53 protein-coding genes and 2 pseudogenes (2 of these 55 only partly in view) are annotated in these 57,081 nt (G+C 49.5%); 20 read left to right on the top strand and 35 right to left on the bottom strand.

What is annotated here, in order from left to right; all coding sequences use genetic code 11:
* The 3 genes from tsr to LVQ76_RS05085 all read right to left on the bottom strand — a co-directional run.
* On the bottom strand, positions 1–1,471 hold the 5' portion of the coding sequence (tsr, locus tag LVQ76_RS05095) for a methyl-accepting chemotaxis protein (RefSeq protein WP_232921140.1). It extends 194 nt beyond the left edge of the window; only the first 1,471 of its 1,665 coding nucleotides appear in the window; it begins with the start codon at positions 1,469–1,471; the stop codon falls past the left edge of the window.
* Between the two features lie 86 nt (positions 1,472–1,557).
* A complete protein-coding gene (locus LVQ76_RS05090; RefSeq protein ID WP_232921139.1) occupies positions 1,558–2,145 on the bottom strand; it encodes a PadR family transcriptional regulator in 588 nt (195 codons plus the stop codon).
* 10 nt (positions 2,146–2,155) lie between these two features.
* Positions 2,156–2,917 carry a siderophore-interacting protein gene (locus LVQ76_RS05085; protein WP_232921138.1) on the bottom strand — a complete coding sequence of 254 codons (762 nt, stop codon included), beginning with the start codon at positions 2,915–2,917 and terminating at the stop codon, positions 2,156–2,158.
* Positions 2,918–3,220: 303 nt separating this feature from the next.
* On the opposite strand from LVQ76_RS05085, the gene LVQ76_RS05080 reads away from it, so the two are divergent.
* A complete protein-coding gene (locus LVQ76_RS05080) occupies positions 3,221–3,436 on the top strand; it encodes an HP1242/YdcH family protein (RefSeq protein ID WP_064518993.1) in 216 nt (71 codons plus the stop codon).
* Positions 3,437–3,584: 148 nt separating this feature from the next.
* On the opposite strand, the gene yqfB is transcribed toward LVQ76_RS05080, so the two are convergent.
* The gene (yqfB, locus tag LVQ76_RS05075; protein ID WP_232863697.1) at positions 3,585–3,899 is read right to left on the bottom strand and encodes a N(4)-acetylcytidine aminohydrolase; all 315 of its coding nucleotides are present in this window, start codon (positions 3,897–3,899) and stop codon (positions 3,585–3,587) included.
* Positions 3,900–3,966: 67 nt separating this feature from the next.
* The gene (locus LVQ76_RS05070; protein ID WP_151993548.1) at positions 3,967–4,140 is read right to left on the bottom strand and encodes a GhoT/OrtT family toxin; all 174 of its coding nucleotides are present in this window, start codon (positions 4,138–4,140) and stop codon (positions 3,967–3,969) included.
* Positions 4,141–4,306: 166 nt separating this feature from the next.
* On the opposite strand from LVQ76_RS05070, the gene LVQ76_RS05065 reads away from it, so the two are divergent.
* The 3 genes from LVQ76_RS05065 (at position 4,307) to LVQ76_RS05055 (ending at position 6,150) form a co-directional block, all read left to right on the top strand.
* The gene (locus tag LVQ76_RS05065; RefSeq protein WP_232921137.1) at positions 4,307–4,495 is read left to right on the top strand and encodes a YegP family protein; all 189 of its coding nucleotides are present in this window, start codon (positions 4,307–4,309) and stop codon (positions 4,493–4,495) included.
* Between the two features lie 187 nt (positions 4,496–4,682).
* Positions 4,683–5,009, top strand: coding sequence for a DUF3302 domain-containing protein (locus tag LVQ76_RS05060; RefSeq protein ID WP_072009402.1), 327 nt, complete (start codon positions 4,683–4,685; stop codon positions 5,007–5,009).
* A 4-nt stretch (positions 5,010–5,013) separates the two neighbouring features.
* Complete coding sequence (locus LVQ76_RS05055; protein WP_232863696.1) at positions 5,014–6,150, top strand: HlyD family secretion protein; 1,137 nt, start codon at positions 5,014–5,016, stop codon at positions 6,148–6,150.
* A 46-nt stretch (positions 6,151–6,196) separates the two neighbouring features.
* Here LVQ76_RS05055 and patD read toward each other — a convergent pair whose 3' ends face one another.
* The 12 genes from patD to LVQ76_RS04995 form a co-directional block, all read right to left on the bottom strand.
* Complete coding sequence (patD, locus tag LVQ76_RS05050; RefSeq protein WP_232921136.1) at positions 6,197–7,621, bottom strand: aminobutyraldehyde dehydrogenase; 1,425 nt, start codon at positions 7,619–7,621, stop codon at positions 6,197–6,199.
* Positions 7,622–7,640: 19 nt separating this feature from the next.
* Positions 7,641–8,447 (bottom strand): ABC transporter permease, encoded by an 807-nt coding sequence (locus tag LVQ76_RS05045; RefSeq protein ID WP_232863694.1) that lies wholly within the window; start codon positions 8,445–8,447, stop codon positions 7,641–7,643.
* Entirely contained in the window at positions 8,437–9,375 is a 939-nt protein-coding gene (locus LVQ76_RS05040; protein WP_370640065.1) for an ABC transporter permease, read from the bottom strand. The genes LVQ76_RS05045 and LVQ76_RS05040 overlap by 11 nt, the downstream gene beginning before the upstream one ends.
* Positions 9,376–9,382: 7 nt before the next feature.
* Complete coding sequence (locus LVQ76_RS05035; RefSeq protein ID WP_151993554.1) at positions 9,383–10,408, bottom strand: ABC transporter ATP-binding protein; 1,026 nt, start codon at positions 10,406–10,408, stop codon at positions 9,383–9,385.
* Between the two features lie 13 nt (positions 10,409–10,421).
* Positions 10,422–11,567: a putative ABC transporter substrate-binding protein YdcS gene (gene ydcS, locus LVQ76_RS05030; RefSeq protein WP_232903530.1), complete on the bottom strand. Its 1,146-nt coding sequence runs from the start codon at positions 11,565–11,567 to the stop codon at positions 10,422–10,424.
* Between the two features lie 338 nt (positions 11,568–11,905).
* The gene (gene benD / locus LVQ76_RS05025; RefSeq protein WP_232903529.1) at positions 11,906–12,679 is read right to left on the bottom strand and encodes a benzoate diol dehydrogenase BenD; all 774 of its coding nucleotides are present in this window, start codon (positions 12,677–12,679) and stop codon (positions 11,906–11,908) included.
* Positions 12,680–12,688: 9 nt separating this feature from the next.
* Positions 12,689–13,717: a benzoate 1,2-dioxygenase electron transfer component BenC gene (benC, locus tag LVQ76_RS05020; RefSeq protein ID WP_232921135.1), complete on the bottom strand. Its 1,029-nt coding sequence runs from the start codon at positions 13,715–13,717 to the stop codon at positions 12,689–12,691.
* 14 nt (positions 13,718–13,731) lie between these two features.
* Complete coding sequence (gene benB / locus LVQ76_RS05015) at positions 13,732–14,220, bottom strand: benzoate 1,2-dioxygenase small subunit (protein ID WP_232921134.1); 489 nt, start codon at positions 14,218–14,220, stop codon at positions 13,732–13,734.
* Positions 14,217–15,602, bottom strand: coding sequence for a Rieske 2Fe-2S domain-containing protein (locus LVQ76_RS05010; RefSeq protein WP_232921133.1), 1,386 nt, complete (start codon positions 15,600–15,602; stop codon positions 14,217–14,219). Before LVQ76_RS05010 ends, benB begins: the two co-directional genes overlap by 4 nt.
* An 88-nt stretch (positions 15,603–15,690) precedes the next feature.
* Complete coding sequence (gene catA, locus LVQ76_RS05005; protein ID WP_232921132.1) at positions 15,691–16,617, bottom strand: catechol 1,2-dioxygenase; 927 nt, start codon at positions 16,615–16,617, stop codon at positions 15,691–15,693.
* Between the two features lie 77 nt (positions 16,618–16,694).
* Positions 16,695–16,985: a muconolactone Delta-isomerase gene (gene catC / locus LVQ76_RS05000; protein ID WP_232921131.1), complete on the bottom strand. Its 291-nt coding sequence runs from the start codon at positions 16,983–16,985 to the stop codon at positions 16,695–16,697.
* A 10-nt stretch (positions 16,986–16,995) separates the two neighbouring features.
* Positions 16,996–18,114, bottom strand: coding sequence for a muconate cycloisomerase family protein (locus tag LVQ76_RS04995; RefSeq protein ID WP_232921130.1), 1,119 nt, complete (start codon positions 18,112–18,114; stop codon positions 16,996–16,998).
* A gap of 313 nt (positions 18,115–18,427) precedes the next feature.
* Here LVQ76_RS04995 and LVQ76_RS04990 point away from each other — a divergent pair, with 313 nt between their 5' ends.
* Positions 18,428–19,219, top strand: a complete 792-nt coding sequence (locus tag LVQ76_RS04990; protein WP_154154808.1) for an IclR family transcriptional regulator domain-containing protein — start codon at positions 18,428–18,430, stop codon at positions 19,217–19,219.
* On the opposite strand, the gene LVQ76_RS04985 is transcribed toward LVQ76_RS04990, so the two are convergent.
* From LVQ76_RS04985 to LVQ76_RS04965, 5 genes are all read right to left on the bottom strand, one after another.
* The gene (locus tag LVQ76_RS04985; RefSeq protein ID WP_370640069.1) at positions 19,211–19,525 is read right to left on the bottom strand and encodes a GNAT family N-acetyltransferase; all 315 of its coding nucleotides are present in this window, start codon (positions 19,523–19,525) and stop codon (positions 19,211–19,213) included. The genes LVQ76_RS04990 and LVQ76_RS04985 overlap by 9 nt on opposite strands.
* A 200-nt stretch (positions 19,526–19,725) precedes the next feature.
* The gene (locus LVQ76_RS04980; RefSeq protein ID WP_232921129.1) at positions 19,726–20,205 is read right to left on the bottom strand and encodes an Hcp family type VI secretion system effector; all 480 of its coding nucleotides are present in this window, start codon (positions 20,203–20,205) and stop codon (positions 19,726–19,728) included.
* A 236-nt stretch (positions 20,206–20,441) separates the two neighbouring features.
* Positions 20,442–21,131 carry a hypothetical protein gene (locus LVQ76_RS04975; protein WP_232863685.1) on the bottom strand — a complete coding sequence of 230 codons (690 nt, stop codon included), beginning with the start codon at positions 21,129–21,131 and terminating at the stop codon, positions 20,442–20,444.
* A 116-nt stretch (positions 21,132–21,247) separates the two neighbouring features.
* Entirely contained in the window at positions 21,248–22,660 is a 1,413-nt protein-coding gene (locus tag LVQ76_RS04970; RefSeq protein WP_232921128.1) for an aminotransferase-like domain-containing protein, read from the bottom strand.
* A gap of 111 nt (positions 22,661–22,771) precedes the next feature.
* A complete protein-coding gene (locus tag LVQ76_RS04965; protein ID WP_232903523.1) occupies positions 22,772–23,476 on the bottom strand; it encodes an alpha/beta hydrolase in 705 nt (234 codons plus the stop codon).
* 289 nt (positions 23,477–23,765) lie between these two features.
* On the opposite strand from LVQ76_RS04965, the gene LVQ76_RS04960 reads away from it, so the two are divergent.
* The 4 genes from LVQ76_RS04960 (at position 23,766) to LVQ76_RS04945 (ending at position 27,276) form a co-directional block, all read left to right on the top strand.
* On the top strand, positions 23,766–24,197 hold the full coding sequence (locus LVQ76_RS04960) for a type II toxin-antitoxin system HicB family antitoxin (protein WP_232921127.1): 432 nt from the start codon (positions 23,766–23,768) through the stop codon (positions 24,195–24,197).
* Between the two features lie 543 nt (positions 24,198–24,740).
* Positions 24,741–26,141 carry a cytochrome ubiquinol oxidase subunit I gene (locus LVQ76_RS04955; RefSeq protein WP_232863681.1) on the top strand — a complete coding sequence of 467 codons (1,401 nt, stop codon included), beginning with the start codon at positions 24,741–24,743 and terminating at the stop codon, positions 26,139–26,141.
* Positions 26,141–27,154, top strand: coding sequence for a cytochrome d ubiquinol oxidase subunit II (cydB, locus tag LVQ76_RS04950; RefSeq protein ID WP_232863680.1), 1,014 nt, complete (start codon positions 26,141–26,143; stop codon positions 27,152–27,154). The genes LVQ76_RS04955 and cydB overlap by 1 nt, the downstream gene beginning before the upstream one ends.
* Positions 27,154–27,276, top strand: a complete 123-nt coding sequence (locus LVQ76_RS04945; RefSeq protein WP_232863679.1) for a DUF2474 domain-containing protein — start codon at positions 27,154–27,156, stop codon at positions 27,274–27,276. Before cydB ends, LVQ76_RS04945 begins: the two co-directional genes overlap by 1 nt.
* A 44-nt stretch (positions 27,277–27,320) precedes the next feature.
* Here LVQ76_RS04945 and LVQ76_RS04940 read toward each other — a convergent pair whose 3' ends face one another.
* Genes LVQ76_RS04940 through nfrB form a run of 3 tightly spaced genes read right to left on the bottom strand, consistent with a single transcriptional unit; the run spans position 27,321 to position 33,186 of the window.
* On the bottom strand, positions 27,321–28,184 hold the full coding sequence (locus LVQ76_RS04940; protein ID WP_232921126.1) for a DUF4434 domain-containing protein: 864 nt from the start codon (positions 28,182–28,184) through the stop codon (positions 27,321–27,323).
* A complete protein-coding gene (locus LVQ76_RS04935) occupies positions 28,184–30,964 on the bottom strand; it encodes an NfrA family protein (RefSeq protein WP_232921125.1) in 2,781 nt (926 codons plus the stop codon). The genes LVQ76_RS04940 and LVQ76_RS04935 overlap by 1 nt, the downstream gene beginning before the upstream one ends.
* Complete coding sequence (nfrB, locus tag LVQ76_RS04930) at positions 30,961–33,186, bottom strand: cyclic di-3',5'-guanylate-activated glycosyltransferase NfrB (RefSeq protein ID WP_232921124.1); 2,226 nt, start codon at positions 33,184–33,186, stop codon at positions 30,961–30,963. Before nfrB ends, LVQ76_RS04935 begins: the two co-directional genes overlap by 4 nt.
* Positions 33,187–33,510: 324 nt before the next feature.
* Between nfrB and LVQ76_RS04925 the strand changes: the two genes are divergently transcribed.
* Together LVQ76_RS04925 and LVQ76_RS04920 are read left to right on the top strand one after the other, a co-directional pair.
* On the top strand, positions 33,511–33,840 hold the full coding sequence (locus tag LVQ76_RS04925; protein WP_232921123.1) for an SMR family transporter: 330 nt from the start codon (positions 33,511–33,513) through the stop codon (positions 33,838–33,840).
* Positions 33,841–34,061: 221 nt separating this feature from the next.
* Positions 34,062–34,295, top strand: a complete 234-nt coding sequence (locus LVQ76_RS04920) for a DUF2554 family protein (protein WP_370640064.1) — start codon at positions 34,062–34,064, stop codon at positions 34,293–34,295.
* Between the two features lie 59 nt (positions 34,296–34,354).
* Here the strand turns inward: LVQ76_RS04920 and LVQ76_RS04915 are convergent, their stop codons facing one another.
* Entirely contained in the window at positions 34,355–35,098 is a 744-nt protein-coding gene (locus tag LVQ76_RS04915; protein WP_232921122.1) for an SDR family oxidoreductase, read from the bottom strand.
* A gap of 170 nt (positions 35,099–35,268) precedes the next feature.
* Here LVQ76_RS04915 and LVQ76_RS04910 point away from each other — a divergent pair, with 170 nt between their 5' ends.
* Positions 35,269–35,571 carry a winged helix-turn-helix transcriptional regulator gene (locus LVQ76_RS04910; protein ID WP_151993635.1) on the top strand — a complete coding sequence of 101 codons (303 nt, stop codon included), beginning with the start codon at positions 35,269–35,271 and terminating at the stop codon, positions 35,569–35,571.
* A gap of 50 nt (positions 35,572–35,621) precedes the next feature.
* Here the strand turns inward: LVQ76_RS04910 and LVQ76_RS04905 are convergent, their stop codons facing one another.
* The 4 genes from LVQ76_RS04905 to cybB all read right to left on the bottom strand — a co-directional run bounded on the left by LVQ76_RS04905 (position 35,622) and on the right by cybB (position 38,433).
* Complete coding sequence (locus LVQ76_RS04905) at positions 35,622–36,740, bottom strand: S-(hydroxymethyl)glutathione dehydrogenase/class III alcohol dehydrogenase (protein WP_151993570.1); 1,119 nt, start codon at positions 36,738–36,740, stop codon at positions 35,622–35,624.
* A gap of 31 nt (positions 36,741–36,771) precedes the next feature.
* Complete coding sequence (locus LVQ76_RS04900) at positions 36,772–37,047, bottom strand: metal/formaldehyde-sensitive transcriptional repressor (protein ID WP_064519147.1); 276 nt, start codon at positions 37,045–37,047, stop codon at positions 36,772–36,774.
* Positions 37,048–37,287: 240 nt separating this feature from the next.
* Positions 37,288–37,557, bottom strand: coding sequence for a hypothetical protein (locus LVQ76_RS04890; protein WP_232863673.1), 270 nt, complete (start codon positions 37,555–37,557; stop codon positions 37,288–37,290).
* Between the two features lie 345 nt (positions 37,558–37,902).
* The gene (gene cybB / locus LVQ76_RS04885; RefSeq protein ID WP_232921121.1) at positions 37,903–38,433 is read right to left on the bottom strand and encodes a cytochrome b561; all 531 of its coding nucleotides are present in this window, start codon (positions 38,431–38,433) and stop codon (positions 37,903–37,905) included.
* Between the two features lie 190 nt (positions 38,434–38,623).
* Between cybB and gap the strand changes: the two genes are divergently transcribed.
* Positions 38,624–39,625, top strand: coding sequence for a type I glyceraldehyde-3-phosphate dehydrogenase (gene gap, locus LVQ76_RS04880; protein ID WP_232921120.1), 1,002 nt, complete (start codon positions 38,624–38,626; stop codon positions 39,623–39,625).
* A 45-nt stretch (positions 39,626–39,670) separates the two neighbouring features.
* Here the strand turns inward: gap and dbpA are convergent, their stop codons facing one another.
* A complete protein-coding gene (dbpA, locus tag LVQ76_RS04875) occupies positions 39,671–41,044 on the bottom strand; it encodes an ATP-dependent RNA helicase DbpA (protein WP_151993574.1) in 1,374 nt (457 codons plus the stop codon).
* A 270-nt stretch (positions 41,045–41,314) separates the two neighbouring features.
* Here dbpA and LVQ76_RS04870 point away from each other — a divergent pair, with 270 nt between their 5' ends.
* On the top strand, positions 41,315–41,605 hold the full coding sequence (locus LVQ76_RS04870; protein ID WP_064519157.1) for a Bor family protein: 291 nt from the start codon (positions 41,315–41,317) through the stop codon (positions 41,603–41,605).
* 361 nt (positions 41,606–41,966) lie between these two features.
* Here the strand turns inward: LVQ76_RS04870 and LVQ76_RS04865 are convergent, their stop codons facing one another.
* Entirely contained in the window at positions 41,967–42,329 is a 363-nt protein-coding gene (locus tag LVQ76_RS04865; RefSeq protein WP_232863671.1) for a hypothetical protein, read from the bottom strand.
* Between the two features lie 491 nt (positions 42,330–42,820).
* Here LVQ76_RS04865 and LVQ76_RS04860 point away from each other — a divergent pair, with 491 nt between their 5' ends.
* Complete coding sequence (locus tag LVQ76_RS04860) at positions 42,821–43,225, top strand: MbcA/ParS/Xre antitoxin family protein (protein ID WP_232863670.1); 405 nt, start codon at positions 42,821–42,823, stop codon at positions 43,223–43,225.
* Positions 43,225–43,914 (top strand): RES family NAD+ phosphorylase, encoded by a 690-nt coding sequence (locus LVQ76_RS04855; protein WP_232863669.1) that lies wholly within the window; start codon positions 43,225–43,227, stop codon positions 43,912–43,914. Before LVQ76_RS04860 ends, LVQ76_RS04855 begins: the two co-directional genes overlap by 1 nt.
* A 36-nt stretch (positions 43,915–43,950) precedes the next feature.
* Here LVQ76_RS04855 and LVQ76_RS04850 read toward each other — a convergent pair whose 3' ends face one another.
* Both LVQ76_RS04850 and LVQ76_RS04845 read right to left on the bottom strand, forming a co-directional pair.
* The gene (locus tag LVQ76_RS04850) at positions 43,951–52,524 is read right to left on the bottom strand and encodes a glycoside hydrolase family 94 protein (RefSeq protein ID WP_232921119.1); all 8,574 of its coding nucleotides are present in this window, start codon (positions 52,522–52,524) and stop codon (positions 43,951–43,953) included.
* Positions 52,525–52,823: 299 nt separating this feature from the next.
* Positions 52,824–53,033 (bottom strand): annotated as a pseudogene (locus LVQ76_RS04845) (putative quinol monooxygenase); the annotation flags it as partial.
* Between the two features lie 8 nt (positions 53,034–53,041).
* Here LVQ76_RS04845 and LVQ76_RS04840 point away from each other — a divergent pair.
* Positions 53,042–53,380 (top strand): annotated as a pseudogene (locus LVQ76_RS04840) (MFS transporter); the annotation flags it as partial.
* A gap of 199 nt (positions 53,381–53,579) precedes the next feature.
* Here LVQ76_RS04840 and LVQ76_RS04835 read toward each other — a convergent pair.
* The gene (locus tag LVQ76_RS04835) at positions 53,580–54,605 is read right to left on the bottom strand and encodes an alpha/beta hydrolase (RefSeq protein WP_232921170.1); all 1,026 of its coding nucleotides are present in this window, start codon (positions 54,603–54,605) and stop codon (positions 53,580–53,582) included.
* Between the two features lie 272 nt (positions 54,606–54,877).
* Here LVQ76_RS04835 and LVQ76_RS04830 point away from each other — a divergent pair, with 272 nt between their 5' ends.
* The 3 genes in view from LVQ76_RS04830 to LVQ76_RS04820 are tightly spaced (at most 15 nt apart) and all read left to right on the top strand, a layout consistent with a single transcriptional unit that may run on beyond the window.
* Entirely contained in the window at positions 54,878–56,044 is a 1,167-nt protein-coding gene (locus LVQ76_RS04830; RefSeq protein ID WP_232921117.1) for an aldo/keto reductase, read from the top strand.
* Between the two features lie 14 nt (positions 56,045–56,058).
* Positions 56,059–56,739, top strand: a complete 681-nt coding sequence (locus LVQ76_RS04825; RefSeq protein WP_012606387.1) for a heavy metal response regulator transcription factor — start codon at positions 56,059–56,061, stop codon at positions 56,737–56,739.
* Positions 56,740–56,754: 15 nt separating this feature from the next.
* Positions 56,755–57,081, top strand: the 5' portion of a protein-coding gene (locus tag LVQ76_RS04820; RefSeq protein WP_232921116.1) for a heavy metal sensor histidine kinase. 1,131 nt of this gene lie beyond the right edge of the window; the window shows 327 of its 1,458 coding nt (coding positions 1–327); it begins with the start codon at positions 56,755–56,757; its stop codon lies beyond the right edge, outside the window.

Here is a 57,081-nt window from a genome sequence, read left to right as displayed (position 1 = left end):
CCAATGCGGCGTTTTGCTGCGTTACACGGTCCATTTCAGAAACCGCCAGCCCGACCTGGTCGATACCACGGCTTTGCTCATCAGACGCCGAGGCAATCTCACCCATAATATCCGTCACACGCGTGACCGCATTGACGATTTCGCCCATGGTTTCACCAGCACTTTCAACCAGGGTTGAACCGGTATCTACTTTATTGACGGAATCTTCAATCAGCCCTTTAATCTCCTTCGCCGCCTGTGCACTACGCTGCGCCAGGTTACGCACTTCACCGGCAACAACCGCAAAACCACGTCCTTGTTCACCGGCACGTGCAGCTTCGACGGCGGCGTTCAGTGCCAGGATATTAGTCTGGAAAGCGATACCGTCAATCACGCTGGTGATGTCAGCAATTTTCTTCGAGCTACCGGCGATGTCATTCATGGTGCGCACCACGTTATCCACCACTTTGCCGCCCTTCTGCGCAGTTTCTGATGCGCTTAATGCCAGCTGGCTTGCCTGACGCGCATTTTCCGCATTCTGTTTCACGGTCGCGGTTAACTGTTCCATGCTGGCAGCAGTCTCTTCAAGCGAAGCCGCTTGTTGCTCAGTACGGGAAGAAAGGTCGTTATTACCGATAGAGATTTCGCTGGCACCGCTATAAATCGCATGTGCGCCGTTACGAACTTCGTTCACTGTGCTCACCAGCTCCGACTGCATATGACGCAGGCTTGCTGCCAGTTGGCCCATTTCGTTGGTCCCATGCACATCAATAGAATGCATCAGGTCACCGTCCGCAATATGGCGGATGTTATCAATCAAGCGATGCAGCGGTTCGATAAGGGTTTTCTTGATACCCAGCCAAACGGTAATAATCGCCGCAACAACCAGTGCCAGAATCACAGCGAGGATCCAGATGGCCTGCGAGTAAGACTGGTTATTGTCGTCTACCGCTTGTTGATACAGGCGGTCATTTTGTTGCAGGTAGGTGACGTACTGCTGTTCGAAGCCATCCTGATATTTCTGGGTTGGCTGGTCGAAGAATTCGTTGATTTTTCCTGCGCCAAGCAGTTGAATCAGCTCGGCCAACGCACCGTGGTAAATCACATAGTTGCGTTTGATTTCGTTGATAGACTCTTCGCTCTGACGCGGGTCGCGTGGCAGGGCTTCATATGCCGCCCACTCTTTTTCGGCCTGCTTTAACGACTGGCTGGCAATCAGCATCAGCTCATTTACCGTCGCACCGCTACCGATATTGTTGGTATCCATCATATGGCGGATACCGGCACGGTTTAGCGTGTTACGAGTCTGCAGTAACGCAACCCAGCTGCCGTTGAGTGTGGATTGCTGCTGGCGAATAGTTTGCAGTACGGTGAAGTTTTCTTTGTCGTTTTTCAGCGCGTTGAAGAACAACCCGCCAGACGTCATTTGTAAAATACCGAATAAACCCAGCACAAACAGAAGGCTGGTTACAACTTTTATGCGATTTAACATGCTAATTTGTTCTCATGGCAACAGAAGCATATAGTTTCGGCAGATTTGGGCGAATCTTTATGCTTCATTGTCGAGAACCGGCGAAATTAACTGCGTTCGATATCCTTCGCGGCCTGATCCAGGGTATCGATGATTTTATACAGCGTCTCTTTTGGCAAATCGCTCTGGCCAAGTTTGGTATTGAGCGCCATTTTGAAGTTATGGATGGCGCGCTGTATTTCAGGAAGCCGGCGGTTATCGCCTAATACTCCTAACGATTCAAGCTTCGAGATAAGATGGCCAAGGTGCTCATGTTGTTGAGCGAGTTCGGCATGTCCCTCTTCGGTTAGCATCCACGCTTTTTTGTTACTTTCGCTCTGCACGGCACTGATAAACCCCATCTCCTCAAGCAATGAGAGGTTCGGGTAAATAATCCCAGGGCTTGGCACATACTCGCCTTTTGCCGTGGCCTCGATGGATTTAATCAGCTCATACCCGTGGGCTGTATTGACTGAGAGGAAGTGCAGGATGAGCAGACGAATGTCGTTGGCATCAAACAAACGTTCACGGCGCATCCGAGCTTTGCCTTCCAATCCCCCGTGTTCGTGATGACCATGATGACCACCGTGTAAACCATGCTGTTCATGGCGTTCATGCTTTGCACAAAAACGATGATGAATATGTTGGGTTTTCATGTTCATTTCCTTATTTGTTATGCCAGTAAGCGACAGCGCGAACGTAATCGGCGTCCAGACCACGGCTTTCCAGCAGCTCATCGTTCAGTTGTTTCACATCGTGCCCTTCGCCGGTAATCCAGACGAAATAGTCAGTCTCCGGGAATTCAATGGAACGGACGTTGCTTGCGATGGATTCGGTATCAAGCCACTCAACGCGTGCATGTTCAAAATCGCTGAGATATTCGTGAGTTTGCGTATGGTGACTATTGACCAGCACGACAGGTGAAATGTGTTCGGGTAAGGAGAGCAAGCGGCGACGGACTGCGGGTAAACCACTTTCATCACAAATATAGAGTTGGAATGCGTAATCGGTTGGGATAACGAGAGAACCTCTTGGCCCGCCGATAAGCAATGTATCGCCCACTGCGGCCTTATCAGCCCACATGCTTGCCACACCGCCGTCGTGAATATAGAAATCGAGCGTCAATTCGTTATGTACGGCATCAAAAGTCAAAGGCGTGTAATCGCGAGAAATGGGACGCAGCCCTTCGCCCCAGACAATGCCGTCGTCGGTAACTGATGGGCGCGCAAAGTCGCCGTTTTCAGGTGGGAAGAAGACTTTTACATGGTCATCAAACCCCTGTGAAGAAAAGCCAACCAGTTCAGGACTGGTAAAAACAATACGGTGGAAGCAGCCGGCGACCGTTTGTTTGCTTTTAACGGTTAATTCACGGAATTTGAGCTCGTTTTTTACGCGCTTAGGAAGTTTAGGTTTGGTTTGTGTGGTCATCGGTTTCTCATTATTCATTGTGTAAGATATATCATAGATATGTTTTAGCACATGAATATGAGATTGTCGTTATCAATTTTTGCGATTATACAAGTCGCATTCCGCTGAAAATTTAATCAATTTAACTAACTCGTCTCACGGGTCGCAAATTGACAAACCCTTACCAAGCGGCGCTTTCAATTTGCTTTAAGTGGTGCATACACTGGGGCTGGCAGCGACTGCCAGCAAATTCCATTCACCCACCCTCTACCCAAATAATTCGCCATTGAAGCATGACGGGTAGAACAGTCCAGGAGGTTCGCAATGTTTCCTGAGTACCGTGAATTGATCAACGAACTAAAATCCGCTAACCCACGTTTCCTCAGCTTGTTTGACAAGCACAATCAACTCGACGATGAGATTTTACGCCAGGGGGGACCAAAAGGGACGGGATACAACGAAAAGGTCGTGCAGATGAAAAAAGAGAAGCTGCGGCTAAAAGATGAGTTGTATCAGATGTTGAAGAAAGCCAGTCATTAGGTTCGTTGTCAGGAAGGGGGCGCTCCCCCTTCCTTTATACCCGTCATACTTCAAGTTGCATGTGCGTTGGCTTTCCTCGCTCACCCCAGTCACTTACTCAAGTAAGCTCCTGGGGACTCACTGCGTCGCCGCCTTCCTGCAAATCGAATTATTTAGGGTATACCAAGCTAAATACAATCGCGTAAAGCTCATTCAGACCCGGATAAATTTCAGCAATCACTTCCTTGAGCTCTGGCAGCGTCATGTTTTCCTGCCGTGCATGCTCATCGGTCAGTTGGTCAAGAGCCACTGGCGTCACGCTGACCACTTCAATAGTGCAAAAATAAACGTCATCTTCATAACGCCCGACGCGCAGTTGTTGGCCTGCGCTAAAGTGCGATTCAGAGGCATCACGCAATGTAATTGTTTTGCGCCCGGCGACAATATCGCTCTCGAAACGCTGGAAAAAAGTTATGTCATTCATGGAATACCTGGTTAGCTAACCCAAAATCATTCGAGTTGTAGTGATTCGGCTTGAATTATGACGGCTTTTAGAACAAAGAAAACATTAAAGCCACTGGAAAGCTCATTGGCCAGGTCGCACCCACCAGCACAGAGCTTAATAGTTTAATTCGTTTGGTATCATGAGCCAAAAACCAGGTAACAGAAGCAGTGATTAACGACATTACAGCGTAAAAAACCAACATATCTTGATAAAGAGTCATTTTTATAATGGGTAGTTTGAAAAATTTCCCGCAAAATATGCTCTTTTTTATGACTCAGATCAAGTTTTTGCTCCCATCAAACTCCCCTGACCGTCTCGCTTGTTGATTGCACTATATTTAAGTTATCCCACAGGCATTGGGCCTTGGGTAACTGCGGAGATTTTCTATGGGACACTATGTTTTAAAGAAATCAACGAAAGCGACAGCGGAGCCATTTTATTTCGTGCTGAAAGCGTCAAACGGGCAAGTTATTGCACAAAGCGAAATGTACTCATCGAAAGCGGCGGCCCAAAAAGGGATTGAATCCGTTCAAAAAAATGCCTCGTCGACGGATGTGCGCGATGAAACTGAGTAATTAACAAAAGAAAAAGGATGACGCCAGTTTCCATTATTACGATTTTTTCAGGAAAGAAAATGCCGGCGTTATCCTCGTCATTAGGGTGGTAATTAATTATTCCGGGCGAAATTTTACTGATTCATAAACCCTGAGTTAGATAACGACTATCTTTAATAAAAACGGCGGTTTCTCAATCGAGGTCACTATGTTCCTCAACTATTTCGCGCTGGGTGTTCTGATCGTTGTCTTTCTCATTATTTTTTATGGGATTATTATTCTTCACGACATTCCCTACCTGATAGCCAAAGCCCGCAACCACCCTCACGCCGATGCGATTCACGTCGCCGGCTGGGTAAGTTTATTTACTCTGCATGTTATATGGCCATTCTTATGGATTTGGGCAACGCTCTACCGCCCTGAACGCGGATGGGGCATGCAACAAAATGCCGACGCAACACTGGCTTCGTTACAGCAACGCGTAAGCGAACTGGAACAGAAACTGGATAACAACAAAATAACTCCATCGGAGTAATATCATGGATCTGCTCATTATCCTGACGTATGTTGCTTTTGCGTGGGCCGTATTTAAGATTTTTAAAATACCGGTAAATAAATGGACAGTGCCAACAGCTGCCTTAGGCGGGGTGTTTTTAATTGGTGCGCTTATTTTATTAATGAACTACAACCACCCTTATACTTATCTCGCACAAAAAGCGGTTATTTCTATTCCACTTACTCCACAGGTAACGGGAATTGTCAGTGAAGTCACCGATAAACAAAATATGATGATTAAAAAAGGGGAAGTCCTTTTTAAAATAGACCCTACGCGCTATCAAGCTCGTGTCGACAGGTTGCAAGCTGATTTAATGACGGAAATTCACAGCACAGAGTCACTCAAATCTCAACTTGATGCTGCTGTGGCCAACACGACCCGCGTCACCGCCGAACGCGACAGACTGTATAAAGACTACCAACGTTATCTTCAGGGCAGCAAAGCCCGTGTGAATCCCTTCTCTGAAAGTGATATTGATAACGCGCGGCAAAACTACCTCGCACAAGATGCGCTGGTAAAAGGCTCAGTTGCTGAACAGTCACAGATCAGAAGCCAGTTAGACAGCATGGTGAACGGCGAACAATCACAGATTGTCAGCCTGCGCGCCCAGCTTGCCGAAGCCAAATATAATCTTAACCAAACCGTTATTCGTGCCCCCAGCGATGGTTATGTCACGCAAGTTCTGATTCGTCCGGGAACCTATGCAGCCGCACTTCCGTTACGTCCGGTGATGGTGTTTATCCCGCAACAAAAACGCCAGATTATTGCCCAATTCAGACAAAACTCTTTGTTACGCTTAGAAGCTGGTGACGAAGCCGAAGTGGTGTTCAATGCGCTACCGGGGCAGGTTTTTCAGGGTAAACTGACAACGGTTCTGCCTGTTGTTCCAGGCGGTTCTTATCAGGCTCAAGGTACGTTGCAATCTCTAACGCTAACCCCCGGAAGTGACGGCGTATTAGCGGTGATTGAGCTCGCACCAAATGCGCAAGTGGATGCCTTACCCGATGGGATCTTTGCACAAGTTGCCGTCTATTCCGACCACTTTACCCATGTATCGGTGATGCGTAAGGTTTTATTGCGGATGACCAGTTGGATGCACTATTTGTATCTGGATCATTAAGTTGTAAAAAATAATCACCACCTCTCCCGGAGGTGGTGAGATAACGCTAGTGCTTAATCATCACGTGGCGAATAACGGTGTAATCCTCAAGCCCGAATAACGACATATCCTTGCCGTAACCTGAGAGTTTTTGCCCACCGTGCGGCATTTCGCTTACCAGCATGAAATGAGTGTTCACCCATGTACAGCCGTACTGCAAACGAGCACTCAGGCGATGTGCGCGACCGACATCTTTTGTCCAGACTGATGAAGCCAATCCATAACTTGAGTCGTTAGCCCAACCCAGAACCTGCTCCTCATCATCAAAGGTCGTGATACTGACCACCGGGCCGAACACCTCTTTTTGCACGATGTCATCTTCCTGCTTCGCACCGGCAAGCAGAGTTGGCTGGAAGTAATATCCCGGCCCTTCTACTTTCGAGCCCCCCGTCACCACTTTAACGTGCGCCAGCGCTTTGGCGGCATTCACCGCAAGGCTTACGCGCTCAAGGTGAGCGGCGGAACTTAGTGGCCCGAGCTCGGTGGTTTCATCGTCTGGCGCACCATATTTCAGGCTGCTGACCGCTTCCCCCAGTTTTTCCACCAGTTTGTCGTAAATACCCTTCTGGGCGTAAATTCGGCACGCGGCAGTACAGTCTTGCCCGGCGTTGTAATAGCCGAATGTGCGTACACCTTCGACGACGGCATCTAAATCCGCATCATCAAAGACAATCACCGGCGCTTTGCCGCCCAGTTCCATATGGGTGCGCTTAATCGAAGGGGCAGTATGGCTGATGATGTGTTCGCCTGTGGCAATCGAGCCGGTTAAGGAGACCATGCGTACTTTCGGGTGACCGGTCAGCACATCACCCACCGTTTGCCCACGTCCGAACAATACGTTCAATACGCCAGCCGGGAAAATATCTTTTGCCAATTCAGCGAGTTTGAAAGCAGTAAGCGGTGTGATTTCGGAAGGCTTGATCACTACACAGTTACCCGCGGCGAGTGCCGGGCCGAGTTTCCAGGCCGCCATCATCAACGGATAGTTCCAGGGTGCAATAGATGCCACCACGCCCACAGGGTCACGGCGAATCATCGAGGTATGGCCACTGAGATACTCCCCCGCCGCCAAACCATTCAAACAGCGGCTTGCGCCCGCAAAGAAACGGAATACATCCACCACAGCCTGGATCTCATCATTCAACACACAATGATAGGGTTTGCCGCAGTTTTGCGATTCCAGGCGGGCAAACACTTCCGCGTTTTGCTCGATAACATCTGCCAGTTTTAGTAGATGTTCCGAACGCTCTTTTGGCGTGGTTTGCCCCCAGGTAGCAAAAGCAATATCTGCGGCATTCACCGCATCATTCACCTGCTCCGTGGTGGCTTCTGCAATCTCAAGCAGCACTTCCCCAGTCGCCGGATTATAGACCGGCAATTTTTCCCCAAGGCCTTGCACTAACTGGCCGTTTATTAATAGCTGGCTTTGCATAGTGATACCCTTTTCAACATTATTTACCGCTGCCCGCGACTTCATCTCCACCACGGCTCAGCCAGTACGCCCCTAAAATCGGAATGGTTGTCATCAACATCACCATTAGCGCCACCACATTCGTGACCGGAACTTCGCGCGGACGCCCTAATTGGTTGAGCAGCCACAGCGGCAATGTGCGTTCATGTCCGGCGGTAAAGGTAGTGACGATAATTTCATCAAACGACAGCGCAAACGCCAACATGCCTCCGGCGAGTAATGCAGACCCCAAATTAGGCAAAATGACATAGCGGAAGGTCTGCCAGCCGTCGGCACCAAGATCCATCGACGCCTCAATCAAACTGTAAGAGGTACGACGAAAACGAGCGATGACGTTGTTAAACACAATAACGACGCAAAACGTCGCGTGCCCAACCACGATGGTGAAAAAGCCCGGTTCAAAATTCATCATCTTGAAGGCGGTTAACAGCGCAAGGCCCGTGATAATTCCCGGCAAAGCAATCGGTAACAGCAACAATAACGAGATGGCATTTTTGCCGAAGAATTCACGCCGCCACAGTGCAGCGGCAGCCAGTGTGCCAAGGATCAAAGCAAGTATAGTTGCCAGTGCGGCAATTTTAAGTGACAACGTCACAGCATCAAGAATGTCACTGCGCGATGCCGCCACGCTGAACCAGTGCAACGTCAGTCCTTTTGGCGGGAAGCTAAATGCCGCCTCTTCGGTGTTAAACGCATAAAGAGCGATTATCACCAGCGGGAAATGCAGGAAGATAACCCCGCCCCAGGCGGCAATTTTTAACAGTAATGGTGCGCGTTCAGAGTGCATCGAAGGCCCCCAGTCGTTTCACCAGTGAAAGATAAATAGCGATTAATACAATCGGCACCAGGGTAAACGCAGCCGCCATTGGCATATTGCCTATCGCGCCTTGCTGGGAATAGACCATATTGCCGATGAAATACCCCGGCGGCCCCACCAACTGCGGCACAATAAAATCACCCAGCGTAAGCGAAAACGTAAACACTGAACCTGCGGCCACACCAGGAATTGCCAGCGGTAAAATCACATGGCGGAAGGTTTGCGACGGGCGTGCGCCTAAATCTGCCGATGCCTGTAATAATGACGGTGGCAAACGCTCAAGAGCGGCCTGAATCGGCAAAATCATGAACGGCAACCAGATGTAGAGGAACACCAGGAAGCGCCCAAAACCGGATGTGGATAGCGTATTACCGCCCACAGCTGGAATGGTCAGCATCAGGTTTAATAGCGGTTCCAGTCCCATATGGTTAAGGAACCATTGCGCTACGCCATCACGGGAAAGTAACAGCGTCCAGGCGTAAGCCTTAACAATGTAACTGGCCCACATTGGCAGCATCACGGCGATATAGAAAAACGCTTTCAACTTGCCGGTGGTGTAGCGCGCCATAAAGTACGCCATCGGGAATGCCAGCACGGCGCTTGCAAGCGTGACGGCAATCGCCATCGTCAGGGTGCGCAGAATAATGTCGTAGTTAGCCGGGTTAAACAGCGCCGCGATGTTGGCAAATGTCAGGTCCGGCGTGACCGACATGGTGAAATCATCGAAGGTGTAAAACCCCTGCCACAGTAGCGTGAGTAACGAACCAAGATAAATAACACCGAACCATAACAGCGGTGGCAGGAGCAGTAAGGCCAACCAGAATCCTGGACGCTGCCACAAAAATGTGGCAATGCGCCGCATCAGGCGGTTGTCAGGATGCGATGTGGGGAGGCTCATATCCATTTCATCCTTCCCCCAACAGCGGGACCATCGCCGCGCGAGGCCAGACTGCGGTGACCTGCTGGCCAATTTGATAGCGCTCTTCGCTGATAATCCGTTGCGGGTTCGCTTCACTGACCAGCAGTTTTTCGCCGTCGGCAAGGCGCAGTTCAAGGCGCGTTGCCGCCCCTTGATAGTGGATCTCCTGAATCATACCGCTAACGCTGATTCCACCGCTCTGGCCAGAATGATCGTTGAGCACAATATGCTCAGGGCGTAGAGAAAATAGCCCCTCCTCACCACACACTTTCCCCGCAAGGGCCGGTTGTAACACGTTTGATGTACCGACAAAACTGGCCACAAATGCGGTGCGCGGCTGCATATATAACTGGCGCGGCGTATCCACCTGCTCGATGCGCCCGTTATTGAACACCGCCACGCGGTCGGACATCGACAGCGCTTCGCTTTGGTCGTGGGTGACGAAAATAAAGGTGATGCCCAATTCACGCTGGAGTTTCTTCAGCTCGCCCTGCATCTGCTCACGCAGTTTAAGATCCAGTGCCCCCAGCGGCTCATCCAGTAACAACACTCGCGGACGATTCACTAACGCTCGAGCCAGCGCCACACGCTGACGTTGGCCACCGGAAAGCTGTGAGGGTTTACGGGCGTGAACAAAGCCAAGCGCCACGCGTTCCAGTGCTTCCTGTGCTTTGGCAAGACGCGTCTTTTTATCTACACCTTTCACCATCAGTCCATAAGCGACGTTTTCCAGCACCGTCATATGGGGGAATAAGGCGTAATCCTGGAAAACGGTGTTCACATCGCGTTGATAAGGCGGCACGTCTTGTGCTGGTTTGCCAAAAATAGCTATCTCGCCGGAAGTCACCTGTTCAAAACCGGCAATCAGCCTTAAACAGGTGGTCTTGCCCGAGCCGGAAGGCCCGAGCATCGAGAAAAACTCCCCGTCATCGATATCAATTGAAACGTTATCTACGGCGCGAACATCACCATAAAGGCGCGAGACGTTTCTGAACTGCACTGCGTACGACATAACTCCTCCAGGCTTAGCGGCCACCCATAATGGCGATGTAATCCTGGGTCCAGCGACTGTACGGCACGAATTTACCGCCTTCGGCGACCGGAGTTTTCCAGAACACAATCTTATCGAAGTAGTTGTAGCCGTTGGTTTCACAGCCTTTGTCACCCAGAAGCGTACTGGCTTTACAGCCTTCCGCTACCGCAGGCAGTGAACCGAACCAGGCCGCCACATCACCCTGGACTTTCGCTTTTAGCGAGTGATCCATCCATTTGTAGGCGCAGTTCATGTGTTTCGCATCAGCATGCAGCATGGTGGTATCCGCCCATCCGGTGACGCCCTCTTTAGGGAAAACGGTAGCAATTGGCTGGCCTTCGCCTTTCAGGGCGTTAGCCTGATACGGCCAGGCGCTGGAAGCGACCACACCTTCGTTTTTGAAGTCACTCATCTGCACGGTGGTGTCATGCCAGTAGCGGTGAATCAAACCATGTTGGTCACGCAGCACTTTTAACACTGCGGCATATTGTTCTTCGGTGAGCTGGTACGGGTCGGTAATGCCCAGTTGTGGCTGTGTGGCTTTCACGAATAGTGCTGCATCGGCGATGTAAATTGGCCCGTCGTAAGCCTGCACGCGGCCCTGGTTGGTTTTGCCATCCGGTAGATTTTGTTGTACGAACACAACACTCCAGCTGTCAGGCGGTGTCGGGAAGGTTTTAGTGTTGTACATCAGCAGGTTTGGACCCCACTGATACGGCGTGCCGTAAACTTTATCGCCCACGTTAAACCACGATCCTTTCACCAGACGTGGATCGACGTTTTTCCAGTTTGGGATCAGCGCCGTGTTAATCGGCTGCACGCGTTTACCCATAATCAGACGCAGCGAAGCATCGCCCGAGGCGGTGACGAGGTCATAACCGCCCTTCGCCATTAAACTGACCATTTCGTCAGACGTCGCGGCGGTTTTCACGTTCACCTTACAACCGGTCTCTTTTTCAAAGTCGGTGACCCAGTTGTACGCTTTGTCAGTATCACCTCGTTCGATATAACCCGGCCAGGCGATGATATCGAGCTGCCCTTCACCGGCACCTATTTTGTCTGGAAGCCCCGCCGCCTGTGCAGAAAGCACGGTCAAACAGAGGGTGGAAAGAGACCATATAGCCTGTTTTGTACGCATTGCTGCTACTCCTGTCTGAAAGATGAAGGCGGCACGCTCAAACAATCAGTGCCGAAGTCCAAAAAAATCCCCGTACAAAAACAATAGTCTGCGTAAATATGGCAAGCACAGGGCGGCAAGGAAATTTCACCAGGATGTGATAGACAGCGCAGTAAAGCGCGTACCTGAAATATTTCCCACGGTAAGATAACTGGATGATTTTTAGAGTGTAGATAAGGTGTAAGCGAGGCGGCTAATCTGCGCTATCGATTTTCGCAATTATTGAAATTTCATATGGATGGCGGTGAAAGTGAGGCGTCCGTCTGGGGCCGGATAACCGGCCTCTTTTCTTTTTATCGCTAACCTAAATCACCACCGCCGACTGGCAAGATAGTTCCCGTGATATAGCTTGCCTCGTCACTTGCCAGAAATAAAATCGCATTAGCCTGCTCAGTAAGCGAGCTATAACGATGCATCAGACTGCTCTCTTTGGTTTGGTCTACTACCTGCTGATACCATTCTTGCTCCTGTGGACTTGGCTGCTCCTGGTTACGAGGAGTCAGGCGTGCAGGCGCCTCTGTTCCGCCCGGTGCCGTGGCATTAATACGGATGCCGCTTCCGGTATATTCCATCGCCAACGATTGTGTTAACGCATTTACCCCACCTTTGGCGGCGGAATATGGCACGCGGTTAACCCCACGGGTTGCCACAGAAGAAACATTCACAATCGCACCGCGTTGTTGGGTGAGCATGTAAGGTAAGACGGCGCGACATCCCCACAGCGTAGGAAATAACGAGCGTCGGATTTCAGCTTCAATTTGCTCTGCCTGATATTCAGCAAAAGGACGAGCCCAAATAGTCCCGCCAACATTATTAACCAGCACGTCAATCACGCCGAAGTGCTGATGCGCCTCACTCATCGCCTTTTCAGTGCTTTGCCACTGTTCAAGGTCGGCCTCAATGGCCAGCACTTCGCTACCTTGCTGACGCAAATTTTGCGCAAGTTCGTGAACGTAGCGAGCGCGGTCAATCAAAGCCAGTCGCGCGCCCTCCTTAGCGGCTTGTTCAGCAACCTGGCGACCAATGCCCTGGGCCGCCCCGGTAATCACCATTACTTTGTTATGAAATCGCATTATGGCTCCTTAGGCTGCCGCGCTGTCCGTTGCATTCTGGCTGGGAGTGAATTTTTCGTAATGAAAATTCGCCGGGGTTATTTGGCGCTCGCGGAAACTGCGTAAAACTGCATCAACCATCGGTGGTGGCCCGCACAGATACACATCCACCTCACCCTGGTTAAGCAACTCTTCACTGAAGTGATCGGTGACATAGCCTTTTTGTGGGCAGGCGGAAGCTTCATCGGTGACTACCGGCAGCCAGGTCAAATTTGGCAAGCGAGCCGCCAGTTCGTTAAGTACCTCAACCATCACTAGATCGGTATCTTTCGTCACACCATAAAGCAGCGTAATCGGCTGTTCGGCGGGAGTTTTCGCCAACTGCCTGAGCATGGCGAGAAACGGTGCCAGTCCCGTACCACCGGCCAACATCAAAATCGGGCGTAACGCCGGGCGCAGATAAAAACTACCCATTGGGCCTGTGAGCGTTAATACATCCCCTGCTTTCGCGTGCTGCGCAAGCCAGGTGCTCATCATGCCACCAGGAACATTGCGAATCAGAAAGCTTGCCTGCGAATCACCAGGTAGCGAACTAAACGAATAGGCGCGTACCTGTGTCCCACCAGGGATCTGGATATTGACGTACTGCCCTGGCAGGAAATCGATGCCCTTATTCAGGCCGATGACCAATTCTATAGCGCTGGACGTCAGTGCTTCACTGCGTATTACCGTCCCCTCAAAACTACCGATGCCAGTTTTGCAGGCCGCCGCGGGTACTGGCACATCAATCACACAATCAGAGTCGGGCACCATCTGGCAAGTTAGTACCAGGCGTTGTTGTGCTTCATCTTCGGAGAGCGCGTCCTCCAGAAAATCTTCACCGAGGTTGTACTCTCCGCTCGCACAGTGGCACTTACAGGTGCCGCATACGCCATCAGAGCAATCCATCGGTAAATTCACTTTCTGGCGATAGGCCGCATCCAGCACCTTTTCACCCACATTGCAGGAAATAAAACGTGTGACCCCATCTTCAAAGTTGAGGGCGATGTTAAAGCTCATGGCATTACCTCTTCTCAGACGTGATAGATGTCGATCACTTGACGGATGTAATCGTTATTCAGATGAATAGTTTTGCGGGTGATTTGCGGTCGGCTTTCGCTCAAATCCAGGGTGCAGTATGTGGTGCCAAAGAAAGAACCACTCTGCTGATAGCGATGGCTATGTGTCACCCAGTTGTAACGCACATCGATGCTGTTACCGCTTTGGCCGACAATGGCGATATTTGACAGCATATGCGTCGTCCGTGGCTCGGGCGTACTGGCTCCGGAACGCTCCGTTTTAATGCGATATACACGGTCTTCCAGACCCTGGCGGTTTGGGTAAAAAATCAGTGAAATTTGGCTATAAGGATCGGTGGTGAGTTGATCGTCATCACCCCAGGCTGGCATCCAGTACACCACTTTCGGGCTGTAGCAACTGATCCATTCATCCCATTGACGATCGTCTAACAGACTCGCTTCATAATAGAGAAACTGGCTGATAGCGTTGATATCCAGACTCATGGCGTAACCTCCACACGTTGAGTAATGGAGGCATCGTAACTGCGCTGCTCTTTTTCAATCGCCGCCAGCATGGTTTGCTGCCAGTGATGGTGGTGCGCGATGTACAACGCTTCGTCTTCGGAACGTACGCCGCTCATTTGCGGCACAAAGCCTGCTTTTTGGGCATGTTCATCAGGCCCATAAACCCAATGCTGCGCTCCACGGCTCAGGTCGCTCCATTCAAGATTTTGCCCGAGATATCCATTCTGGCAGGCGCGGAACTCTTCCAAATCATCCGGCGTGCCCATACCGCTGACATTAAAGAAATCTTCGTACTGGCGAATGCGCGTGGCTCGTGTTTCAGCGGCTTCCCCTTTAGGCGCGAAGCAATAGATGGTGACTTCGGTTTTATCCACCGCCAGAGGGCGGATTACACGGATTTGCGTGGAGAACTGATCCATCAGATAAACATTGGGGTACAGGCATAAATTGCGCGTTTCATTCACCATTTGATCGGCTCGCAGCTCACCAAACTGGGTAGTCAAACGTTCACGCTCGGCAAATACCGGGCGTACCTGCGGGTTAAGTGCTCGCGTCCAGAGCAGCATGTGTCCGTGTTCAAAACCGTAGCCACCGCCAATGCTTTTCGACCAGCCATTGGCATCCACCGCCTGAGTCCCCTCTTCTTCATAATTACGGCGCGACATGGTTGAGGCGTAATTCCAGTGGACGACACTGACGTGATAACCATCGGCCCCATTCTCAGCACCCAGTTTCCAGTTACCCTCGTAAATGTAACTCGATGCACCTTGCAGAACTTCGAGCCCATCAGGTGCCTGATCCACTATCAGATCGATGATTTTTAGAGTTTCACCGAGATAATCATTAAGCGGCATAACATCTTCTGAAAGGCTGCCAAACAGGAACCCGCGATATGACTCAAAGCGCGGTAACTTTTTGAGATCGTGGGAACCATGTTGCTTAAAGTTTTCTGGGTAGCCACCCACACTCTCGTCTTTGGCTTTTAGTAATTTACCGTTATTGCTAAACGTCCAACCGTGGAATGGGCAGGTGAACGAGCTTTTATTACCCGCTTTACGGCGGCATAACATGGCACCACGATGAGCACAGCTATTAATTAAACCATGCAATTCATTCTTTTTATCACGTGTAATAATTATTGGCTGCCTACCAAGGGTCAACGTGAAATAATCACCTGACTCAGGAATTTGGCTTTCGTGGGCCAGATAGACCCAACCTCCTTCAAATATATGTTTCATTTCGAGTTCAAATAGCTGCTCGTCAATAAAGATATTTCTGTTGTAGCGGTAAATGTCATTTTCACGATCAACAATTAGCGCGTTACTGATTTTCTTTTTTAATAAATCCAGTTTATTTTGCATGGCTTAATCTCCCGTTGGGGATCTTTTATTTCGCGATGTAATGTGTGGCCAGAGGTGAAAGCGGTGCCAGCTTGTGCTGGCACTCTTATTATTCTTTGGCGCGCAGGCGAGCGATACGGGACTCTTCTTCTGGTGAATGAGAAACGCAAAGCGTGAAGTCAAAATTCACTTCGGTGTGCGGGCCATTTAAGCCACGCGTTTTAATAGTCTGCTTATCGGTCACTTCTACCGGGTCGGCAATTAATCCGTCACGAGTTGCAAAGGCAAAATCATCCCACAGATATTTGTCACCACTGAGATTGATCTGGCTGGTGAGATGTTTATGGCCCGGCGCGGAAACAAAGAAATGAATATGTGCTGGGCGATTTCCGTGACGGCCTAAACCATTCAATAGGTGCTGTGTCGGACCGTTCGGTGGGCAACCGTAGCCTGATGGCACAATACTTTGCACGCTGTAACGCCCATCACTACCAGTTTTAATGCGGCGGCGCAGGTTGTATTCGCTCTGACTTGAGTCGAAGAAGGAGTAGTTACCCAGCGTATTGGCGTGCCAGATATCAACAACAGCATTTGCCACCGGGTTGCCTTTCGTGTCACGCACAGTTCCGAACAGCCACATGGTTTTACCATTGTCCTTCCCGTCATCCATGCGATCATGGCCCTGAGAAAGTGGCGCGTTAGCAACATACAGGGGGCCTTCAATAGTACGTGGGGTGCCGGTTTCAATCTCGGCTGCTGCATCCAGAGCATCCTGGCGTAAATCCAGGTAGTGCTCAATGCCAAGGCCAGCGGCTAATAATGCTGCCTCTTTGCTGCCACCCAACTCGTGCAGGTAATTAACTGCGTGCCAGAACTCTTCTTCGGTAACATTAAAATCATCAATCAATGCACAAATATTTTCTAACATGCGATGAATAATATTCTTAAAACGCTCATCGCCCTCCGTACTATTTAAACCGGCACTCTCTCTTAATAATGCTTGTACTTCTGGTTGGTTAATGAAGTTCTTTGTCATAATGATTGTCTCATTGCTTATTTGTAGGGAGCCACGCACTGAAAAAGAGCATGGTTAAGATAGATTATTATTGTTATTTACTTGTCGTCGTTACGAATTGATGATGGATGGCGACATAAAGCGTCCACTTGAATATCCATGTAAGGGTATAGCGGCAACCCCATTAATATTTCGTGCAGTTCATCAGCATCTTTAACATCAAAAATGCTGACATTTGAATACAGACCGGCAACGCGCCAAATATGTCGCCACTTACCTTCTTGCTGTAAAGTTTGTGAATAGGCCTTTTCTTTAGCTTTAACTTCTGTAGCTATTGCTTCCGGCATATCTAGTGGAATATTTACCGTCATTTCAACTTTAAATAACATGTCATTCTCCTCAATCCTTGCGGCGATAATAGTTGAGTTTATCTTCATCAATTGTTACGCCAAGCCCTGAAGTCTGAGGCAATTCGACGGAACTATTGGCAAAATGCAACGGGTTCTCAACAATGTCATCTTTCAGTAATAAGGGGCCGAACATTTCAGTCCCCCACTGCAACGGCAACGTTGACCAGGCATGTAAGGAGGCAACCGTACCGATAGTCCCTTCCAGCATCGTCCCGCCATACAAACCGACTCCCGCAGCCTGAGCCACATGGGCCAGCTGCAAAACACTTGCCGGACCACCTGATTTAGCAATTTTCAACGCGTATGCACCAATAAAACCACGGCGGGCAATATCAAACCCGTCATCGCTGCTGGCAACCGCTTCATCAGCAAGGATAGCAGCCCGGCAGTGCTGGCTAAGATGAACCAGTGCTTCACGGTTTTGTGCAGCCACCGGCTGTTCAATCAGATCAATACCCATTGCATCAAGCTCAGCACAACCGCGCACGGCGGTGCTGGTGTCCCACGCCTGATTCACATCAACTCGAATGCAGGCACGATCGCCAAGTGCGACCACAATGGCGCGGGTGTGTTGCATGTCGGTGCGAAAATCTCGCGCACCAATTTTAAGTTTGAAGGCGTTATGCCGCCCTTCTTCCAGCAGCTTTTCACCTTCGGCAATGTCTTTGCTGGTGTCGCCACTGGCCAGCGTCCATAGCACTGGAAGTTTCGTGGTGAGTGCGCCACCCAACAGCGAACTTACCGGTAGACCAAGGGCTTTTCCCTGTGCATCGAGCAGTGCGGTTTCAATAGCTGATTTAGCGAAGGTATTGCCACGTACACACTGGTTCATCAGCGCCACAAGGGCATTCACATTATCTGCTGCCTGACCGACTAGCAGTGGTGCAAGGTAAGTATCAATTGCCGATTTGATAGCTTCCGGGCTTTCTACGCCGTAACTCAGGCCGCCAATGGTTGTCGCTTCGCCAATCCCGACAATACCGTCTGAGCGAGTCAGACGCAGGATAACCAAAGTCTGGCATCCCATGGTGGTCATGGAGAGTTTGTGTGGCCGGATGGTTGGCAGGTCAACAATCACTGTGTCGAATTGTTCGATAGTGGCGCTCATATCTCTTCCCTTGGGCACTTTTAATCAAATAGTTGTCACCCGTCGGATGCGGGTGAATTGCCCCTGCAAACTTAGCGGTGTTTTCTGACAATAGGAGTTCACTCGTCCTGGAGTCAACGGCGGTAATCGAATTTATGTGCGATTATCGACGCGTTTCGGTTATTCACCGTTAATTTGTGATCCCAGTGTAATATTCTTCATATTGATTGATTCACGATTGTCCCTAAGCAGCAGTTAGCGCATTCTGAAGAACATTCTGACGCGACCGTGGGACATTTAAATGGCAGGCAGCAATCCTGATAACATTGAAGTTATGGCGAGCGAAAATGAAGAAATTCAATCTGTTGCAAAGCGCGACCCTAATTTTATGCTTTCTCTGGCTCGTGGCCTGGAAGTGCTCAACGCTTTTACCCCCCAGCGCCAGCGTTTGACTATTTCGCAACTGAGCCAGAAAACCCATATTTCACGCGCCGCTGTACGCCGTTGCCTGTATACCCTTGCGACACTGGGTATGGTGCATAGCCCTGATGGCCGCAGTTATGAATTGCTGCCGCGAGTACTGACCGTTGGGCATGCTTATCTGGCGGGGACGCCGCTGGCAAAAGCTGCGCAAATATCGCTGGATAACCTGAGTAAAAGTCTGAGCCAATCTTGCTCGGTCGCCACACTTGATGGAGATGACGTGCTGTATATCGCACGCACGGCAGTCAATAACCTGGTGAGCATCGATATTGGCCGGGGAAGTCGCCTGCCGGCATGGGCCACATCAATGGGCCGCGTACTGTTAAGCGCATTGCCGGAGGCAGAACTTGAAGCATGGCTGGGACGGGCAAAACTTATCCGCTACACCCAATACTCGATTACGACAATTGCACAATTGCGCGAAGAGATTGCGCTAGTGCGCCGCCAGGGGTATGCCATTAACGACCAGCAACTTGAAATTGGACTGCGTTCTGTAGCGGTGCCGATGCTGGCACGCGGCGGGAAAGTCGTGGCGGCGATGAATGTAGGTGTTCCTGCGGCAGAACTTACAGTGGCCGATCTTCGTGCGCAAATATTGCCGCCGTTACGTCGTGCCGCAGCAGAGTTATCGATGTCACTTTAGGTTGGCGATCCGGTAAACAACATGTCGCCGTAAGGGATGCCCTTCATCCAGAAGGGGATGATCAAACTCCTCACCGCGCTGCATACCGATTTTTTCCATCACGCGCTGCGAAGGGATATTATCCAGCGCGGTAAATGCCACAATTTCTTTCATCCCATGCAGTTCAAAGCCGATTTCCAATGCTTTACGCACCGCTTCTGGTGCATAGCCCTTACCCCAGAATGCGTTATCAAGCCGCCAGCCAATTTCAATAACCGGTGAAAAAGGCAGCTCATAGCCGGGAACATTTAGCCCAACAAAACCTATAAATGCCCCGGTACTAACGGTGTCTTTTTAATCGAAAATTGGCACTTAACGGACGGTCTTGTCTACTAATCGATTTTTCAGACGATAATTTACCTCTTACCGTACGTTTTCGTACGGTTGGCCCTCAAACCCCTGATATTAAAAAACCGGACATTACGTCCGGTTCTTAGTTGCCTTATAAGAGCATTTTCCCATCGTTATCAGGCACAACAACGGTCTTTCCATGAGTCACGATAGATAATATTTCCTTCCGTATACTTCCAGGTGATCGCCTCATAACGCAATTCAAGCGTTTCCAGGTGAGTGCTACTCATCCCGTTAGGAGAAAGATATGGAGCAACCGTAGTGAACTTAACGTTTTCCAAAATGATATTGAAATATTCGGCCTCGACGCCTGATTCCTGGATGCGATACATCTTGATTGTTGCTTTCTTCAAGGTACGGCCTTCGCAAACAGCGCGGTACAGGAGGGGTGTTGTCTGGTCAAATTCTTTCACTATCGTGATAGGTCGGTGAACGCGCGTCCCTGTAAGTTTTCCCCAGCTCGAATCAACCGGAATAGTTACACCGTGGAAAAATGATTTTAACTCTATAGAACCCATGCGCAGTGGCATTAGACAACTGCCAACAACCGGAGAACCATTTTCATCTTCAAGCCATAAGTGAGCGGGAGTAGACATGTAATTTCCTTATAAATAAATTTAAATAATGCTAGTTTTTGACAGTTACCATTTCACATATCGACTAAAAATATATATTACAAATACAGCGAACACCGGTATAACCCAAAGCGGGACAGCAGGAAAAAAATTTATCTGCACCAACGCATATGTAATTATTATTGCCTGAGGAGCATAAAGGCCGACAAGAGACGTAAACACTCGCTTAAAGAATCTTTTAATAAGGCTAAACATCGTTATCGAATCATCCTGGTGATGATGTCTGCAATGTTTGTCTCTGATTCTGAGTGCGTAAACGCCCCTGCGCGCTCAAGCAATGGTTCGACTAAAAAATACATCATTTCTAGCTCATGAGCGTACAGAGCACTGTAATAAGCGGGAGACTGAATTTGCAACCGATGGGCGCTCTCGGCGGCTTTCTGAACAACACCATACACACCCGATAAAATTATAGCTCCACCTGATGCACGCCCTGCAAGTGCGGCAATATCGAGATTCAGGTTCGTACCAACTGAAACTGATGCAGCCGTCGCTAACGCGAATCCATGTTTAGTAAGTGAGCTTGCGGCAATGTGGACATTTACTGCCATTAACAGTTGTTTGATGTGCTCTAGTTGATCGGATGTTTTGTACCGAAATATTTCTTCAAAGTAGATTTTGAGCATTTCATACACAACATCTTCGCGCCTCAGAATATGGTAAACACCTTTGGCAAATCGGATATCCTCAGCCTTTTGTTGTTGGCAGACGTCCTGATATTCATAAGTAAAGCAGGATGTGTAATACAGCCCGCGCCTTGCACCTGCACCAATCGTTTCAATCTGATTTGATACAGCCTTTCCCACGCCTGTTAATGCGTGGTCGAGTTTTAACGCCAGAATTTTATTAGCCTGTAAATAACTGATAACTTCATTTCTGAAGTACATAACTAATCCTTGTTAATTTGATATATCAGTACGTTAGTCCACTAGCGTACGTTTTCGTTCCATTAACCCTCAAACCCATTGTCGTAGAATCAGACGTTCAGTGTGGTACTCCATGGCTACTCCTTAATTTGATTTCTGATGAGGTTCGCTAATGTCTCCACCGCGTGTTGTTCCCGCTCACCTAAAGCCCATGAAGCATTCAGGCGAAAATAGTTATGCCAGGCGCCCCCGGTGGTGAACATTTTGCCCGGCGCGATACTGATTTTATGGGTTATAGCCTGCTCACTTAGCACGCTGGCATCCATGTATTCCGGCAGTTCAACCCAGACGAAATAGCCACTTTCCGTGTGATGGATTTTTACTTCCGCGGGGAAAAGCTGATGTAGCGCCTGCAAGGTTTGCTGTTTACGCTCAGCCAGAATGCGCCGCAGCTTCCGTAAGTGCGTGTCGTAACGCTTGGTCGCCAGATAATCGACCAGAGCCAACTGCATCGGCGAGCTTGTGGAAAGTGTGCTCATTAACTGAAGCTGCTGAATACGACGTGCATGCTTTCCTGCCGCCACCCAACCAATACGAAATCCCGCCACCAGACATTTTGAAAATGACGAACAATGCAGCGTAATACCCTGTGAATCATATGCACGTGCCGGTAATGGACGTTCGCGGCCGTAATAAAGCTCGCTGTATACGTCATCTTCGATGAGTGTCACATTGTGTTGTTGCAACAATTCAACCAGTTGCTGCTTCTTTTCTGGTGACAACGTCACGCCGAGCGGGTTCTGGGCGTTGGTCATTAACCAGCAGGCTTTTACTGGATAATCGTTGAGCGCCTGTTTCAGCGCCACCAAATCGATACCGTTTTGCGGATCGGTCGCCACAGATAGAGCCTTTAAACGCAAGCGTTCCAGCGCCTGTAGTGCACCGTAAAAACAGGGGTTTTCAACGATCACCCAATCCCCCGGCTCGGTCACCGCTTGCAGACTAAGGTTTAGCGCTTCTAGCGCGCCAGCGGTGATGACAATTTCGTCCGGCGAAACTTGCATTCCGTGTTGTGCATAACGTCGAGCAATTGCGTGGCGCAGCGCTTCATTACCCGGTGGCAAATTTTCAATCACGCTCATCGCTGTTGCCGTTTTACTGACGGTCGCAAGCGAGCGGTTAAGTTGTTGCAGCGGGAATAAACGTGGGTCGGGAAACGCGGAGCCGAATGGCACTACGGTTGAGTCGCCGCTGGCCTGCAACACATCAAAAATATAGGTATTAATATCTACCGCTTCATCACGCGTCACTTTTACAGGAGCTATCGCACTCCGCGTTGCCGGGCGAGATGCCACGTAATAGCCGGACTGCGGCCGGGCGACAATTACGCCCTGGCTCTCAAGTGTCTGATAGGCATGGCTAACTGTCATAAAACTCATGCCGCTTAGCGTGACTTGCTCACGTAGCGACGGCAACTTATCCCCAGGTAGCCATGCACCGAGGGCAATTTGATCGATAATCTGCTGGGCAAGTTGCTGGTATTTTTTCATTTTTTGGCAGTACCGTTTCTATATCAGAGCGCTAAAAATACGCCAATTTAGTAAACTGTTATAGGCAAATAACGCTTTTTCTCTGCAAGTGTTTAGCGGTAACTCCGCTATTTATTTAGATAAACAGCGTTCAAAAGCAGAACGGTTTTTTTCATATAAGTCAGGAGATAGCATTAAGCTATCCCATATGCTGTTATGACCTGCCCCCGGAATAATCAGAAGATCTTTTTTGGCAGCATTCACTGCAGAATCCGCCAGCTTTTGGGGTATTTCAGAAGGAATGATCGCGTCATTCTGTGCTGCAACAACAAGCAAGTTACCCGTGAATCCAGCTGCAATATCCCATGCATCTGTGGCTTCCCAGCTTCGGTGTTTACGAATGATTTGTGAAAAATCAGGACCAAATTTGACCTTGTAAGCGGACTTTGCGTAAACACCTGGAACCATGAGAATCAAGGTTCTCAGTTGAATAACGGTACTCAAATGCAGCGCATTATAGGCCCCCATGCTTACACCCATACATCCTGACAAAGGATGATTCAGATGGGCAATGACAGCCTCTGCTTGCCTGGTACGGCTCAAGAGAGAAGACTCATATAACTCCCCTCCGGTCTCCCCGTGACCGATGAAGTCAAAAGCAGTCGTTCCATAACCTAACTCTTTTAAAAGAAGGCGATATTTAGAGAAAACCTTGCGATCCTTACCTCCCCCATGGAGCATCAAAATATGCCCCTTACAACCAGGTGTAGTCTCGGCAATTATTGTTTTACCGTGAAATGGCACATGGAAAGAGTGGTTTAAAGCTCCGTCGGTCATTGCGTTACCATGTTCTTATATATGGTTAGTTATCCATTCTTACTGTGGTGCAGTGGTTTATTCAACAAAACAATTAACTTTCACCCGCCATATATAGAGCTCCGGGGTTTATAGAATCACTTCAAGTATTATTGGTAATGAAATTCTTCGAGTGATGACAAAAAACAGCCATACATACAGAGATTGTTCTGGATTATCGTTGTTGCTAAAAAATAAAAGACAACATTTTTGTTATATTTATAACCTTATATGTTACTGTGCTTGCATCACCAGAAACAAGGTCAGGTAAATGTTTAAATTTTCGGTAACAGCAGCGCTAAATGAAGATACTGATGAGTACGAAATAAGCTCTCGTGATTTTGATAATTTGCACTCAGTCGCTTTTGCTGAGGATGATATTGAACTAGAGGCCAGGGATGCTATTACAGCGATGATTGGTGAATTAATTGACTCACGCATACCAGTGCCAACGCCATCGGCTGCGCTGGAGGGCGAGTTAGTGATTCATCTTCCTGTGCTTACATGCCTGAAGGCCACTCTTCACAACGCCATGATTAATACCGGGACAAGAAAGGCTGACCTTGCACGAAAACTTAATCAGAAAGGCCCTCAGATTGACAGACTTTTGGATGTCAGCCACGCATCGAAAGTAGAAACTCTGGAGCAGGCCTTATATCTAATAGGATATGAAGTTTCAGTGTCTGTCTCGAAAGTCGGATAAAAGAACCAGAACCCATTAGCCGCTACGATTTGTTTGTGGCTAATATTTTAAATTCATATCAAACTCCTCCAGGCCAACGGCAGTGGGCCTTGCATGTTTAATTCCTGATTAATATCCATGCTATTTACAAGTCAATTCAAGCAATGTTACTACGCGCATAAATATTAAATAAACTTAACAATTAAGGCGTATTCAATTGTAGATTTTCAGTTTCTGAATTACACATAAATGGTGTGTACATAAAAAAGATATATACCCAAAATAATTCAAGATGCAGGAAGGCGGCAAGAGAACGAGTCCCGATGAGCTTACTCAGGTAAGTGATTCGGGTGAGTAAACGTAGCCAACGCACATGCAACTTGAAGTATAACGGGTATACATTGCTGTGTTTGAATTCATCCCGGCAATTGCGGAGTCGCATGGCCGGGATTTTTTTATCGTTAAGTGAAAACTGTTATAGCTTTATGCTGAGAGTCTGTTTCTACAACCCAGGTGTGACGCGGCTTACAATCGAATCGAATCAATTTTTATGCGGAGTACTGCATGTTCGGTTTAGACGCTTTTCATCTGGCAAGGATTCAATTTGCATTTACTGTCTCCTTCCACATTATTTTCCCTGCCATCACCATCGGGCTTGCCAGCTATCTGGCGGTGCTGGAAGGGTTATGGCTGAAATCTAAAAATCCGACTTATCGTTCGCTATACGATTTCTGGTCAAAGATCTTCGCTGTTAACTTCGGCATGGGCGTAGTGTCCGGGCTGGTAATGGCTTATCAGTTCGGCACTAACTGGAGCGGTTTTTCTCAATTTGCGGGCAGCATCACCGGGCCGCTTTTGACCTATGAAGTGCTGACGGCATTTTTCCTGGAAGCCGGTTTCCTGGGCGTGATGTTGTTTGGCTGGAAACGTGTCGGGCCTGGGCTGCATTTCTTTGCCACCTGTATGGTGGCACTAGGCACGCTTATCTCGACCTTCTGGATTCTGGCCTCTAATAGCTGGATGCAAACGCCGCAAGGGTTTGAAATTCACAACGGCCAGGTGGTGCCGGTGGACTGGTTCGCGGTGGTGTTTAACCCCTCCTTCCCTTACCGCCTGTTGCATATGTCGGTAGCCGCTTTCCTCAGTAGTGCCTTTTTTGTTGGTGCATCGGCAGCCTGGCATCTGCTGCGTGGCAACAAAAGCCCAGCCATTAAAACCATGTTTTCAATGGCGCTTTGGATGGCGTTAATTGTTGCGCCTCTGCAAGCCATGATTGGCGATATGCACGGACTCAACACCCTGAAACACCAGCCTGCAAAAATTGCCGCTATTGAAGGCCATTGGGAGAATGTGCCCGGGGAGCCAACTCCGCTACTGCTGTTTGGCTGGCCAGATATGGAGCAAGAGCGCACGCGTTTTGGTCTTGAAATCCCGGCACTTGGCAGCCTGATCCTCACCCATAGTCTGGATAAGCAAGTTCCTGCGCTAAAAGAGTTCCCAAAAGAGGACCGTCCAAACTCAACGATAGTGTTCTGGTCGTTCCGTATTATGGCGGGCCTGGGCATGTTGATGATTCTGGCGGGCGTGATGAGTTTGTGGCTGCGTTATCGTCATCGTTTATACGAGAACCGCGCCTTCCTGCGCTTTATGTTGTGGATGGGGCCATCCGGGCTCATCGCTATTCTGGCCGGTTGGGTCACGACAGAAGTGGGACGCCAGCCGTGGGTTGTGTACGGTCTGCTGCGCACTAAAGATGCTGTTTCAGCACACGGCAACTTGCAGATGAGCATCAGCCTTTTGACCTTCTTTGTGGTGTATATGTCGGTATTTGGCGTGGGGTATAGCTATATGATCCGCCAAATTAAGAAAGGGCCACAACCTTTTAACGACGACACACCTCCTACGCATGGCACACCTTCTCGTCCGCTCTCTGCGGCAACTCAATCATTAGAGGAGTTACGTTAATGGGCGTCGACCTGTCAGTTATCTGGTTTGTCATTATTGTATTCGCAACACTTATGTACATCGTGATGGATGGTTTTGATCTCGGCATCGGCATTCTGTTTCCGTTTGTTCGTGACGCAGATGACCGCGATGTGATGGTGAACAGCGTGGCTCCCGTTTGGGACGGCAACGAAACCTGGCTGGTTCTCGGGGGGGCTGCATTATTTGGGGCGTTCCCTCTCGCATACGCCGTTATTATTGATGCACTCACCATTCCGTTAACGTTAATGCTTATTGGCCTCATTTTTCGTGGTGTGGCATTCGAGTTCCGCTTTAAAGCAACGCCTGCGCATCGGCCTTTCTGGGATAAAGCATTTATTGGTGGCTCAATAGTGGCGACGTTTTGCCAGGGCATTGTGGTTGGGGCGGTAATTTCTGGCTTCCCGGTCATCGGGCGCACCTTTGGTGGCTCTCAACTGGACTGGATTACACCGTTTAATCTGTTCTGTGGGGTTGGTCTGGTGGTGGCATATGCGCTACTGGGGGCGAGTTGGCTGGTCATGAAAAGCGAAGATCCATTGCTTAAAACCATGCGTAAAGTCGTCAAACCACTGCTGGTGATGATGTTGGCTGTTATCGCGATTATCAGTATCTGGACGCCACTTTCACATCCGCAAATCGCTGCCCGCTGGTTTAGCCTGCCGAATCTGTATTTCCTGTTGCCGGTACCCCTTCTGGTGGTGTTGTGCAGCATCTGGTTATGGAAAGCAGTCGGTTCTGAGGAAAGCTGGCATAGCACACCGTTTTTGCTGACACTGGGGCTGATTTTCTTAGGCTTTAGCGGACTGGGTATCAGTATCTGGCCCTATCTCATTCCGCCGTCAATTACGCTTTGGCAGGCCGCAGCTCCACCGCAGAGTCAGGGCTTTATGCTGGTCGGCGCGCTGTTTATTATCCCGATCATTTTGGTTTACACCTTCTGGAGCTATTACGTTTTTCGCGGGAAGGTACAACATGGCGAGGGGTATCACTGATGAAACAGACCGGAATCCGTTTGTTATGGATGGTCGCGTTATGGGCCGCGAGTGTTTTGGCTTTGACCGCTGTGGGGATGGGATTCCGGCTGTTGATGACAGCCGCCGGATTTAAGTCCTGAGATAAAAATGTCGGATAACGTTTACGCTTATCCGACATTGATTTTTAGATGGCTAACACACCGCTGGCCGCTTCCATATAACGCAACGAGAAGTAGATTCTGTCCTGGCCGGCTGGAACGAGCGTCGATAACCATTTTTGCTGATACTCCGCTGGTGCAGGTTTTGCTTTAAAAGTTTTGGCCTGTTTATCCTGACGGAACAGTTCGATAACTTTCCCCGCAGACGGTGCTTTCAGGTACAGCGCCCGTTCAGCAGCAGTCAGCATTTGCGTTCCCGCTCCATCCTGCACCCATACTTTTACGCCACTATGGCTCAGGGTTGTCAGCCATTTACGGTAAGAGTCAGGCGTCATATTTCCGGCAAAGAAGCTACTCACCGCAACGGGTTTATCAGCAACTGCCGCCAATGACAGACGGGTTTTACTCAGCCAGCTCAGCGCTGCTTGCTGCATTTGTGGGTTGCGCCAGCGCAGGTCATCGAGTTCACTACTGATATACCAACCTGCAATCGACTTTTCACCCAGTACGTCTACCCAACGTTTTGCTGCCGCCACATCATCAGCACGCAGGCGATTGAGATAATTTTCAAGCGCAGGAAGCGGCTGTTTTTGCCGTTCGAAAAATCGACCGTCTGCAGCAAGACCGATAACGAGCTTCATACCGTTGGTAGTGGTTAGTTGCGCTTTATGTTCAAGCCAGGCGCGAGACTCGCCATCGCGAAACGCATTATCGTAGCGGCTCCACTGCAATACCAGGGTATCAATTCCCTGCCCTTTGAGTTTGTTCAACACGCTCTGCCACTGGGCATCAGTCACTGTGGTATCACGCAATTGCGGCTGATACATCACCGCATTCATGGCATTGGCAAAAGGGGCAACCAGCAGTAACGCGGTTAATAGGATCTTCATTACCAGCGAGCTCCCAGAGTCAGGAAAAGATTATTTTTGGAGTCGGTATCGCGGTTGTGCCCGGAGAACGCACGCTGATACTCAAGCCCCACACTGACTTTATGTGGGAAGGCGCTGTAGTGCATCTCTCCAAACCAGGTATTAAGTCTCACACCAACACCGCCCAGGGTGTTGTCGCTGTACGGAGTGTCAGTACTGGCGTTGTACTGGGCGTGCCAGTAAGGCTCAATAGTTTGTTTGCCGTTGATTTTTTGATGCCAGCTCATGCGGTAATCGGCGGTATAAAGCTGATAATCCGCTTTAACGAAATGCGCCGCATCCAGATAGAGATTTTGTGCCATCCAGCCATTGCCTGTCGGATGCCAATCATCACTATATTTACCGCCGTTAAAGAACGAGGCACTGGCACGCAGCATAACGTCAGCCTGGCCGTGATGATGATCCAACGGGATCTGTTGTTCAGCCGCCAGATAGATAACCTGGTCACGAAGCGGTTTCCAACGCACACCAACCCCCAACATTGGCTCATATACCGGCATAAAGTTCTGCTGGCCATTGCTGTCACTACCTGCAAACACACGGCTGTAAACGGAAAGCTGATCGCCGTCGATGAGTTGGTTTTTACCGATACGGTACTCAGCCTCAAATTGTTGATAGCTCCGGTAACTTTTCCCCTGCTGAACCCCGTTATTGCTGCCTCCACTATTAAGTGAATCTGGCGTTAAACCGAATGAACCATCGTAGGTGAAAGTCCAGCGACGTTGACTATCTTCGTGAATCCGGCGGAATTCAAAACGGTCTTCTTGTTGTTTGTCGCTCAGCTGTTGTTGTGGCGTGATGCTGTTATCAATGTCATCCACAACTTGCTCGCTGTACTGCTTCGTTTTCGGCTTATCGTCCAGTCGTTCATTGAGATACACCAACTGGCGTAGGATTTCTGGCGAGTCCGTGTGGGTTTCACGGGCTTTTTCCAGCGCATCACGGGCTTCGTGATGCTTACCTTGCGCTAATAGTGCAAAACCACGTGCAGCATCATCCATCACCGGAGTCGATTCCAGTTTCAGATCCGACATTCCACGCTGTGAAGCAATATTCTGCCAGTGGGCGAAGACCTTCTCATCACCGGCAAGTTTTGCGCTGAGCGCTGCAGCGTGCACATCGTTATCCACCATTTCTGTGACAGGAACCTGTGCCCAACTCGCCTTGGCAAGTGCGTAATCTTGTGTAGCGTAAGCCAGATATGCCACCTGACGTTGGTAAAATGGCGAAGGGTCACGCGCAACCGCTTGTTCGGCAGCGTAAAGCGCGAGGCCCGGCTGCCCCGGATAGCATTGCGCAAGGTGTGACCAGCTTTCAGCGTCATACTGCGCAGATAAATCACCTAATATGTTGCGCACCTGCGCGCAGTTTTCCTGCCCCTGGAACAGTCGTGCCTGCGCCATGCGTTGCGTGGCGGTTGGCAAAGGCCGGGCAAGGCGAGCTTTGTTTTCAGCGGTCAACCAATCAGGGTGTGCTGCAAGCTGGCTATACAAACGTGTAGTCAGTGAATGCTGCAACTTACCGGCCTGATTAAAGGGCCAGTAACGCAATAGCAATTCAGCAGCCACTTTTCCCTGGCCCATAGAAACCAGCTGAAAGCTGGCAGTTTCCAGTTCTTGCGCGGATAAACCGCGAGTTTGCGTGATTTTACTAATGAGCTGCATGCTGGACTGCGTGTCTTTCTGCGCCAGACTTAATGCTAAACGCTGATCGAGCGCCTGCATTTCCGGGAAGGTATTGAGCAGTTCGTTCGCCCCTTTCCAGTCACCTTTTTGGATGCGGATCGGCACTAACGTCGATAACACATACTGTCTGTTTTCTGGATGTTTAACGCTCCATCCCGCAACTGTGTGCCCCGGTTGCTGGCTATAGGTTGCCAATAACCACATCCAATTACGTTCTTCGATGGCTGAATCAAATACGGGTTTACGGCTTGCGAGATAACGGCGTAACTGAGTCAGTGCATTAGGCTCAGCCAATGACTGCGCGTAAGCCAGTTGCATTCCAGCACTGTTCATCACTCCCTGGCTTTGCAAATCCAGGATTCGTTGGTCGCGCTGCATATGTAACAGAATTGCAAACCATTGTTGATACTGTGCGTCACTCAGCGTCGCCTCACTGTCCAACAGGGCAAAACCTTGATCTGCTGCCCCCCACTGTTGCAAGAAAATTGCCCGCTGCGTGTAGTTGTCCGCCAATTGCTGCCCCTCTTTTGAGTGACGGAATTTCGGGTCAGACAACTGCGCGCGGGCTATATCTAGCTTATTGAGTTTGAGAGCATAGTTACCCACCTCACTGCGACACTGAACGCCCGGTGAGGCATCGCAGTTTTTCTGGAATGCCAGCAATTGCTCGTAAGTTTTGATTTCTGGAACAGGCACGGGAATCGCCACCAGTGCACGATGTAAGTCAGAGTTTTGTGGCCTTTTCGCAAGCTCACTTTCCAGCAACTCCCGAGCTTTCTTATCGTGGCCGAAGTGCCGATAAGCCTCAGCAAGCCATAACGACAAGCGCACGCTCTCGGGTGCCATTGCATGAGCATGCTCAAAACTGCGCAACGCGCGAGTTTCGTCATTTGCTTTCAACGCTTCATGTGCCCGCTCAATATGCGGATAAACCTTGAAGTAAAGGTAATCACTGAGTCCCAGATCTTGTTTAGATCCTTCCTGTGCAGCCAAAGCGGGTACCGCAAGTAGAACACCGCAAACCAGAGCTGCCAGCGGGGTTAGCCGTATCTTCATACTGTCTCCCTGGCTAGTCGAGCCTGTTGCATCACGCTGATACCTGCTTTTTGCAGCAGGTCTTTCAACGATGGTTGCAATCTCTTTTGCTGTGCCAGCGCATGATCAACAACGTGTTGACTCACTACCCCTTCTTGCACCAGAAACTCGCCGAACATCAAATCGCTGCGTTCATAACGTAATAGAACAGCTCGCAGAACAGCTTCATTGAGGTGAGATTCATTACTCAACACTTCAGCAAACAGAAGTTGCCCGGAGACATATTGGTCCCAAATCTCATCAGCCTGCGCCTGCGTGAGAAGGTTTTCTTTGACGGCACAGTCGAGCAACTGCTTTTCCTTTGTCGATTGTTCATCGCCGTACCAGTGACGCAGCCCAATAACTACCTGGCCTCGCGGCACAATAACGTAGCTCACATTCCGCCCGAGTTTGCGACCCAACGCCGACAATGAAACCGGATCGATCGAGTTCTCACAAGCAAGAACCAGTGTGTCACCTTCCATGCGCAATGGCAGAACCGCATGGTGCTGCACCACTTTTGCAGGAACGCTCTTAATCAATGATTCATCAAGTGCGAGAGGATCGATTGACTCCATCGGCACTTCAGCTTGTTTTGCCAGAGCAACAGCAAGCTGATATGCAGTGATATAGCCCAGTTGCACCAGACTTCCGCCCAGTTTTAGGCCTGGAATACGCTTTTGCAGCGCTTCTTCAAGTTCAGCCTGGGTAATCACACCAGAATCCACCAGGATATAACCCAGAGGTTGAGCAGAGCGTTGGACGCTTACGGTCGGGAAATCGTGAGTTGTTTTATCCCATGCCACGCGACGTGGGTCGCCATGTTGGATAACCTGCTTAATCGCCCGCCAGTTCGCCACAAAGTTAATCAAGTTGCCCCAGAACAGGCGCGGCAATACCAATAAGCCTTGTCCCAGCCCGTAATAACCTGTCACAAATATCATGCGTTGAATGATGCGGTTAGACATCAGCAGTAAGTTAATCCACAGCAATATCGTCAGCCATGAACCGCCGACAAATATTGATAAGAATTGCCATGCCCCATCGACCGTGCGCTGATAAATGATGATGGCAACCAGTTGCAACATCACTAGCATCGCCGCAAAACTGAGGAAGTTTGCAATCGCCCCTTTACGGTCGCGCCACAGGAAATAGTTGAGAACCGGGCTTGAACTCCAGCGGTGAGTTTTAAAACCCTGGAACACGATGCCGATTATCCAGCGAGACTTTTGGCGCACGGCTGTGGCAAAGGTGTCAGGGAAATATTCACGCACGCAGATAACATTGGCAGTTCGGGCACGCTGACCAAAGGGTTTGGCTGATTTATCTTTTGCGTCAACAACCGGGAAGCGACAGAAAATCTCTTCCATTCCTTTTTGACGCAGGCGGAAACCAATATCGTAATCTTCCGTCAGGCTCTGCACATCAAACGCAATGCCGTCACCATCAGCTAATAACGCCAAAACCGCACGGCGGCTAAAACATGTACCCACACCGGCGCTTGGAACCTGCCCCGCTAATGCCTCACGTACCGGTACATCTTTACCATGCAGTTCTGAAAATTCATCCAGATAACTCAGGCTTGTGAAGTGTGTCCATTTGCGTTCAAACGGATAAACTGGGATCTGAATTAAGTCTTTTCTATCAACCAGATAGTTGAAAAGACGCAATTCGAGTGGAGAAATAACATCTTCTGCGTCATGAAGAATAAAACCGGAAAAATTAAATCGCGCGCTGTTTTCAAACTGTAAAATAGCATCCAGAATGTTGTTCAGGCAGTCCGCTTTGCTGGTGGGACCTGGGCGTGCGCATACCACTTTATGAACATTTGGAAAACGTGCGCAGACTTCATCTACATCACGTTGCGTATCCGGGTCATTAGGGTAAGTCCCTACAAATATATGGTAGTTTTCGTAGTCCAGTGAACTGGCGGCAAGACGCGCCATATTGCCGATAACCCCAGTTTCATTCCATGCAGGGACCATAATAGCCAACGCTTTTTCTTGTGGCTCATGCAGGGCTTTATAGTCCAGATAATCATTGTTGCGGTATACCGTAACCGAGCGCCATACCCGGCGAACCCAGTAAACAATATCGATAAATAAATCATCAATTCCGCTAATTAACATCAATATCGCCAGCGTAATAGCGACAACTTTCAAACCGTAGAGATACGTTGAAAAGTAATCAACAAACCAGTCCATTTTTTACCCCAAAGGTCATGTAAAGCCCGCTGCAGCCATCAACAAGAGGTCAGATGCATCTACAGTACGGCCTCAAATGTTACCGGTATCATAGTGTATGAAGATAAATCCAGGAAGGATATAAATCTAGAATTAAGGTTTTTTACAATCCATGAAATTGTATCATCAACATTAAAACCAGTGTTTTCAGCTGACATTTACAACTGTTACAGGATATACAGCGAGGAAACAAAATGAGAATTTTCTGTGACAACGAGGGCATTTCTTGCCACAAATGGCTTTGATCTTTACATTGACGGCCTGAATAGTGAGGGAGAAACGAACATGACTTATATCTGGCTGATTGTGGCAATTATTGCCGAAGTGATTGCGACCACTTCACTAAAACTCTCCGAAGGCTTTAGCCGTTTATGGCCAAGCTTGGTCACAATTGTGTTCTACGGCGTGGCGTTTTATTGCCTATCGGTAACCATGCGCACCATCCCTACCGGGATTATTTATGCAATTTGGTCAGGTGCTGGAATTGTATTAATCGGCGCGGTGGGCTGGATTTTTTTGGGGCAGAAACTTGATTGGCCGGCGATCGCGGGTATGGCATTGATTATTATTGGCGTGTTAGTCATTAACTTATTTTCAAAGTCGGTCGCGCATTAACCCCTCTTTTTATAGCCATGTTTGCGGGCTTTCCCAACACGAAAGCTTGCCAGCATGGCATATCAATTATTAACCATTCGTAAACCAAATCTTAACTATTGAACCTTTTACACTGCTGACAATTCTTTTGCATTTTTTCTAAAAGTTGAATAGTAACCAGACGGAATTATCTATACAGTGTGCCCGTCACGTTAATGAGGTTGATGGTAATGGTTAAACAATTGAGATCAAAATTAGGGATGATTTTGTTGCTGATAGGCACGGCGTTGTTCTCCGGGCAGACTACAGCGCAAACACATGGTCATTTTTATTTGGTCGTCAAAAGTGCTGACATGTTGCTACGCCATCAGGCTGATAGTGACGAAATCCGTCAGGCTGCCGAGGATTCCGCCGCCGATTTTCGTGAGCAGCATTTTCACGTGAAAGAGCGCCGCGCCGGGACTTATCAACTCTAAGACTTTATAACCCAGTTCGATTTAAACGTGGTAAATCGAACTGAGCTCTTCAATCACCCTTACAAATTGCCTACTCCACCATCTATTAATAATTCGCTGCCGACCATAAAGGCAGACTCATCGGATGCGAGAAAGACGGCAGCTTTTGCCAATTCGAGAGGCGTACCCAAACGACCTATTGGCACGAGCGCACGAATCTCTTCGCGGAGTACTTCCTGCGACGCACCATTGCCGAGCTTACCCAAAGCCGGAGTTTCTGTTGGGCCAGGGCTTAATCCATTCACCCGAATTCCTCGCGAGTGCAGCTCGCCAGAAAGGGTTCGCGCCAGAGAAAGGATTGCGGCTTTGCTGGCCGCATAAGCATTGCTTTGTGGCAAACCAATATGTGCACTCACGGAACCACAGACAATTATCGACGATGGGTTAGCCAGAAGTGGCAATAGCGCCTGAATCAAAAAGAACGGCCCTTTCAGATTGGTATTCATCAGCCGGTCATAACTGCTTTCGTCCCAGTCCTGTAGTGGATGATGCGTTACGTCGCCGGCATTTACGTACAACACATCGAGACGCGGCCACCATTGTGCAATCTGTTCAGCCAAATCGCGTTGTTGACCGATATTTCCCGCATCGCTGCGAATAATATGTACATTTCCCAGTTGCTCTTTCGCGGCCAATAATCCTGATTCGCTACGTCCGGTGATAGCAACCGTTGCCCCTTCCGCAAGAAACTGCCGCGCCGTCTCAAAACCAATACCGCTGGTGCCACCGGTGATTAACGCGTATTTACCTTGAAGTCTTCCCATTGCCGTTACCTCACTATTGACTAGTCAGCCCATTATTTACGCTATAGTATCTTTTGGATAGTAGGCACCATTTGGATACTAAGGCACTGGATGGGATGTATTGACTATTCACAGGAGCAAACGTGATTAATAATTTTTCGGCCTTGCCCACGGCAGGTCAAAGCTGCCCGATGGTTAGTTTCGTGAATCTGATTTCTGGGAAATGGGCGATCCCGATTCTTTACCGCTTGATGGTCATTGATGAGCCAGTGCGCTTTAGCGATCTACAGCGTGCGGTTCATCCCATTACTCAAAAAGAGTTGACGCGCCAGCTACGCCAATTTGAATCCAGACGATTGGTGACCCGGCAAGTCTTCGCAGAAGTGCCACCGAGAGTGGAATATCAGATAACGGAATTAGGGAAGTCTCTACGCCCTACGCTTGATTCGTTAGCTGACTGGATGCGGGAAAATAGTGGGCAGTTGAGAGAGTAGAACCCTCACTGAAATGCTAGTAAATGCAATCAGTGAGGGGTTTTTAACGGTTACTTATCGCCGAAATGGATAACGGTACGAATCGATTTCCCTTCGTGCATTAAATCGAAGGCTTCATTGATTTGTTCTAGCGGCATACGGTGGGTGATGAACGGGTCAAGGTTGATTTTGCCAACCATCGCGTCTTCCACCATACCTGGCAACTGTGTGCGCCCTTTCACTCCGCCAAATGCAGAACCACGCCATACGCGGCCGGTTACTAACTGGAACGGACGAGTTTTGATCTCTTGACCTGCGCCCGCAACGCCGATGATTACGCTTTCGCCCCAACCTTTATGGCAACATTCCAGCGCGGAACGCATTACATTGACGTTGCCGATACATTCAAAGCTAAAATCCACGCCGCCGTCGGTCAGTTCGACAATCACATCCTGAATCGGCTTTTCGTGGTCTTTCGGGTTGATGCAATCAGTCGCACCCATTTCGGTCGCCAGTTTGAATTTCTCTGGATTGGTGTCAATGGCCAGAATACGCCCGGCTTTCGCCTGTACCGCGCCCTGAATCACCGCCAGACCAATACCACCCAGGCCAAATACTGCAACCGTATCGCCCTCTTTGACTTTCGCCGTGTTGTGCACAGCGCCGATACCGGTGGTGACACCACAACCTAACAAGCACACTTTATCCAATGGTGCCTGCGGGTTAACTTTTGCCAGAGAAATTTCTGCCACCACAGTGTACTCACTGAAAGTACTGGTGCCCATGTAGTGGTAAATCGGTTCGCCATTATAAGAAAAACGCGTGGTGCCGTCTGGCATCAAACCTTTACCCTGAGTGGCACGAACGGCCTGGCACAGGTTAGTTTTGCCTGATTTACAGAACTTACACTCGCGGCATTCTGCAGTGTACAAAGGAATGACATGATCGCCAGGCTTCAGGCTAGTAACACCCTCGCCCACTTCCATAACGATACCGCCGCCTTCATGGCCCAGCACTGCCGGGAACACGCCTTCAGGATCATCACCAGATAAGGTGAAAGCATCGGTATGGCAAACGCCAGTATGGGTAATCTTTACCAGCACTTCGCCTTTTTGTGGCGGTGCTACATCAATTTCTACGATTTCAAGCGGTTTGCCTGGGCCAAATGCAACAGCTGCACGTGATTTCATATTCTTCTTCCGTCGTCAGGTGGGATGGATTTTATTTTAGATAAGAGCGAATTAAATTACCGACTTCTGCCATACGTACAGCACGCTGATCCTCAGAGGTTTCCCCCGCGACCAGCTCGTCTTTTAGATGGATCTCCATCATTTCGCCCATCAGGCCGTTCGCCGCTCCGCGAACCGCTGCGATTTGTTGCAAGATGGCGATGCAAGGATCGCCATTTTCCAGGGCGCGCTCAATTGCTTCAGTCTGGCCACGTATGCGTCGCACGCGAGTCAGAATGCGTTTTTTGTCTTCAGGTGAATGTGGCATTTTGACCCCCTCATACTATAGGGGGGTATGGTACACTATTGTCAGAGATATTAAAGCACCGTTGATAAATGTCAGTCTGCAAATACGTCAACAAGCCGAATGTTTAAATCATGATGGAATCATAGCAGAGCGATTGTTTTCACCGAGGGATGGTACAAATGGAAGAATGAAGGTGAGAATAAGCAGCCGTTGGTGTTGTGGCTATTCCGGTGTCATAGCACCAACGGGATTTATGCTCTGCTACTTTTTGCGAAAGAGATTAATAGCAACTGCCGTCAGAATCCCTATCAAGGGCATGGCTATAGCGCCCGCTAAAAAATTATGCTGGTCTATTCGCTTTTCCCTGCGGATATCAGCAAAGCGTGCAAGCGCGTGTTTTTCATCAATGGCACTGACCTCTTCGAATTGTTTTTCGTAACCCTGTTCAGTCAACCGAGCGGTTCCGTCCGTGTCAGACCTTTCTAATACAACGGTTTGTTTACCTTTTTTAAAAAAGCGGTAATCCGGCATTTGATGCTCCACATTGAGAGATATGCGATTAAACAACATACAGACCGGTATTAATTGCGTACAGACCTGCCTGTGGATTCGCATCCAACTGCTCACTTATTTGCATTTTAGTTGATCAATTCCAGCAAAAACTGAAGTAATACTGGGATAGCTAACTACACCGCTATTTTGTAAAAACCAGCGACGCCTCCGCTCGGGACTTATATCGTGCTTACGTAGCCCTACATCGCTTATTCGCGTTTTAGGATTTGCAAGCACGAGTTCATGGGCATGATCGATTAACAGTAGTGTACTATGCGCATTTCCAGTGGGACGACACCCTTTCCAGGGCCAACTCCGTTAAATTTAGCCCTTTTTCCCTGGCAGCATGCGCAGCAATGTATTGTCTTTCCACACATAATGGTGGAACAGTGCGGCAAATGCATGAATGCCAATCACGAAGTAACCGATGTTGGCGATAAGCTCGTGGTAACTCTTGATGGTAAATTCCATATCTTCATCAGGTTCAATCGCATGCGGCATAGGAATGCCAAACACCGACCAGTCACTGCCTTTAAAGTACACCGTTGTAAAGCCGAGAATCGGTAACACAATAAACATCAGATAGATAATCGTGTGCACCAAATGGGACATTCCCGTAATAGCAGGATGCGGTTTCGGCGTAATCGCGGGAGCGCGATATTTAATGCGTACCAGCAAGCGGGCAATCATCAAAAAGAACACGCTGATCCCACAAGTTACATGAGTTGCGTTGAAGACTGGACGATACGATCGCGGTACAAAACCTTTCAGTTCCATCGCGCAATATGCCCCCACTATCAATAAAAAAACCAGCCAATGAAGTGTTATCTGTAACGAGGTGTATTTGCTGCGCATTAAGGTGTCCTGCTTAGTAACAATGATTTTTCCAGGATAGCGGCTAATTCTTAGAAAATCATTAACATCTGATGAAATTATCTAACACCCCCCCTGACAATCCCTGTTTGCGGCACCTCGGTTTATGAACTATCACTAGAGTTGATTAAGGATTAAGCAATTCCTGATGATTAAAAGTGAGGTTCATATCATGAAAAAAATCGGTATCAATGGCTTTGGTCGCATTGGCCGTCTGGTATTACGCCGTGTTCTTGAAACCAAAAGCGAAGTTGAAATTGTCGCTATCAACGATCTTACCTCGCCCAAAGTGCTTGCCTACTTGCTTAAGCATGACTCCAGCTATCATAACTTTGACGGAACAGTGGATTACACTGACGATGCGTTAATCGTCAACGGTAAGAAAATTGCGGTGTATGCCGAAAAAGAGGCGAAAAATATCCCGTGGGGGAAATTGGGCGTTGAGATCGTTATCGAGTGCACTGGTTTCTATACTTCGGAAGAGAAAGCCAGCGCACATCTGGACGCAGGTGCGAAGAAAGTGCTGATTTCCGCACCTGCTGGCGATATGAAAACTATCGTCTTTAACGTTAACTGCAACACTATTACGCCAGAAGATAAAATCCTCTCCGTCGCCTCCTGCACCACTAACTGCCTAGCGCCAATGGCGAAAGCGCTGCACGACAACTTTGGTATTAAAGGTGGCACCATGACCACCATCCATGCTTATACCGGTACACAATCACTGGTGGATGGCCCGCGAGGTAAAGATCTACGTGCCTCTCGTGCTGCGGCACAAAATATTATTCCGCACACTACAGGTGCGGCGAAGGCTATTGGTCTGGTGATACCTGAGCTGCAAGGCAAACTCAAAGGGCATGCGCAACGCGTACCGACACTTACTGGTTCAGTAACAGAACTGGTGTCTATTCTTGAGAAAAAGGTGACGGTCGAGGAAATTAACGCAGCGCTGAAAAAAGCAACTGAGGGTAATGAATCGTTTGGCTATACCGATGAGGAAATTGTGTCGTCCGATATAGTCGGCACGAATTTTGGTTCAGTGTTTGATGCAACACAGACGGAAGTGACCGAAGTTGGCGATTTGCAATTGGTTAAAACCGTGGCCTGGTACGATAACGAATACGGTTTTGTCACACAGTTGGTGCGGGTATTGGATGCGGTCGCGAAGGAATAATAAATACCTCTCCCTGCCCGATTCGCAGGGAGAGGTTTTAAAGACTTATTTCAGCAAACGTACTTTGACGGATTTGCCTTTGATCTTGCCCTGTTGCAACTGTTTCCACGCATGGCGTGCAACAGACTCACGAACAGCAACATAAACGTGCATTGGGTGAACATCGATTTTACCGATATCCGCCCCATCCAGCCCCATGTCACCTGTCAACGCACCAAGAATATCGCCCGGGCGCATTTTCGCTTTCTTACCACCATCAATACACAACGTCGCCATTGTCGCTTCAAGTGGTTTGATGCTGCCACCGGTTGGTGCAGGCTGCCAGCTCAGGGACAAGTTCAGCATTTCTGCCAACACGCTGGCGCGTTGTGCTTCTTCTGGCGCGCAAAGACTGATAGCTAAACCACTTTCCCCCGCGCGTGCGGTACGGCCGATGCGGTGAACGTGAACTTCCGGGTCCCAGGATAGTTCGTAGTTGATGACCATTTCCAACGCTTTGATATCCAGGCCACGAGCCGCAACATCGGTTGCCACTAACACCCTGCTGCTGCCGTTGGCGAAACGCACCAGTGTTTGATCGCGGTCACGCTGTTCCATGTCGCCGTGCAGCGCCAGCACGCTTTGATTGCTTTCACTCAGCGCATCACAAACGGCCTGGCAATCTTTTTTGGTATTACAGAACACTACGCAAGACGCGGGCTCATGCTTGCTAAGCAGTTTTTGCAGCAGGCTGATTTTGCCACTGCGCGAGATTTCGTAGAACTGCTGTTCAACAGACGGCAGTTCGTCTACTGAATCAATTTCGATAGTTTCCGGGGAGCGCTGCACACGGGAACTGATTGATGCAATCGCGGTAGGCCAGGTTGCAGAGAACAATAACGTCTGGCGATCCTGCGGTGCATGGCTGATGACTTCATCAATTGCATCCGCAAAGCCCATATCCAGCATACGGTCAGCTTCGTCCAGCACCAGCGTTTGCAAAGCGTTTAACTTAACAGTCTCTTTTTTCAAGTGATCCAGTAAACGACCTGGTGTTGCGACAATGACATGCGGCGCATGTTGCAATGAATCGCGCTGGGCACCAAATGGCTGGCCACCACATAGCGTCAGCACCTTGATATTTGGCATATAGCGCGCAAGGCGACGTAATTCTTTGGCCACCTGATCGGCCAGTTCACGCGTTGGGCACAGCACCAGCGACTGAGTAATAAACTGGCTTGCATCAATATGTTGCAACAAACCAAGGCCAAAGGCCGCAGTTTTACCACTGCCGGTTTTCGCCTGAGCACGGACATCTTTCCCAGCCAGTATCGCGGGTAATGCAGCCGCCTGAACAGGCGTCATGGTGTGGTAACCAAGTTCGGTGAGATTGGCGAGTTGTTCTGCTGGCAGAACGTTTAGGGTAGAAAAAGATGTCACAGTTATACTCTCAATTAATGGGCTGTCAGACAGCGTCTGGCGCGCATCTTAGCAGATTTGAGGGGGCAACGCGGCAGTTTCAGGCAAAATAGCGCTGGAGTTTTCAATCATAAAGCGACCATGGATAAACGTCGGTCCCACTGTTTGTTCGGAACATAAACAGAAATCAAACGATACCCGAGATAATTCTTAAGCATTGCTAGTCGTATTTAATAACCAGATATACAATGCGAAGCTGTTTATGATGACCACAATAAAAATAAGGTATATATGAAAAAGTTAATGATAGCGGTTGTTGCTTCAATGGTGTTATCTGGCTGTGCTCAACAAACATTTACGATTAACAAGGATATTGCTGAAAAACCACAGCAAACCACTACACACCATTTCTTTGTTAGCGGAATTGGTCAAACAAAAACTGTTGATGCTGCAGCTGTATGTGGTGGCGCTGATAAAGTTGTTCGCACTGAAGTGCAGCAGACATTTGCTGACGGTTTCCTGGGCTTTATCACTCTGGGGATTTATACCCCTCGCGATGCTCGCGTATATTGCTCTAAATAAATACTCTTGCCGGTGTTATGCACCGGTATTAAACATTTTTGATATAGTTAACACAAAATAATAACATGCCGAAATGATACCATCAGGCAATAGTATAAAAATAAATAAGAAGATGATTTTCAATGACATGGGGATTTAAAGTAGCAACAGTAATTCTTGTTGTTGTAGTGCTAGTTTGGCTGATGCTAATTATCAATACATTTGATAAATATGCACATTTTCATTATTTGATCGATCAAATTGAAGGGACATACTTGAGGTGACTTAAGTTAAATCACCTCGATTTATAATATTGCGCTGATTCTAAAACCCCACCACCAATACATTGCCACTTTACCAAAAGCATTAAAATATCAATGTATTAGCTAGCGTGGGTGTTGATGTCTAGATAGACCATTAACTCAGCTTTTGCGCTCTGTTTAGCAGCTGCGTCTTCGGCAACAATATAAAATGATCTGGATGAGCCTTCTGGTGCTTTCTCCGCAGGATAAACGGTGTAATTTAAATCCTTTTTGCCTGATGCTATCTGGCATTTCATCGTCCACGCATTCAACTCTTTCGCATCACTCTTACATGTCGTCGGCCCGTAGGAATAACTGAGATAAGAACCCACCCGCGCCTCTGCATCTTTTACATAAGATGGAGTACTGTTGAACCAATATATCCCGCAAAGCACTAATGCAAGTGGTGTTGCGATTAAAGAAATAAGATGTGTTTTTTTCATGATCCCAGAGTTGTTTTAAATTAGAGGGCTCGAAGTATATAGGAATCCCCTTATTGATTACACATTTTGAAATGGTTTTTTTATATTTGTATTAAAACGTATTTAATCACGCCGATTGTAACTGTGAGTGAATATTATGTTTGATATTAGTTTACGGTGTCTAGATTTTAATTAATTGTTAAATATATGATCACACCTGTTGCGTACAACGACATAAAGCGAGTAACTAATTAGTTTCTTTTCCCTTAAAATATATCCATACAATATATAAGTCTTTCTGTTTATTTGGCAATTATCCCTCATCCCATAATACCGGGCATCATTTCCTACCCGCGTTTGACTCTGAAGGCAGATCATTTCTGCGTCAGATCTTGCTTCCACATGTGGTTAGCTACTTCTTAATTGTACATATATGAACAATTCCTCTATGCTAGTAATTAAGTTAACTCATGTCTCAGTTTTTGGCAGGCACAGATTATATAGGAGGACATATGGCTAACACAGCACAGAAAGACCATCTAAATGGCGCCATTGACCCCAGCAAAGCGCTACCTGTGGTGTTTCGCATTCTGGATAAATGGCACTGCAATTCTGATGAACAACTGAAATTACTGGGTATTTCATCGCGTTCAACATTGAACAAATACAAAGAATCCGGTGGGGGCATTCGTCTAACCTTGGACATGCAGGAACGAATGAGCTACATCCTCAATATTCATAAGTGTCTGCGATTACTGTTTACAGCTGACGACAGCGTTTATGGTTGGGTGCGCAAACCTAATAGTCACCCTTTCTTTGCTGGACGCACAGCCATGGATGTGATGAAAAGTGGCCGCGTGGCTGACCTGTATGAGGTTGCCAAACGGCTGCATGCATGGCGTGGGGGAATGGCTTAATGCAAAAGCCGCCACTTACCAAGTTCGAAGGGGAGAAAGCCTATCGGATAATCCCAAGTCGCTATCCAACAATTGATTTGTATGAAGACGTGGCTAGCACCGACGAGCTTGAGGCTGTTTGGGCTATAGAGGCAATGACCAATGACCGGTTAAAAGAAGAGGCCGGAGAGTTGTCATTGGTGCCAAAACACGATTGGCTGGTGGGTATTCATGGAAGCAGTTATGTAATGGCGGCATTCACCCATTTAAATCCGGAGGGAGCACGATTCACCACTGATGATTTTGGCGGCTATTATTGTGCTCCTAAGTTAGATACCGCTATCAAAGAAACGGTGTACCACCAGGAGCGTGTATTAGGTTATACCTGCGAACCTGCACAGAAAGTGCAGATGCGCGTACTGTTAACTACATTCGACGCAACCTTGTCTGATATTACAGATGAACCGTTCCTCTCCTCACCTATCTATCACGCCACGGACTACAGCCAGGCAAAAGCCTTTGCTCAGACTCAGAAGTCCCAAAACGCGGACGGTATCCATTATCGCTCCGTTCGCCATACAGAGCATTTTTGCTATGTACTCTATCGGCCTTGCCTGATTACTCATGTTCATCAGGCGCAACATTTAGAGTATCACTGGAATGGAAGCGCCATTACAAATGTACTCAGCATCCAGCTATATGGTGAATAGCGGAAAACCTCTGGTTTGGCTGCGCCATTTTTTGGATTAGATTTCTGTCCCTAAGTTAATCTCTACAACGTGCCGCTGCCCATCATCAATCAGCGGGATAGTATTTCCTGACTGCGATACCCCATCCAGCATGACCCGATATTCGCCCTCACCTTGCTGCGCATTTATCTGATAATCACTCGAACCATGTCGATAAATCATGCTTACATAAGGCCAGTCGCGTGGCAGTAATGGATGAACGGTGATTGAGTCACCCTGGCGTTGAATACCCAGCAAGGTTTCGATGATTAACCGATATGCCCAACCGGCCGAACCGGTATACCAGCTCCAGCCACCACGCCCGGTGTGCGGCGCAACGCTATAAATATCTGCCGTCATCACATAGGGTTCGACTTTATAACGTTCAATGGCATCCGCAGTGAGTCCGTGATTGATCGGGTTAATCAGCGACCATAGCTGCCAGGCCCGTTCGATATTGCCGCTACGGGCAAACGCCATTACCGCCCATATCGCACCGTGAGTATATTGCCCACCGTTTTCACGCACGCCAGGCAGGTAACCCTGAATGTAACCAGGGTTTGGCCCGTTTCCGTTAAATGGCGGAGTAAGCAGTTTTATTAGCCCCGCCTCGTTATCCACCAGGCGTGAGTCCAGCGCCTGCATCGCTTGCGCGCACCTCTCCGTGCTTCCCGCACCGGATAACATCGCCCAACTTTGGGCGATAGCATCTATCTGGCACTCTTTTGCGCTTTGCGAGCCTAAAGCTTCTCCACTATCAAAATAGCCCCGCCGATACCAGGCCCCATCCCAGGCCGCCGCCTCAAGATTGATTTGCAGTTTTTCAGCTTCTTTACGGCACATTGCGGTGATTTCGTCATCGTTGATTTGTTCGGCAAGCTGCGCAAATTGCTGCAAAACATCATAGAGGAAGAACCCGAGCCAGACGCTCTCACCCTTGCCTTCTAACCCGACGAGGTTCATGCCGTCGTTCCAGTCGCCCGCGCCCATCAACGGCAAACCATGTTGACCAAATCGCAAGCCGTGACGAATGGCTTTTACCCCGTGTTGCCATAGCGTCTCTTCAAGCGCGCTGATAACCGGTTGTTCATAAGCCGACTCCTCGCCCGGTTGTAACTCACGCCCCTCAAGGTAAGGCAAGCGATGTTCGAGCAAGCCGATATCGCCGGTGGTTTTAACGTAGAGGCAAATAGATAACGGCAACCAGAGGTAATCGTCTGAACAACGGGTGCGTACCCCATTCCCTAATGGTGGATGCCACCAGTGTTGAACATCTCCTTCAACAAACTGACGTGATGCACACAGCAGAATTTGCTCGCGCAGCCGTTCCGGTGCTGCATGGCTCAAAGCCAGCGTGTCCTGTAGCTGATCGCGGAAACCAAACGCGCCGCCGGACTGATAGTAACCGCTGCGAGCCATCAGGCGGCAAGCGATGGTCTGGTAAAGCAACCAGCCATTGGCCAGTAAGTTAACCGCAGGGTCCGGGGTAGAAACGACGATTTTGTCGAGCATGTGATGCCAGTGGCTGTGAACATTCGCCAGTTCACTACGCGCGGCGTCTTCGCTCAGATACTGATTAATCATCACTTCTGCGTCCTGCGCGTTCTGCCCGATACCCAGCACAAAAATAAATGTCCGTTGGTCACCATCAATCATCGTGGTTGCTGACTGAACTGCGCCGCATGGGTCCAGCCCCGCGCCCGTTTTATCAGACAATGTGCGTAGCTTCATGGCCGCCGGATCGCGCTGCGAACCATTGCGCCCAAGGAATTCCCGACGGTCGCCCGTCACTGAACAATGCACACCCGTCACCGCGAAGAATGCCGTTCTCTCCGAGCCGTTGCTGTTGTAGAAGTTATTTGCCAACACGCCGCAGCCACGCCCGGTTGTCGACGCGCGAGTCACAATATGCATGCCCGATTTGCTGCGCGATTCACCCAGCGTCCACTCCACATAACCGGTCACGGAGATTTTGCGGGTGCGCCCTGAAGTATTACTGAGCGTCAGAATGGCGATTTTTACCGGTGCATGTTCTGCCACCAGTATTGTTAACTCCGTATCGATACCGGTTTCACGGTGGGCGAAAACGCTGTAGCCAAAGCCGTGACGAGAAAGATAGTACCCGTTGCCGCGCACCGGCAAGGTGGTCGGTGACCAGACTGCACCGCTTTCTTCGTCACGCAAATAGTACGCTTCACCAGAACGATCGCTAATGGGGTCGTTTTCCCATGGTGTGAGCCGATATTCGTGTGCATTTTCATACCAGGAATAGGCCTGGCCCGCTTCTGAAATGACAGTGCCAAAACTGGCGTTCGCCAGCACGTTGGACCATGGTGCAGGTGTCTGGTCGTTTTCATCCAGCGTAATCTGGTATTCGCGGCCATCTTCCGAAAAGCCGCCGCGTCCGTTGAAAAACACCAGCGCACGGGTATCTGGCTGCCACGGATCGTGTTGATTAGTGGGGATCCCCAAGCGTGGTGTAAAGGCCGGTTGTGCAGGAATGGTCGCCTGGAGGCGCTGGTTCAGCTGTTCTTTCAGGCCGCCTGCCCGGTCATCGAGCACAATTTGCGCCACACTCAGTAGTAAAAGCCGATCCTCCGCCGACATATGTTCGCCGTTGCGCACAAAAATGCCGCCGGATTTATCTATCTGGCTGGCTTCAGACCCAGCCATAATCAACTCTATTATCTGGTTTTGTAGCTCTTGCTGATAGCCGCCAGGGTTATCGTTAAGGATAACCAGGTCCACGGCCAGTCCTTTCAAACGCCAGTAATGGTGTGCCTGAATCATCGTGGTGATGAGCAAAATACTTTCATCACTGGTGATGTTAAGAATCACAATCGGCAGGTCGCCTGAAATAGACCAACCCCACAGGCCTGACTGCCCGCGACGGTTACGACAAAGCGTTTTGGCGTCCGCTCGCAGTTCAGGGCCGGGGAAAAGCACCGCGCTGGCGAGACGGTTAAAGAGCGTTGCATCGTCTTCGTTGGCATTAATCTGGCGCAATACTATCTGGCTATGTGACCACGCCAGCTCAAATACGCGGTCGGCTATCGGGTGGTCGTGATATTTCTCAATCAGCGCCTGGCTGTGCTGGCGGCTTTCCGTCACGCCATAAATAATATCGACGGTAACCGGCAATCCGGGTTGTAAAATGATGGTCTGACGAATGGCAAGAATCGGATCCAACACCGGCCCAACGCTGTTGCTCAGCACGCCGCTTTGTTGGGTTGCCAGCGCATTGGCAGGGGTTCTTCCTCGCCCAAGGAATTTTGCACGGTCAGTTTCAAATGAGGTGTCGTTCGGAGCCTGACCATGCACCACCATGGTATGAAACATCCACGGGCAAACTTCATCAGGAGCGCGAGGCCTGCGGTGGCAGAGAATAGCGTGCTGTTCGGGAAGCAGCTCGGTCTGAATAAACAAGTTACTGAATGCCGGATGTGCCAGATCACTTTCTTTCGGCGCCAGCACCACTTCTGCATAAGTCGTCAGCTCAATGGTGCGCGGTTGCCGCCCACGATGCAGCAGCGTGACGCGGCGCAGCTCAATATCATCTTCAGGTGAGACAACAATCTGCGTTTTAACGCTGACCGTTCCCGCCAGCAATTTATACTCGGCCCCCGCATCGGTAAATATCACATCGTACTGGCTGACCGGCTCACCAAGCGGCTGCCATGTATTGCTCCACACTTCATTGGTGACAGGGTCACTGATATAACAAAACGCACCCCAGTTATCGCAGGTTGCATCGCTGCGCCAGCGGGTTAACGCCAGGTCTTTCCAGCGACTGTATCCGCCACCAGACTGGCTAACCATCAGGTGGTAATCAGCGTTCGACAGCAATTGAACTTCAGGGATCAGGCTGTCTACGTCGGTAAACTCGCGCGTTTCGTACTGAACCGGTTGCAAAACCCCTTCGTGAGATTCGAAATGGCGACGCGGGCTGTACAACTCAACTGCATCAGGAACCCGTTCTTGTAGTAACAAACGAGCCGACTGGAATGACGGACTGGTCATAAATCGGTCGACCATCGGAGCACCCAACAACACGTGGGAAAGTGCCTGGAACGCCATGCCCTGGTGGTGTGCCATCCATGAACGAACCACGGCGTACATCTGGCCACTGGCAAGGCGCGATGGCGTGTAGTCCAGCGCTTCGTAGAAACCATACTCCCCACGAGCACCATTTTTCTCGAGCTTCAGCAGGTTTTCACAGGCTTTATGTGGCGAAACCGTCAGCGCCATCATGGTGGCATACGGTGCGATGACCATGTCATCTGCAAGTCCCCGTCGCAAACCAAGGCCCGGCACACCAAAAGCGTGGTACTGGTAATTTTGCAGCGCATCAAAGGAGTAATAGCCCGACTCTGAAATCCCCCAGGGCACGCCCCGCTCTTTACCCCAGTCAATCTGGCGTTTGACTGCCGACTGGCTCATCTCTTCCAGTAAACTTCCCGGATAAGTCGGCATCACCAGGTTCGGCATTAAATATTCGAACATTGAACCACTCCACGACATCAGCGCCGTTTCGTTATCAATGGTGGTAAACAGCCGTCCTAACGCAAACCAGCTTTTCAGCGGCAACTGGTTAGTGGCAATTGCCAGGAAACTGGTAAGACGAATTTCCGAAGGCAACAAATCGTAATGGCTGTTATCGAGCTTATTATTGTCGCAGTTATAACCCACGCTGAGCAGACTGGTGACCTCGTTATACAGAAAGGCAAAGTCCATTCGCGCGTGCTCAGTCAGGCGTTGTTCCAGCTCCGTAATAATATCCAGGCGTGTACGTGCCTGGCGGATCACCGATTCTGAAGGACTGCCTTCGCCTGTATGTTTGGCCTGTGCCAGCCAGTAAAGTGTTGGTAACGATTCACCCTGCCAGTTTGCGGGGAGCCAACTGAGAAAATGAGTCCATTCATGGCAGATAAGCACTAACTGACGCTGGAGATGATCCACCCAGCGGCGGATGCGCCCCTCTTCATGATTGCAAAGTGCGTGAAGGCGATTGCTTTGCGCACGCATATTTTTCAATTCAGGAAAGAGTAACGCCGGATGGAGTGTTGCAGCGGTTTTGCAGTGATTGCGAAGCTGACGCAGCGATGTCGGTGCATGCTGCCCCCAGGCTTTCTCGAGAATTTGTAATGTGTCATCGAGGCCCGTTAGCAATTGCTTGGTGTTCAGTATTGGCCTGTTACGCAGCCCCGTTAGCCCTGCGCTGAGGGTGAGCAAATGCCCGGCCATATTGCCGCTGTCGACACTGGAGATATAACGCGGATTGAGCGGCACCAGGGTGCGCGTGTCGTACCAGTTGTATAAATGGCCGCGGTAATGCTCCATTTTATCCAGCGTGTCGAGCGTCAACGTGATGCGTTGCAGCATTTCACCCTGCGGAATATAGCCAAAATCCCACGCCGTCAGGTTGGCCATCAGTGACAAACCAATATTTGTTGGCGATGTGCGATGCGCAATTACCGGCTGGGGAATTTCCTGGTAATTATCCGGCGGGAGCCAGTTTTCTTTCTCCGTAGCGAACGTTTCAAAAAAGGCCCATATCTCGCGACTACTTTGGCGCAGCAGGCTTTTGTTTTCATTATTAAATGTGATGGACGCCCGGGCAGGTTCACGGCTCAGCCAGCTTAATAATAGCGGAGCGAGACACCACAGCACACCGACGGGTAGCGCAACAAACAGCATCATCGGGGCCAGGAATGCCGCAAGCGCAATCAGTGCCAAACCGGCAATAACATTGAACCACATTGCGCGATAAAAACGCATCGGCGAGGCTTTCGCGCTCTCAGTGCACTGGTCGAAACTGGCCCACTGGTTGAGATTGTGATGGCTGATACCGAGGCGCCATAAAGTCACCGCAATGGAATGCAGCGAATAACCGGCCTCATGAGGCAACGTGATAAACCCGAGGCCAATGCGCATCAGGCGTTTAAGCCCACCCGATGACACCAGAATCAGATGTTGCAAGAATGGCCGCCGTGGGGGTTTATTGAGAATATCCTGGGCGATAACCAGCACAGTGGGAAGTAACAGCACCGCAGCCAAAACGCATATCCAGTAAAATGGATTCGGGACCAGCAAAAGGGTACAAAACACCAACACAAGAAATGACGGTGCGACCAGGCTACGACGCAAGTTATCCAGCAGTTTCCAGCGAGAAAGCGTAGTTAGCGGGTTTTTGCCGCGCGTGCCATCCGCTTTTCTCGGGTTGAGTTTAAGCCAGTTCAGCAGTTGCCAGTCGCCGCGTATCCAGCGGGTACGCCTTGCCACATCGGTAAGGTAATTATTGGGATACTGCTCATAAAGCAGCACTTCACTGAGCAAGCCGGAACGGGCATAGCACCCTTCCAATAAATCGTGGCTCAGCACCAGGTTTTCCGGGCAAGTATTGCGCGTGGCTTGCGTAAAAGTATCTACATCGTAAATACCCTTGCCAACAAACGAGCCTTCACCAAACAGGTCCTGATAAATATCCGATGACATCATCGAATATGGATCGTTACCCGGCACGTTACTGCACATAGCCGCATAGCGCCCCTGCCCGTTACGCGGGATCTCTTCAGCAAGCCCTGGCTGCAAAATACCGTACCCTTTGACGACGCGCTGTTTTACCGGATCGTAGACCGGATGATTAAGCGGGTGCGCCATAGTTGCGACCAGCTTATGGGCGGTATCGCGTGGCAGGACGGTATCGCTATCCAGAGTGATGACATATTTCACCCCCGCAGGCGGGCTAATTACATTGCTGTGGACTTCAGAAAACTGTTCTGCGGGTTTGCGTAACCAACTATTGAGCATCGACAGTTTGCCGCGTTTACGCTCATAACCCATCCAAACGTTTTGTTGTTCATTCCACTGCGCCGTGCGGTGAAGTAAAAAGAAAAGCGGCTGGGGAACGGAGGCATAGCGGCGGTTCAGATTCTGCATTTGCGCTTCAGCCCAGTGCAGAAGCTCGGCGTTTTCCGGCGAGTTTTCATCGGGGGAATCAGCAAAATCCGTCAGCAATGCAAAGTACAGATTGGCCGTATTGTTACCGAGGTAACACACTTCCAGACTGTTTAGCAGCTTGTCTATCCCCGCGCGGCTGGTAAGTAAGCAAGGAATAACAACCATGGTGCAAAACTCGGCTGGAATGCCAGTCGAGAAATCCATACGTGGCAACGGGAGCGGAGAACGAAAGCGAGTCGTCGCCTCACTGAGTAAATTGATCGCTAACTGGCTAACCAGCACGACCAGCGGCAGGGCAAGAAGCGCCAGCGGCCAGTTCATACCTTGTTCGTGTGTATGCGATAAAACGTCGGCGGTAAATGCGGTGGTCAACAGGCTCAGGCTACCGAGCCAGGAAAGCAGCGGAATTTGATTAAAGCTGTGGCGTAGTCGGACTACCCAAGATGTATTTGCCCCAAGCTGTTGTTCCAGTTTCGAGCGCCCTTCCCCAATAAGATAATAACCAACATGGTTACCATCTGACTGTGCCATCTCAAGAATGTGACGCGCGACTTCGGGTTCACTGTGGTGGCTGTGCCGGGCGAGGATCTCGATAATGTGCCGATAGTGGTCGCGAGTATCAAAATGCATAGCCGGGTAGATACCGCCGGGATCCTGGCGCAATGTCTGTTCGACCAGGCTCATGGCTTCGGCAAAGTCTGCCCAGTTGGTTTCGCTTAGCAGACGCAAACCGGCAATGCTGTTACTAACCGATAGCTGGCTGGCAGCAAGTTGCTGGTTGAAGCGGTGAATCAGGTAATCGGTGGTGACGCCTGTTTCAGCAAGGCGCTGTTCAACCCAGGTCAGCGGCAAAGAAAGCATATTCCCCCGCCCCTGCAAGCGGCGAACGAGCTCAGCCACAAAAGCACTGCTCAATGGCGGGCGTGAACGAGCCATATCCGCAATCACCATAATCAAATCTGCTGGCGTGTTCTCGGCACATTCAAAAATACGCGTTACCCAGACATCGGCGAGGTTTCGTTCTTCCTGCGCGTCAGCGACTTCGATACTGACCCGGCGTAAATTCTCGATAAGCGCCAGGCGCAACATTCCCGGTAGCGCCCAAAGCTCTCCGAGTGTTAGAGGAGTGACCTGTTGATATGCTGCAATGTAGCTTGTCAGACTGGCAGCATCCCAACGGCCATCAGCGTGGGCAATGGCTTCAGAGGCAATGTCATAAATACGCGGGCAATTATGTGGCGCGGCTAACGGCGGCAACCCCTTGCCAAAATTCTTGGGTAGGTGATGGCGAACCACGCGGATTTGTTCTTCGATAAGATAGTAATTATCCAGCAGCCATTCGCCAGCGGGCGTAATTCCTGACTTTTCACCCGCGTTGAGTAGGTAGCAATTACGGGTAATGATGGCTTCATTATCTTCCAGGCGCTTGAGTAAGTAGTAAGGCAACTTGGTGGTCGATAATTTATGGGAACGCGCCAGCTTCTGGCCATAGCGTTCCATTTGGGCCGCAGAAAATAGCTCAGCTTTGATAGGACTTTCATTCGCAGGCTCAGTGCCCAACCAATCAGAGGTTTTTGGATGCAATTCCAGTGACTTACTCGCGGTAAACCACTGTTTAAAGTTTAATTTCATGAATTTGCTCATCAGGCGATGTGAACGCACAGGAGCAGTTGTTCAATCAGATCAGAAACGTTCTCTCAGGATGGGGTGTCAGGCATCAGGGATTTAACAGCTGCAAGAGTCTTCTATAAAGTATAGGTTAAATTTTGTTCGTTTTTCTTGCGTGAGTTTTCATATGCCTGTGAAAAGCATTGCGAGTAAGCCCGGAGCTATAAAGTGATTTGCCTTTCAATGAAGGGAGTTCATCCTAGCACGCCCATGAATAAATAACGCACAGTTATCGGGGCGGCGAACAGAAAGCTTGCAGGCTTTCAGTTGAGGATACCAACCGAGTTCATCAGGATATAAGTCGCTTCTTTTCGAGTGTATTGATTAATCCTGGGCACAAGACGTTTGAAATGTTCGCTGGCGCAGTGTGCATCCAGAGCCGAGCGGTCAGGCCACTCCTCTATAAAAATGAAATGCCCCGGATCTTTCTCATCAATATATAAGTCATAGGCAATATAGAGTGGCTCCTTTCTGTTGACCACTTCAAACCGACATCTATCTTCCGGCTATGCCCGTCATGGCGAAAGATTTACAGGGTGATGCTGAACTGACGATCACAGGGTTCCTTATCGGCTTTTGCATTGCGCAACTGATTTGGGGACCGATTAGCAATCGTTACGGGCGTCGTCTGCCACTGTTTATCGGTTTAGGCCTATTCATCATCGGCTCGGTGGGCTGCGCATTATCAACAGATATCGTGCAAATGTTATACGCTATGCCTGACGTTCTATTACGTTGCAGCCTACGCCTTTATCGCGGGCTCTCCGTTTGTATATATCACGTACTTCGCAGCACTATGGTTGGACGATGGGCTGGATAATTGCGGTGTTTACGGCAGCCAGCGCCTTGATGGCATTGACTGTTCAGGTAAAAAACAACTATCCCCTGCCCGAATGATTTTATGAATTTCATTCATAGTGGCTATTAACCAGGCGTAATTATCTTTCATCCCGACTCCGTTAATCTGAACGATAAATTCTGGATAAATCGATACCCGCCGGGGTATCGACAGATGCGGATTAAATATTCTTATCGAAGAAGACGTCTAACTTTTGCAAAGCCTTATCAACGTATTCAGGCACCCAATACGTCTCGATATGGGTAGCGCCATCGATCAGGAAGAGTTCTTTGTCCTTCGTACCAGTGGCTTTCGCGAACGCGTCTTCAGTCATATAGAGCGTATCCGCTTTTGTACCGGCAATCATCAGCAGCGGTTTATTGATGAGATTGATATGGTCCGTTACGTCAAAGCTCATCAAATCCAGCAGACTGCTGGTGGTGTATTTGAACGTGGAGTTCGGGTGCGCGTGGGTTTTCCAGTAGTACTCGTAGCCCTGGCGATACAAGGCAAAAGGTAATTTAGCAATCTGTTCATCAGTCAGGTTGGCATCGCCGGAGTAAAGCACTTCTCCTCCGGCGGCTTCCTGAGCACGTGCGTCAGAAGCCTGCTGAAGACGCTGCTGGATAGTATCCAGCTGTGAATCCTGCATACCATTGCGGCGCACAAGGCCTGAATTAAACATGCTGATGGTTGCTATCGATTTGAACCGCTTGTCAGTTTCAGCCGCAACAAGTGAATAACCGCCGCCTCCGCAAATACCCAGCAGACCAAGGCGGGCGGTATCAACCCCCGGATACTGGCTGATGTAGTCAGCCATGCCGTGAACATCTTCAATACGGTTAGCCGGTTTATCCACGCTGCGAGGCATACCACCGCTGGCGCCCTGATAAGCCGCATCGGCGGTAATCGTGATGTAGCCCTGTTCGGCGAGACGCTGGGCATACAACCCGGCGACCTGCTCTTTTACGCCGCCATTAGGATGTGCAACCACCACCGCAGGGTATTTTTTAGCGGGATCATAGTGAGCAGGGGTATAGACATTCGCGGCGATCTGGATGCCATGCAGATCGTATTTCACCGGATGAATGTTGACCTTGCCTTTGACGTTCTCGGTGATGGCACCGTCATAGGCCAGTGTGAATGGATTTTTTTTATAATCAGCCGCATTGACTGAGGTCACTCCGGCCATTGCCGTGAGTAGCATTGCACTGATAAGCGTGAATTTCATGGTCTCTCCCGATGAGTGTCAGCCTGGTTATGCAGGCTCGCGGAATCAAATTTGCAGGCTCAGATTAGGCAGAGAGGGCTGTCAGCATCGTGACAGGGAAATAACATTTTTGTCAGGAAAGGGACCGGGATGGTTAGTGTTTCTGACAACGCTGTCAGGTAACTGTCAGCTTTATGTTGGCAATCAGGAGGCAGAATGGTCTCGTTTAATGTGATTCATGTTCAATTTTCTGAGAAACGGAGCGATCAATGAAAAGCCAGAATGACCCAACAATGCCAGAGCGACGCAAGCTATTAGTCGCCGGGGCGGGTATTGCCGCCGCCTCGCTGCTCCCCCACGTATCGGCGGCGAGCCAATCCTCTCAGGTCGATTCATCCAGACAAACCAGCCAACGCAATGCTACTCCGGGCAAGCGTAAACTCGGGAAGCTGGAAGTCTCAGCTATCGGTCTGGGCGTGCAGAACATGAGTCGTAAATACGACACATCTGTTCCCTGGCGTCCTGAGATGATCAATGTTATCCACCGGGCATTTGATGAAGGGGTGACGTTCTTCGACGCTGCTGAAGCCTACGGTCCCTTTGAAGTCGAAAGAATTCTCGGGGAAGGCGTCGCCCCATTCAGGGACAAAATCGTTATTGCCACTAAGTTTGGCTGGAACATTGACCAGCAGACAGGTAAGCGACTGCCGGGTCTTAACAGCAGACCGGAGCATATCAGACAGGTCGTCGAAAACATGCTCAAACGCCTGCGCACCGATCGCATCGACTTACTGTATCAACACCGGGTTGATCCGCAGATCCCAATCGAAGATGTCGCCGGTGTGGTGAAAGATTTAATGGATCAAGGAAAAGTCCTGCACTGGGGTCTGTCTGAAATGGGCATCAACACGTTGAGACGCGCCCATGCGGCATTACCCGTTACCGCCGTACAAAGTGAATACTCCATGCTCTGGCGCGGCCCTGAAAAGCAGGTACTTCCGGTATGTGAAGAGCTGGGCATTGGTTTTGTGCCATGGAGCCCACTCGGCGTACAGTTTTTAACGGGCTGGATTGATGGAAATACCCGGTTCGCTGCCGGTGATATACGTGCTATAGAAACGCGATTTTCACCCGACAATCTCCCGCACAACTTACAACTCGTTGAGTTGCTGAAAACCTGGGCGATAAGAAAAAATGCCGCACCGGGTCAGATTGCGCTGGCATGGCTCCTGGCCCGTAAATCCTGGATAGTTCCGATCCCGGGCACCACCAATAAAGACCATATGCTGCAAAACACAGCGGCTACCGGCGTGTCGCTGACTGCGGCAGAAATGACCGAGCTCACCCGCTCACTGGATGCGATCACTATCCAGGGGCAACGTCTGCCGGATGCCGTGCAGGTTTATTCCGATGTTGAAGCACCGATGAAAAGTTAAGAGGAAGTCCCGTTATGCGCCTGTTGTTAGTCGAAGATGAAGAAAAAACGTCAACCTATCTCAACCGTGCGTTGAGTGAGTCCGGATTTACGGTAGATGTCTCTGCAGATGGCGCTGAAGGTCTTCATTACGCGCTGGAGTTCGACTACGACGCGATAATACTGGATGTAATGCTACCCGGGATGGATGGCTACCGGGTACTTGAGGGTGTGCGAGCAGCCAAACAGACGCCGGTATTGATGCTCTCGGCTCGCGGCTCGGTCGACGAGCGCGTTAAAGGGCTTCGTCTTGGCGCGGATGATTATCTGCCCAAGCCCTTTTCGCTTATTGAGCTGGTGGCGCGCATTCAGGCACTGGTGCGCCGCCGCGCTACGGATGGCGCAGACATCACCCAACTGCAAATTCACGATCTGCATCTCGACTTACTGGCTCGCCGCGTATTTCGCGCCGGAACGAGACTGGAACTGACCGCAAAAGAGTTTTCCCTGTTAAGCCTTCTGGCCCGGCATCAGGGGGAGATTCTGTCAAAGATGATGATTGCGGAGCAGATATGGGACATGAATTTTGACAGCGATGCCAATGTGGTTGAAGTCGCCATTAAACGACTTCGCGCCAAAGTGGATGCCCCGTTCGATATCAAACTGCTGCATACCGTTCGTGGCATGGGTTATGTCCTCGAAGTCCGGTCCGAATAAATGAAGAGGATAAGCATGCCTAAGCGTTCCATCTCCGTTCATCTGGCGCTGATGTTTGCCTTATCCGCGCTGCTGATTGTCTCCGTTATCGGCATCCTGCTCAGAAGCTCCTTGCATGATTCTTTGCAAAAGCAGATGCATAATGAACTGCTGTTCCGGGAATCATTAATGAGTCCGTGGATCACCGCCCGAACCTCGGCTGACGGCTGGTCTACGCTGGCCAATAAATTTACTGTGTTAACCAATTCTGAAGGTGAACGCGTTCGCTACTGGATAGTGAGCGATAACCCACGCTTTAGCATCGGGGGAACACCACCAGTGGGTGTTCAGTGGTCTTCTTTA

Origin of the sequence: Buttiauxella cochleicola (assembly GCF_021283185.1) — a bacterium.
GTDB lineage: Bacteria > Pseudomonadota > Gammaproteobacteria > Enterobacterales > Enterobacteriaceae > Buttiauxella > Buttiauxella massiliensis.
The sequence above is the reverse complement of the archived record's forward strand: the minus strand, read 5'-3'. Positions and strand labels throughout refer to the sequence as shown.

What these genes read in the sequence shown, in the direction of transcription:
- LVQ76_RS04915 (WP_232921122.1), bottom strand. Translation starts at nt 35,098, where the DNA reads ATGGGAAGACTTCAAGGTAAATACGCGTTAATCACCGGTGGCACCAGC.
- LVQ76_RS04965 (WP_232903523.1), bottom strand. Translation starts at nt 23,476, where the DNA reads ATGACCGACGGAGCTTTAAACCACTCTTTCCATGTGCCATTTCACGGT.
- LVQ76_RS04865 (WP_232863671.1), bottom strand. Translation starts at nt 42,329, where the DNA reads ATGAAAAAAACACATCTTATTTCTTTAATCGCAACACCACTTGCATTA.
- LVQ76_RS04955 (WP_232863681.1), top strand. Translation starts at nt 24,741, where the DNA reads ATGTTCGGTTTAGACGCTTTTCATCTGGCAAGGATTCAATTTGCATTT.
- LVQ76_RS04945 (WP_232863679.1), top strand. Translation starts at nt 27,154, where the DNA reads ATGAAACAGACCGGAATCCGTTTGTTATGGATGGTCGCGTTATGGGCC.
- ydcS (WP_232903530.1), bottom strand. Translation starts at nt 11,567, where the DNA reads ATGCGTACAAAACAGGCTATATGGTCTCTTTCCACCCTCTGTTTGACC.
- LVQ76_RS05065 (WP_232921137.1), top strand. Translation starts at nt 4,307, where the DNA reads ATGGGACACTATGTTTTAAAGAAATCAACGAAAGCGACAGCGGAGCCA.
- LVQ76_RS04825 (WP_012606387.1), top strand. Translation starts at nt 56,059, where the DNA reads ATGCGCCTGTTGTTAGTCGAAGATGAAGAAAAAACGTCAACCTATCTC.
- nfrB (WP_232921124.1), bottom strand. Translation starts at nt 33,186, where the DNA reads ATGGACTGGTTTGTTGATTACTTTTCAACGTATCTCTACGGTTTGAAA.
- LVQ76_RS04935 (WP_232921125.1), bottom strand. Translation starts at nt 30,964, where the DNA reads ATGAAGATACGGCTAACCCCGCTGGCAGCTCTGGTTTGCGGTGTTCTA.
- LVQ76_RS05040 (WP_370640065.1), bottom strand. Translation starts at nt 9,375, where the DNA reads ATGAGCCTCCCCACATCGCATCCTGACAACCGCCTGATGCGGCGCATT.
- LVQ76_RS04870 (WP_064519157.1), top strand. Translation starts at nt 41,315, where the DNA reads ATGAAAAAGTTAATGATAGCGGTTGTTGCTTCAATGGTGTTATCTGGC.
- LVQ76_RS05080 (WP_064518993.1), top strand. Translation starts at nt 3,221, where the DNA reads ATGTTTCCTGAGTACCGTGAATTGATCAACGAACTAAAATCCGCTAAC.
- LVQ76_RS05055 (WP_232863696.1), top strand. Translation starts at nt 5,014, where the DNA reads ATGGATCTGCTCATTATCCTGACGTATGTTGCTTTTGCGTGGGCCGTA.
- LVQ76_RS04900 (WP_064519147.1), bottom strand. Translation starts at nt 37,047, where the DNA reads ATGCCACATTCACCTGAAGACAAAAAACGCATTCTGACTCGCGTGCGA.
- LVQ76_RS04960 (WP_232921127.1), top strand. Translation starts at nt 23,766, where the DNA reads ATGTTTAAATTTTCGGTAACAGCAGCGCTAAATGAAGATACTGATGAG.
- LVQ76_RS05070 (WP_151993548.1), bottom strand. Translation starts at nt 4,140, where the DNA reads ATGACTCTTTATCAAGATATGTTGGTTTTTTACGCTGTAATGTCGTTA.
- LVQ76_RS04850 (WP_232921119.1), bottom strand. Translation starts at nt 52,524, where the DNA reads ATGAAATTAAACTTTAAACAGTGGTTTACCGCGAGTAAGTCACTGGAA.
- LVQ76_RS04970 (WP_232921128.1), bottom strand. Translation starts at nt 22,660, where the DNA reads ATGAAAAAATACCAGCAACTTGCCCAGCAGATTATCGATCAAATTGCC.
- gap (WP_232921120.1), top strand. Translation starts at nt 38,624, where the DNA reads ATGAAAAAAATCGGTATCAATGGCTTTGGTCGCATTGGCCGTCTGGTA.
- yqfB (WP_232863697.1), bottom strand. Translation starts at nt 3,899, where the DNA reads ATGAATGACATAACTTTTTTCCAGCGTTTCGAGAGCGATATTGTCGCC.
- LVQ76_RS04855 (WP_232863669.1), top strand. Translation starts at nt 43,225, where the DNA reads ATGCAAAAGCCGCCACTTACCAAGTTCGAAGGGGAGAAAGCCTATCGG.
- benB (WP_232921134.1), bottom strand. Translation starts at nt 14,220, where the DNA reads ATGAGTCTGGATATCAACGCTATCAGCCAGTTTCTCTATTATGAAGCG.
- LVQ76_RS04980 (WP_232921129.1), bottom strand. Translation starts at nt 20,205, where the DNA reads ATGTCTACTCCCGCTCACTTATGGCTTGAAGATGAAAATGGTTCTCCG.
- LVQ76_RS05010 (WP_232921133.1), bottom strand. Translation starts at nt 15,602, where the DNA reads ATGCAAAATAAACTGGATTTATTAAAAAAGAAAATCAGTAACGCGCTA.
- LVQ76_RS05035 (WP_151993554.1), bottom strand. Translation starts at nt 10,408, where the DNA reads ATGTCGTACGCAGTGCAGTTCAGAAACGTCTCGCGCCTTTATGGTGAT.
- cybB (WP_232921121.1), bottom strand. Translation starts at nt 38,433, where the DNA reads ATGCGCAGCAAATACACCTCGTTACAGATAACACTTCATTGGCTGGTT.
- LVQ76_RS04975 (WP_232863685.1), bottom strand. Translation starts at nt 21,131, where the DNA reads ATGTACTTCAGAAATGAAGTTATCAGTTATTTACAGGCTAATAAAATT.
- LVQ76_RS04990 (WP_154154808.1), top strand. Translation starts at nt 18,428, where the DNA reads ATGGCGAGCGAAAATGAAGAAATTCAATCTGTTGCAAAGCGCGACCCT.
- patD (WP_232921136.1), bottom strand. Translation starts at nt 7,621, where the DNA reads ATGCAAAGCCAGCTATTAATAAACGGCCAGTTAGTGCAAGGCCTTGGG.
- LVQ76_RS05085 (WP_232921138.1), bottom strand. Translation starts at nt 2,917, where the DNA reads ATGACCACACAAACCAAACCTAAACTTCCTAAGCGCGTAAAAAACGAG.
- LVQ76_RS04940 (WP_232921126.1), bottom strand. Translation starts at nt 28,184, where the DNA reads ATGAAGATCCTATTAACCGCGTTACTGCTGGTTGCCCCTTTTGCCAAT.
- cydB (WP_232863680.1), top strand. Translation starts at nt 26,141, where the DNA reads ATGGGCGTCGACCTGTCAGTTATCTGGTTTGTCATTATTGTATTCGCA.
- LVQ76_RS05060 (WP_072009402.1), top strand. Translation starts at nt 4,683, where the DNA reads ATGTTCCTCAACTATTTCGCGCTGGGTGTTCTGATCGTTGTCTTTCTC.
- LVQ76_RS04860 (WP_232863670.1), top strand. Translation starts at nt 42,821, where the DNA reads ATGGCTAACACAGCACAGAAAGACCATCTAAATGGCGCCATTGACCCC.
- LVQ76_RS05090 (WP_232921139.1), bottom strand. Translation starts at nt 2,145, where the DNA reads ATGAAAACCCAACATATTCATCATCGTTTTTGTGCAAAGCATGAACGC.
- LVQ76_RS04830 (WP_232921117.1), top strand. Translation starts at nt 54,878, where the DNA reads ATGAAAAGCCAGAATGACCCAACAATGCCAGAGCGACGCAAGCTATTA.
- LVQ76_RS04835 (WP_232921170.1), bottom strand. Translation starts at nt 54,605, where the DNA reads ATGCTACTCACGGCAATGGCCGGAGTGACCTCAGTCAATGCGGCTGAT.
- LVQ76_RS05045 (WP_232863694.1), bottom strand. Translation starts at nt 8,447, where the DNA reads ATGCACTCTGAACGCGCACCATTACTGTTAAAAATTGCCGCCTGGGGC.
- catA (WP_232921132.1), bottom strand. Translation starts at nt 16,617, where the DNA reads ATGACAAAGAACTTCATTAACCAACCAGAAGTACAAGCATTATTAAGA.
- LVQ76_RS04925 (WP_232921123.1), top strand. Translation starts at nt 33,511, where the DNA reads ATGACTTATATCTGGCTGATTGTGGCAATTATTGCCGAAGTGATTGCG.
- LVQ76_RS04995 (WP_232921130.1), bottom strand. Translation starts at nt 18,114, where the DNA reads ATGAGCGCCACTATCGAACAATTCGACACAGTGATTGTTGACCTGCCA.
- LVQ76_RS04910 (WP_151993635.1), top strand. Translation starts at nt 35,269, where the DNA reads ATGGTTAGTTTCGTGAATCTGATTTCTGGGAAATGGGCGATCCCGATT.
- LVQ76_RS04905 (WP_151993570.1), bottom strand. Translation starts at nt 36,740, where the DNA reads ATGAAATCACGTGCAGCTGTTGCATTTGGCCCAGGCAAACCGCTTGAA.
- catC (WP_232921131.1), bottom strand. Translation starts at nt 16,985, where the DNA reads ATGTTATTTAAAGTTGAAATGACGGTAAATATTCCACTAGATATGCCG.
- benD (WP_232903529.1), bottom strand. Translation starts at nt 12,679, where the DNA reads ATGCGATTTCATAACAAAGTAATGGTGATTACCGGGGCGGCCCAGGGC.
- LVQ76_RS04890 (WP_232863673.1), bottom strand. Translation starts at nt 37,557, where the DNA reads ATGCCGGATTACCGCTTTTTTAAAAAAGGTAAACAAACCGTTGTATTA.
- benC (WP_232921135.1), bottom strand. Translation starts at nt 13,717, where the DNA reads ATGAGCTTTAACATCGCCCTCAACTTTGAAGATGGGGTCACACGTTTT.